This window comes from Pseudomonas sp. PAMC 26793 (assembly GCF_000313235.1).
Classification (GTDB): Bacteria; Pseudomonadota; Gammaproteobacteria; order Pseudomonadales; family Pseudomonadaceae; genus Aquipseudomonas; species Aquipseudomonas yamanorum.
This window is the reverse complement of sequence record NZ_AMXG01000040.1, coordinates 115,344-169,737: the sequence shown is the minus strand read 5'-3', so window position 1 is coordinate 169,737 and position 54,394 is coordinate 115,344. Positions and strand designations below refer to the sequence as shown.

The 54,394-nt window shown below is 61.3% G+C and carries 47 protein-coding genes; 16 read left to right on the top strand and 31 right to left on the bottom strand.

The genetic code is table 11. The features are described 5' to 3' along the window. Window positions 1-794 precede the first annotated feature (794 nt). Together D109_RS0121740 and D109_RS0121735 are read right to left on the bottom strand one after the other, a co-directional pair. The gene (locus tag D109_RS0121740; RefSeq protein WP_017478715.1) at window positions 795-1,358 is read right to left on the bottom strand and encodes a tellurite resistance TerB family protein; all 564 of its coding nucleotides are present in this window, start codon (window positions 1,356-1,358) and stop codon (window positions 795-797) included. Window positions 1,359-1,470: 112 nt separating this feature from the next. Then, window positions 1,471-1,683, bottom strand: a complete 213-nt coding sequence (locus D109_RS0121735) for a hypothetical protein (RefSeq protein WP_017478714.1) — start codon at window positions 1,681-1,683, stop codon at window positions 1,471-1,473. Window positions 1,684-1,825: 142 nt separating this feature from the next. Between D109_RS0121735 and D109_RS0121730 the strand changes: the two genes are divergently transcribed. Beyond that, entirely contained in the window at window positions 1,826-3,451 is a 1,626-nt protein-coding gene (locus tag D109_RS0121730) for a glucan biosynthesis protein D (protein ID WP_026078137.1), read from the top strand. A gap of 45 nt (window positions 3,452-3,496) precedes the next feature. Here D109_RS0121730 and D109_RS0121725 read toward each other — a convergent pair whose 3' ends face one another. The 6 genes from D109_RS0121725 to D109_RS0121700 all read right to left on the bottom strand — a co-directional run bounded on the left by D109_RS0121725 (window position 3,497) and on the right by D109_RS0121700 (window position 8,695). After that, complete coding sequence (locus D109_RS0121725) at window positions 3,497-3,682, bottom strand: hypothetical protein (protein ID WP_026078136.1); 186 nt, start codon at window positions 3,680-3,682, stop codon at window positions 3,497-3,499. 197 nt (window positions 3,683-3,879) lie between these two features. Then, on the bottom strand, window positions 3,880-4,416 hold the full coding sequence (locus D109_RS0121720) for a GNAT family N-acetyltransferase (RefSeq protein WP_017478711.1): 537 nt from the start codon (window positions 4,414-4,416) through the stop codon (window positions 3,880-3,882). Beyond that, on the bottom strand, window positions 4,400-4,900 hold the full coding sequence (locus D109_RS0121715) for an ATP-binding protein (protein ID WP_017478710.1): 501 nt from the start codon (window positions 4,898-4,900) through the stop codon (window positions 4,400-4,402). The genes D109_RS0121720 and D109_RS0121715 overlap by 17 nt, the downstream gene beginning before the upstream one ends. An 81-nt stretch (window positions 4,901-4,981) precedes the next feature. Then, window positions 4,982-6,088, bottom strand: coding sequence for an NADH:flavin oxidoreductase/NADH oxidase (locus tag D109_RS0121710; RefSeq protein ID WP_003209564.1), 1,107 nt, complete (start codon window positions 6,086-6,088; stop codon window positions 4,982-4,984). A 151-nt stretch (window positions 6,089-6,239) separates the two neighbouring features. Beyond that, window positions 6,240-7,949 (bottom strand): single-stranded-DNA-specific exonuclease RecJ, encoded by a 1,710-nt coding sequence (gene recJ, locus D109_RS0121705; protein ID WP_017478709.1) that lies wholly within the window; start codon window positions 7,947-7,949, stop codon window positions 6,240-6,242. Window positions 7,950-8,152: 203 nt separating this feature from the next. Further along, entirely contained in the window at window positions 8,153-8,695 is a 543-nt protein-coding gene (locus tag D109_RS0121700; RefSeq protein WP_003209567.1) for a YaeQ family protein, read from the bottom strand. Between the two features lie 145 nt (window positions 8,696-8,840). Here D109_RS0121700 and D109_RS0121695 point away from each other — a divergent pair, with 145 nt between their 5' ends. Together D109_RS0121695 and D109_RS0121690 are read left to right on the top strand one after the other, a co-directional pair. Next, window positions 8,841-10,040, top strand: a complete 1,200-nt coding sequence (locus D109_RS0121695) for a CaiB/BaiF CoA-transferase family protein (RefSeq protein ID WP_017478708.1) — start codon at window positions 8,841-8,843, stop codon at window positions 10,038-10,040. Next, window positions 10,040-10,918, top strand: a complete 879-nt coding sequence (locus D109_RS0121690) for a TIGR02285 family protein (protein ID WP_017478707.1) — start codon at window positions 10,040-10,042, stop codon at window positions 10,916-10,918. The genes D109_RS0121695 and D109_RS0121690 overlap by 1 nt, the downstream gene beginning before the upstream one ends. 171 nt (window positions 10,919-11,089) lie before the next feature. On the opposite strand, the gene D109_RS0121685 is transcribed toward D109_RS0121690, so the two are convergent. Continuing rightward, window positions 11,090-11,374: a DUF3509 domain-containing protein gene (locus D109_RS0121685; protein WP_017478706.1), complete on the bottom strand. Its 285-nt coding sequence runs from the start codon at window positions 11,372-11,374 to the stop codon at window positions 11,090-11,092. A gap of 293 nt (window positions 11,375-11,667) precedes the next feature. Between D109_RS0121685 and D109_RS0121680 the strand changes: the two genes are divergently transcribed. Beyond that, window positions 11,668-11,868 carry a hypothetical protein gene (locus D109_RS0121680; protein WP_010176820.1) on the top strand — a complete coding sequence of 67 codons (201 nt, stop codon included), beginning with the start codon at window positions 11,668-11,670 and terminating at the stop codon, window positions 11,866-11,868. Window positions 11,869-12,017: 149 nt separating this feature from the next. Then, window positions 12,018-12,671: a response regulator transcription factor gene (locus D109_RS0121675; protein WP_017478705.1), complete on the top strand. Its 654-nt coding sequence runs from the start codon at window positions 12,018-12,020 to the stop codon at window positions 12,669-12,671. Here the strand turns inward: D109_RS0121675 and D109_RS0121670 are convergent. From D109_RS0121670 to ffh, 11 genes are all read right to left on the bottom strand, one after another. Then, a complete protein-coding gene (locus D109_RS0121670) occupies window positions 12,640-13,884 on the bottom strand; it encodes an EAL domain-containing protein (protein ID WP_017478704.1) in 1,245 nt (414 codons plus the stop codon). The genes D109_RS0121675 and D109_RS0121670 overlap by 32 nt on opposite strands. A 72-nt stretch (window positions 13,885-13,956) precedes the next feature. After that, window positions 13,957-17,538, bottom strand: coding sequence for a transporter substrate-binding domain-containing protein (locus D109_RS0121665; RefSeq protein ID WP_017478703.1), 3,582 nt, complete (start codon window positions 17,536-17,538; stop codon window positions 13,957-13,959). 109 nt (window positions 17,539-17,647) lie between these two features. Then, window positions 17,648-19,057 carry a threonine synthase gene (gene thrC / locus D109_RS0121660; protein WP_003209579.1) on the bottom strand — a complete coding sequence of 470 codons (1,410 nt, stop codon included), beginning with the start codon at window positions 19,055-19,057 and terminating at the stop codon, window positions 17,648-17,650. 67 nt (window positions 19,058-19,124) lie between these two features. Next, window positions 19,125-20,429: a homoserine dehydrogenase gene (locus D109_RS0121655; RefSeq protein WP_017478702.1), complete on the bottom strand. Its 1,305-nt coding sequence runs from the start codon at window positions 20,427-20,429 to the stop codon at window positions 19,125-19,127. Window positions 20,430-20,555: 126 nt separating this feature from the next. Continuing rightward, the gene (dsbC, locus tag D109_RS0121650; RefSeq protein ID WP_017478701.1) at window positions 20,556-21,287 is read right to left on the bottom strand and encodes a bifunctional protein-disulfide isomerase/oxidoreductase DsbC; all 732 of its coding nucleotides are present in this window, start codon (window positions 21,285-21,287) and stop codon (window positions 20,556-20,558) included. Between the two features lie 154 nt (window positions 21,288-21,441). After that, window positions 21,442-22,338, bottom strand: coding sequence for a site-specific tyrosine recombinase XerD (gene xerD / locus D109_RS0121645; protein WP_017478700.1), 897 nt, complete (start codon window positions 22,336-22,338; stop codon window positions 21,442-21,444). Between the two features lie 362 nt (window positions 22,339-22,700). Then, complete coding sequence (gene rplS, locus D109_RS0121640; protein WP_003175895.1) at window positions 22,701-23,051, bottom strand: 50S ribosomal protein L19; 351 nt, start codon at window positions 23,049-23,051, stop codon at window positions 22,701-22,703. Window positions 23,052-23,096: 45 nt separating this feature from the next. Next, window positions 23,097-23,807, bottom strand: coding sequence for a tRNA (guanosine(37)-N1)-methyltransferase TrmD (trmD, locus tag D109_RS0121635; protein WP_256219557.1), 711 nt, complete (start codon window positions 23,805-23,807; stop codon window positions 23,097-23,099). A 43-nt stretch (window positions 23,808-23,850) separates the two neighbouring features. Then, complete coding sequence (gene rimM / locus D109_RS0121630; RefSeq protein ID WP_010565276.1) at window positions 23,851-24,387, bottom strand: ribosome maturation factor RimM; 537 nt, start codon at window positions 24,385-24,387, stop codon at window positions 23,851-23,853. Window positions 24,388-24,392: 5 nt separating this feature from the next. After that, entirely contained in the window at window positions 24,393-24,644 is a 252-nt protein-coding gene (gene rpsP, locus D109_RS0121625; RefSeq protein WP_003209587.1) for a 30S ribosomal protein S16, read from the bottom strand. Window positions 24,645-24,894: 250 nt separating this feature from the next. Beyond that, window positions 24,895-26,271, bottom strand: a complete 1,377-nt coding sequence (gene ffh / locus D109_RS0121620) for a signal recognition particle protein (RefSeq protein ID WP_003209589.1) — start codon at window positions 26,269-26,271, stop codon at window positions 24,895-24,897. A gap of 234 nt (window positions 26,272-26,505) precedes the next feature. On the opposite strand from ffh, the gene D109_RS0121615 reads away from it, so the two are divergent. The 3 genes from D109_RS0121615 to D109_RS0121605 all read left to right on the top strand — a co-directional run bounded on the left by D109_RS0121615 (window position 26,506) and on the right by D109_RS0121605 (window position 30,101). Next, complete coding sequence (locus tag D109_RS0121615; RefSeq protein WP_026078135.1) at window positions 26,506-27,318, top strand: inner membrane protein YpjD; 813 nt, start codon at window positions 26,506-26,508, stop codon at window positions 27,316-27,318. A gap of 12 nt (window positions 27,319-27,330) precedes the next feature. Beyond that, window positions 27,331-28,569: a transporter associated domain-containing protein gene (locus tag D109_RS0121610; RefSeq protein WP_026078134.1), complete on the top strand. Its 1,239-nt coding sequence runs from the start codon at window positions 27,331-27,333 to the stop codon at window positions 28,567-28,569. 221 nt (window positions 28,570-28,790) lie between these two features. After that, window positions 28,791-30,101, top strand: a complete 1,311-nt coding sequence (locus tag D109_RS0121605) for an MFS transporter (protein ID WP_003209595.1) — start codon at window positions 28,791-28,793, stop codon at window positions 30,099-30,101. A 125-nt stretch (window positions 30,102-30,226) separates the two neighbouring features. Here D109_RS0121605 and purT read toward each other — a convergent pair whose 3' ends face one another. The 5 genes from purT to D109_RS0121580 all read right to left on the bottom strand — a co-directional run bounded on the left by purT (window position 30,227) and on the right by D109_RS0121580 (window position 33,488). Continuing rightward, window positions 30,227-31,408: a formate-dependent phosphoribosylglycinamide formyltransferase gene (gene purT, locus D109_RS0121600; protein ID WP_026078133.1), complete on the bottom strand. Its 1,182-nt coding sequence runs from the start codon at window positions 31,406-31,408 to the stop codon at window positions 30,227-30,229. 69 nt (window positions 31,409-31,477) lie between these two features. After that, window positions 31,478-31,945: a hypothetical protein gene (locus tag D109_RS0121595; RefSeq protein WP_003209599.1), complete on the bottom strand. Its 468-nt coding sequence runs from the start codon at window positions 31,943-31,945 to the stop codon at window positions 31,478-31,480. A 164-nt stretch (window positions 31,946-32,109) separates the two neighbouring features. Next, window positions 32,110-32,325 carry a DUF1289 domain-containing protein gene (locus D109_RS0121590; protein ID WP_017478695.1) on the bottom strand — a complete coding sequence of 72 codons (216 nt, stop codon included), beginning with the start codon at window positions 32,323-32,325 and terminating at the stop codon, window positions 32,110-32,112. Continuing rightward, window positions 32,322-32,846, bottom strand: coding sequence for a gamma carbonic anhydrase family protein (locus tag D109_RS0121585; protein ID WP_008438249.1), 525 nt, complete (start codon window positions 32,844-32,846; stop codon window positions 32,322-32,324). Before D109_RS0121585 ends, D109_RS0121590 begins: the two co-directional genes overlap by 4 nt. A 39-nt stretch (window positions 32,847-32,885) precedes the next feature. Continuing rightward, on the bottom strand, window positions 32,886-33,488 hold the full coding sequence (locus D109_RS0121580; protein WP_017478694.1) for a CoA pyrophosphatase: 603 nt from the start codon (window positions 33,486-33,488) through the stop codon (window positions 32,886-32,888). Between the two features lie 146 nt (window positions 33,489-33,634). Between D109_RS0121580 and D109_RS0121575 the strand changes: the two genes are divergently transcribed. The 7 genes from D109_RS0121575 to nagE all read left to right on the top strand — a co-directional run bounded on the left by D109_RS0121575 (window position 33,635) and on the right by nagE (window position 42,149). Beyond that, entirely contained in the window at window positions 33,635-34,183 is a 549-nt protein-coding gene (locus tag D109_RS0121575) for an NUDIX hydrolase (protein ID WP_017478693.1), read from the top strand. A 42-nt stretch (window positions 34,184-34,225) separates the two neighbouring features. Next, window positions 34,226-34,729, top strand: a complete 504-nt coding sequence (locus D109_RS0121570; RefSeq protein WP_017478692.1) for a murein L,D-transpeptidase family protein — start codon at window positions 34,226-34,228, stop codon at window positions 34,727-34,729. A gap of 264 nt (window positions 34,730-34,993) precedes the next feature. Beyond that, entirely contained in the window at window positions 34,994-35,752 is a 759-nt protein-coding gene (locus tag D109_RS0121565; protein ID WP_017478691.1) for a GntR family transcriptional regulator, read from the top strand. 10 nt (window positions 35,753-35,762) lie between these two features. After that, a complete protein-coding gene (gene nagA / locus D109_RS0121560; RefSeq protein WP_017478690.1) occupies window positions 35,763-36,869 on the top strand; it encodes an N-acetylglucosamine-6-phosphate deacetylase in 1,107 nt (368 codons plus the stop codon). Further along, entirely contained in the window at window positions 36,850-37,872 is a 1,023-nt protein-coding gene (locus D109_RS0121555; RefSeq protein ID WP_026078132.1) for an SIS domain-containing protein, read from the top strand. Before nagA ends, D109_RS0121555 begins: the two co-directional genes overlap by 20 nt. Before the next feature lie 36 nt (window positions 37,873-37,908). Continuing rightward, a complete protein-coding gene (gene ptsP, locus D109_RS0121550) occupies window positions 37,909-40,416 on the top strand; it encodes a phosphoenolpyruvate--protein phosphotransferase (RefSeq protein ID WP_017478688.1) in 2,508 nt (835 codons plus the stop codon). Window positions 40,417-40,490: 74 nt separating this feature from the next. After that, entirely contained in the window at window positions 40,491-42,149 is a 1,659-nt protein-coding gene (gene nagE, locus D109_RS0121545) for an N-acetylglucosamine-specific PTS transporter subunit IIBC (protein ID WP_207198348.1), read from the top strand. 180 nt (window positions 42,150-42,329) lie between these two features. Here the strand turns inward: nagE and D109_RS0121540 are convergent, their stop codons facing one another. Together D109_RS0121540 and purL are read right to left on the bottom strand one after the other, a co-directional pair. Beyond that, window positions 42,330-42,641 (bottom strand): NIF3 1, encoded by a 312-nt coding sequence (locus D109_RS0121540; RefSeq protein ID WP_017478686.1) that lies wholly within the window; start codon window positions 42,639-42,641, stop codon window positions 42,330-42,332. Window positions 42,642-42,645: 4 nt separating this feature from the next. Beyond that, the gene (purL, locus tag D109_RS0121535) at window positions 42,646-46,542 is read right to left on the bottom strand and encodes a phosphoribosylformylglycinamidine synthase (RefSeq protein ID WP_017478685.1); all 3,897 of its coding nucleotides are present in this window, start codon (window positions 46,540-46,542) and stop codon (window positions 42,646-42,648) included. 287 nt (window positions 46,543-46,829) lie between these two features. Between purL and mltF the strand changes: the two genes are divergently transcribed. Next, a complete protein-coding gene (mltF, locus tag D109_RS0121530; protein ID WP_026078131.1) occupies window positions 46,830-48,290 on the top strand; it encodes a membrane-bound lytic murein transglycosylase MltF in 1,461 nt (486 codons plus the stop codon). Window positions 48,291-48,427: 137 nt separating this feature from the next. On the opposite strand, the gene D109_RS0121525 is transcribed toward mltF, so the two are convergent. From D109_RS0121525 to treC, 4 genes are all read right to left on the bottom strand, one after another. After that, window positions 48,428-48,730 (bottom strand): PTS transporter subunit EIIB, encoded by a 303-nt coding sequence (locus D109_RS0121525; protein WP_017478683.1) that lies wholly within the window; start codon window positions 48,728-48,730, stop codon window positions 48,428-48,430. Between the two features lies 1 nt (window position 48,731). Further along, window positions 48,732-51,260, bottom strand: coding sequence for a phosphoenolpyruvate--protein phosphotransferase (ptsP, locus tag D109_RS0121520; protein WP_017478682.1), 2,529 nt, complete (start codon window positions 51,258-51,260; stop codon window positions 48,732-48,734). Between the two features lie 143 nt (window positions 51,261-51,403). Further along, the gene (locus D109_RS0121510) at window positions 51,404-52,624 is read right to left on the bottom strand and encodes a carbohydrate porin (protein ID WP_026078130.1); all 1,221 of its coding nucleotides are present in this window, start codon (window positions 52,622-52,624) and stop codon (window positions 51,404-51,406) included. Between the two features lie 74 nt (window positions 52,625-52,698). Beyond that, window positions 52,699-54,345, bottom strand: coding sequence for an alpha,alpha-phosphotrehalase (gene treC / locus D109_RS0121505; protein ID WP_017478679.1), 1,647 nt, complete (start codon window positions 54,343-54,345; stop codon window positions 52,699-52,701). Between the last annotated feature and the right edge of the window lie 49 nt (window positions 54,346-54,394).

The window sequence follows — 54,394 nt, the reverse complement described above, 5'->3', positions numbered from 1 at the left end:
ATCGGTGGTGGGGGGGTGTGGTGTGCATATCCGTTGCTGCGGTAACGGCGGCATATGGTTCCGCTCTTACAGCGGCTCACTTTTGAAGAGCGCAAAAGTAAGCAAAACGCTCTTGCCCCACCACTCGGCTCCTCGCCTAGGCTCGGAGTGCCCTCACTCCGGCTTTGGACCGTGGGCCGCCGTCATGGGCCATCCCTGGCCCAGGACGGCTAACCTGGCGTCCTGCCAGGTTACCCACGCTCCAAAGCCTGCGTTCGGCCAGCGTGGTTTAACGGGGCGCCTAAGATCAAGATCAAAAGCAAGAGCACAGCGGCCTCCCGGCCGGCTTGAGTGTTGAAAGCAAAATCAAAATCTAAAGCGGGCACGGTCCAAAAAAATGTGGGAGCGGGCTTGCTCGCGAAGGTCGTTAACGATGACGTGGGCATCCTGATTCAACGCGGCGCTCTCAGGTTTTCGCGAGCAAGCCCGCTCCCACAGAAAAGCAGCTTTGCTTTCGCTCTGGCTTTTGATCTGGCTTTTAACACTCAAGCCGGCCGGGAGGCCGCTGTGCTCTTGCTTTTGATCTTGATCTGCGGGCCACGTCAACCACGATGGCCGCAAGTAGGCACGGTGGAGCGGCCCGCGGAGCCGAGCCGGAGTGCGGGCATGCCGAGCCTAGGCGAGGCACCGAGTGGTGGGGCAAAGACCTTTTGGTTACTTTGGCTGGGCCGGCATTCCGGACGTTTGCCAAAAGTGACTCGCTGTAAGAGCGGAACCATAAGCCGCCGTTACCTAAATAACGGATATGTACACAATCAAACCACCACAGCCTGCCGCACCTGCTTCTCCAGTTCAGCCTTCAACCCAGGCTCCAACTTAAGCTGCCGCGCCAACTCATCGAGATAAGCCTTCTCCATGAAGTTCTCCTCATCCACCAACATCACACTGGCGATATACATCTCGGCAGCCAACTCCGGAGTGCTGGCAGCCCGAGCCACATCCGCCGGATCCAGGGGCTTGTTAAGTTCAGCATGCAACCACTGCTGCAACTCGCGATCGTTGTCCAGCTTCACAAACTCCCCTTCGATCAACGCCCGCTCACGCTCGTCCACATGCCCGTCAGCCTTGGCCGCAGCCACCAGCGCCTTCAAAATCCCCTGGCTGTGCTGCTCCACCTGGGCCGGCGGCAGGCGGTCAATGGTCTGTGGCTCGCCCTGAGGCGCACTGGCCTGCTGCGCCTGCCAGTTGCCATACGCCTTGTAGGCAATCACCCCCAACGCCGCCAACCCACCGTAGGTCAGCGCCTTACCGCCAAACTTGTTCTGCAACATGTCCTGGCCGGATTTGAGCAGTTGATCGAGCAATCCACGGGTATTCATTCACAGCCTCCAGAAACTAGGGTTCACAGCACCAATAGGCCCCCAGCGTAAAACTAAGTGCCAAACCCCCCCGATCTAGAGTGCTTCCAGATGTAACGCGCTTACCCCTCAATTAAAACGATATGCACTCGAACAAATCCTGCGCCAGGCGCACCTGATCCTTGCCACCCTCGACAACGTCAAGCGCAGCCTGCAAGTGGGCTAATCCCTGTGAATGATCGTTCCCACGCTCTGCGTGGGAATGCATCTCGTGGCGCTCCGCGCCACAACGCTTCGCAGAAACGTCTTGTTTCACATGCAACGCCATCAACACGCCATCAATCATTTTTCCTTCCGCACCGAACCGCTTAAGCTATTTGGCATCTGTTTAATGTCCGTTGCGTTTGGCCGAAGGCATGTCCGAACCGTTTTCCTTGATCCAGCACGTGCCAGGAACGGCGCGGGATTGTTCACGACAGGTTGTATTTATGCACCGCAGGAATTTGCTCAAAGCGTCCATGGCCATTGCGGCTTACACCGGTCTATCGGCCAGTGGCCTGCTGGCCGCCCAAGCCTGGGCGGGCAATCGCGCCGCTGATGGCGAGGCCCAGGCCTTTGATTTCGAGGCGCTGAAGATCCAGGCCAAGCAGTTGGCCGGCAATCGCTATCAGGACACCAAGCAGGTATTACCGCCGACCCTCGCGACCATGACCCCACAGAACTTCAATGCCATCGGCTACGACGGCAAGCATTCGCTGTGGAAAGAATTGAACGGCCAGCTGGACGTGCAGTTCTTCCACGTCGGCATGGGTTTCAAGACGCCGGTGCGCATGTACAGCGTTGACCCGAAAACCCGCCAGGCACGCGAGGTGCACTTCCGCCCTTCGCTGTTCAACTATGAAAAAACCACGGTAGACACCAAACAGCTGACCGGCGACCTGGGTTTCTCCGGCTTCAAGCTGTTCAAGGCCCCGGAACTGGACCGCCATGACGTGCTGTCCTTCCTCGGCGCCAGTTACTTCCGCGCGGTGGATTCCACCGGCCAGTACGGCCTTTCCGCACGCGGCCTGGCCATCGATACCTACGCGAAGAAGCGCGAGGAATTCCCGGACTTCACCAAGTTCTGGTTCGAAACCCCGGACAAGGACAGCACCCGCTTCGTGGTCTACGCCCTGCTGGATTCGCCAAGCGCCACCGGTGCCTACCGCTTCGATATCGACTGCCAGGCCAACCAGGTAGTGATGGGCATCGACGCCCACATCAACGCACGCACCGCCATCGAGCAGTTGGGCATCGCGCCGATGACCAGCATGTTCAGCTGCGGCACGGTTGAGCGGCGGATGTGCGACACGATCCACCCGCAGATCCACGACTCGGACCGCCTGGCCATGTGGCGCGGCAATGGCGAGTGGATCTGCCGCCCGCTGAACAACCCGGCCACCCTGCAATTCAACGCGTTTGCCGACACCGACCCGAAAGGCTTCGGCCTGGTGCAGACCGACCATGAGTTCGCCAGCTACCAGGACACCGTGGACTGGTACAGCAAGCGCCCAAGCCTGTGGGTAGAACCTACAACTGCGTGGGGCGAAGGCTCTATCGACCTGTTGGAAATTCCTACAACCGGCGAAACCCTGGACAACATCGTGGCCTTCTGGACCCCGAAGAAACCCGTGGCAGCCGGCGAATCCCTGAACTACGGCTACAAGCTCTACTGGAGCGCCCTGCCGCCGGTCAGCACGCCACTGGCGCAGGTCAACGCCACCCGTTCGGGCATGGGCGGCTTTACCGAAGGTTGGGCACCGGGGGAGCATTACCCTGAAGTCTGGGCGCGGCGCTTTGCGGTGGACTTCAACGGCGGCGGGCTGGATCGCCTGCCTGAAGGCACCGGGATCGAGCCGGTGGTGACGTGCTCCCATGGCGAGGTCAAAGACTTCAGCGTATTGGTCCTGGATGCCATCAAGGGCTATCGAATCCTGTTTGATTGGTACCCCACCAGCGACAGCGTCGAGCCGGTTGAACTGCGACTGTTCATCCGCACCCAGGACCGCACCTTGAGCGAAACCTGGCTGTACCAGTACTTCCCACCGGCTCCAGACAAGCGCAAGTACACCTGATACCGAACGTTCCCACGCTTGCGTGGGAACGTCCCTTCGGCGCTTTCAGAACCGCGAAATACTCTTCATTGCCCCGATCAAGTACCGCATCGCCACCTGATCACTCTCGGTCAGGGCGCGGTACTGTTCCAGCAATTCCGCCTCGTCCGAACTCAACCGCCGGCCACGCAACGACATGCGTCGAGTCAGAAAGGACGACACAACACCCGCAACACCATAAGACTTGGCCATGGACTGTCTCCTCGTATCAATCGACTGCTCCTGGTTGCCCATAACCTCATCCCGTGGTTCGACCCGCGAGGTTCATCAAGCCGACTTCCTGGGCCAGAAATCAGACTTACTGTAAGCGTAGAAACTATCTTGCCGGGCGTGAGATTTTTTTAGAGTAATCACTTAAAAAAATGCTTATAGGGCAGTGACCTACAGCGTTATCCCACAAGTGGCCGGTAGAGGTGGATGTCGTCCGGTTCCTGTTGATACAGCTCGGGATCCGGCTGCTTGAGCAGGTGGCAGCCATGCCGGAGATAGAACTCCACCGTGTTGCGCGACTCGGTGGCCGATACGTAGAGCGCCTCGGCCCCCGCCGTGCGGGCGTGCTCACAGGCCAGGGCAAACAGCTGGCCACCCAGACCCAGGCCACGGGCACCATGGCCCACATGCAAAAACTTGAGCTGGCGCATGTGCAGGCCCTGGTTGTGGATAACCCGGTTGTCCACCACCACGGCGGCCAGCAACGTTTGGCCGTCGAACACCCCATGCAGCCAGCCGCCGCGCTTCAGGCACGCGTGCAGGGCCACGGCATCCTGCTCGGCTTCGCCCTCAGGCCAGCCGTGCATGTCGTGGTGCTCGGGGTATAGCCGCAACTCACCGTGTTCCACGCGATAACACTCGTCGACCCGTTCGGTGCGGTCAATCAGCGCCAGCAACGGCAGGTCTTTTTCGGCTAGGTCACGCTTGATCAACATGCTGTGCGTCCGAGGGGTGATGGTGAACAAGGTTGAAGGCTTCCCCAGGCGTTGGCGCTTCGAAATAGCCGGTGATCAAATCGAACTGGGCATCACTGGTTTCAAACGCGTGGGTACCGGCAGCATTGCGTGCACGCAGGCGTGCCTTGCAGACCTCGTCCGGCACGTCCAGGTAATGCAATTGGTGATCGGCACCCGCGCCCTCGAACAAAGACCGCATCCAGCGACGGCTGGCCAGGGTGTTGGCGGGAAAATCCAGCACCACCGAGACGCCGGCCTTGAGCAACGAAATGATATGGGCCGTCAACGCATCGCGCAGGTGGCCGGTGCAGCGCACGTAGTCGCCCAGAGCCTGGATCTGTCCGGGATAAAGGCGTGACAGCCATTCATCCTCGCTGATCAATACCGTCTGGGGAGCCTGCGACAACTGCTGGGTCAGGGTCGATTTGCCGGATGCGATTTTGCCGCAGATCAGGTGCAACATGAGTTTCTCCGGTATTGAAGCCAATAAAAAACCCGCCGGTTCAAGGGCGGGTTTTCATGTTTACCACGATTGCTGTGCAGATCAATCCCGCAAATCGGACTCATGAATCGGCTGGTCGCGATGGGTGGCCCGCTGATACTGCGCCGGCCAGGTCGCCTTGCGCCCACCCAGGTCGTCGTCGGCATGCAACGGCCAGTACGGGTCACGCAGCAGCTCACGGGCAAGGAAGATGATATCGGCCTGGCAAGTACGCAGGATGTGCTCGGCCTGGGCGGGCTCGGTAATCATGCCCACAGTGCCGGTGGCGATCCCCGATTCTTTGCGCACACGCTCGGCGAAGCGGGTCTGGTAACCGGGGCCGGTCGGAATCTCCGCATTGGCCGCGGTGCCGCCGGAGGAGACGTCGATCAGGTCGACGCCCAAGTCTTTCAGACGGCGCGCCAGTTCGACGGTTTCATCCGGGTTCCAGCCGTCTTCGACCCAGTCGGTGGCCGAGACCCGCACAAACAGCGGCAACTCTTGAGGCCAGGCTTCACGCACCGCCGTGGTCACTTGCAGCACCAGGCGAATGCGGTTTTCGAACGAGCCGCCGTACTGGTCCTGACGTTGATTGCTCAGGGGCGAAAGAAACTGATGCAGCAGGTAGCCATGGGCCGCATGGATTTCCGCCACTTTGAAACCGGCGGTCAACGCACGCTTGGCGGCAGCGACAAAGTCAGCGATCACTTGCTGGATCTGCCCTTCGTCCAGTTGCTTGGGTGAAGTGTGCTGCGGATCGAAGGCAATCGGCGAAGGCCCCACCGGCACCCAACCGCCGTCTTCCGGCTTGACGCTGCCGTGCTTGCCGATCCATGGCCGGTGCGTGCTGGCCTTGCGCCCGGCGTGGGCCAGTTGAATGCCCGCCACCGCGCCTTGGGCGTTGATGAAGCGCGTGATGCGTTGCAGGGGTTCGATCTGTTCGTCGTTCCACAGGCCCAGGTCCTGGGCGGTGATGCGGCCATCGGCAGTCACGGCGGTGGCTTCGGTAAAGATGAGCCCGGCGCCACCGACGGCACGGCTGCCGAGGTGCACCAGGTGCCAGTCATTGGCCAGGCCATCGACGCTAGAATACTGGCACATCGGCGAAACGGCGATGCGGTTGAGCAGGGTCAGTTGGCGCAGGGTATAGGGTTCAAGCAGCAGACTCATGGGGCACCTCTTTTATGCAGTGGGCAGGCTCCAGGGTTCTGTTTGAAAGGTCGACGAAAAACCCGTCCCCGGCGGGCTGAAATAAGACAAGGTCACAAGACCGATCACACAGTGCTTAGAGACTAGTCGACAACAGAGGATTGCACAGGGTTCAGCGTGGCTCGATATGGGCAATCATCAGTTGCACGGTTTCCTGGCCACGGAACTCGTTCACGTCGAGCTTGTAGGCCAGTTCCACCCAGCGAACGGTGGGGTTGGGCCAGATCTCGCGGTCGATACCGAACGCAATGCCATCGAGTTTCACCGATCCACACTCGCTCTTGAGCACCACTTTCAGGTGCCGCTCGCCGACGACGCGCTGCTCCACCAACTGGAACACCCCGTGAAACAACGGCTCGGGGAAATGCTGCCCCCACGGCCCGGCATTGCGCAGGGCGCGGGCCAGTTCCAGGTGAAACTCTTCAACCGCCAGGGTGCCGTCGGACAGCAGCCGGCCAGTCAGGTCTTCTTCACGCAGTTGGCGGCGCACTTCGGCGTCAAAGGCTTCGGCGAACAGTGGGAAGTTGGCCTCGGGCAAGGTCAGCCCCGCCGCCATGGCGTGGCCGCCGTACTTGGCGATCAGCGTTGGGTGCTGGCTGGCCACCACGGCCAGCGCATCACGGATATGAAAGCCCGGCACGGAACGCCCGGAGCCCTTGAGCAGGCCATCCCCGGCATCGGCAAAGGCGATGGTCGGGCGGAAGTAGCGCTCTTTCATCCGCGAGGCGAGGATGCCGATCACGCCCTGGTGCCATTCCGGGTCGAACAGGCACAAGCCATACGGCATCGAATCCACCGGCAAGTCCTTGAGCTGGGCCAGGGCCTCACGCTGCATGCCTTGCTCGATGGATTTACGGTCCTGGTTCATGCCGTCCAGCTGCGCGGCCATTTCCCGGGCGGCGGCGAAATCCGAAGTGAGCAGGCATTCGATGCCCAGGCTCATGTCATCCAGGCGACCGGCGGCGTTCAGGCGCGGGCCGAGGATAAACCCGAGGTCGGTGGAGGTGATGCGGGCGTGATCGCGCTTGGCCACTTCGAGGATCGCCTTGATCCCCGGGCGAGCGCGACCGGCACGAATACGCTCCAGGCCTTGATAGACCAGGATACGGTTGTTGGCGTCCAGCGGGACCACGTCGGCCACGCTGCCCAGGGCCACCAGGTCCAGCAGTTCACCGATGTTCGGCTGCGGCTTGTTCTCGTACCAGCCAAGGCTGCGCAAACGCGCGCGCAGGGCCATCAGCACGTAGAAGATCACGCCTACACCGGCCAACGCCTTGCTGGGAAATTCACAGCCCGGCTGGTTCGGGTTGACGATCGCATCCGCCGCCGGCAGTTCATCGCCGGGCAGGTGGTGGTCGGTAACCAGTACCTTGAGCCCCGCCGCTTTCGCCGCCGCCACGCCTTCGACGCTGGAGATGCCGTTGTCCACGGTGATCAGCAGCTGTGGCTCGCGCTGCAGGGCCACCGCGACGATTTCCGGGGTCAGGCCGTAGCCGTATTCGAAACGGTTGGGCACCAGGTAGTCGACGTGGGCGGCCCCCAACAAACGCAGGCCCAGGGTGCCCACGGTGCTGGCGGTGGCGCCATCGGCGTCGAAGTCACCCACGATCAGTATCCGCTGGCGCTGTTCCAGAGCCGTCACCAGCAGGTCCACGGCGGCATCGATGCCCTTGAGCTGCTGATACGGAATCAGCCGGGCCAGGCTTTTATCCAGCTCGGCTTCCGATTGCACCCCGCGTGCGGCGTAGAGACGGGTCAACAACGGTGGCAATTCACCGAGGAATGGCAGGACGGCGGGCAACGGGCGAGGATCGATACGCATGGGGTGACGGAAGCTTCTCTTTAATACAGCGTTGAAAATTAATGCTGAAAACAGCGGTGATCCCTTGTGGGAGCTGTCGAGCCCCAGCGAGGCTGCGATAGGATCACCTCGGTGTACCTGTCAGACCGCGTTGCCTGCATCGCAGCCTCGCTAAAGCTCGACAGCTCCCACACTCGACCAGCGTCCTATCAGTTATCGCCGTTTCAGCCGCGCTCGCCAGCCAGCCATTCCAGCTGGACTTCGTGCTGGCCACGGTCGTCAGTCACGAAGATCGTGCCTTCGCTGATCATCACGTCCCACTTGATCACCCGGGGCATGTCCTTGGCCAGGACTTCCAGGATTTCCTGGGGTACGGCGGCGATGCTCACGTTTTTCAGGTTCTTCGCCACCGGCACCACTTTGCCTTCCCAGACGCGCAAGCTGCCATAGGCCAGCAAGGTGGTGCGTTCGGTACGGCGGGAACACCAGGTCAGGCGGTCCGCGTCCGGCTGGCCGACTTCGATCCAGTGCAGGACGCGGTCATCCAGGCTTTTTTCCCACAGCGCTGGTTCGTCTACATCTGACAGGCCACGACCAAAAGACAACTGTTCGTTGTAGAAAAGTGCGTAGGCCAGCAGGCGCACGGTCATGCGCTCTTCGGTTTCCGAAGGGTGGCGGGCGATGGTCTGCTTGACGCTCTCGTACACCGAACGATCAAGGTCGGTGAGGTTGAGTTCAAACTTGTAGGTCGTGGACGGCTGGGCCATGAACGGACTTCTAGAGACAGGGAAAGGCGGCAAGTCTAACCGATGGCGAGGTGATTCAACGAATCCTGCGCAGCATCATCCTTATCACTGCGCCACTCGCCTATGTTAAAAGGCTCACATCCCTGCCCTGCCCGAAAGGTTCCTCATGTCGTTTACCGCCAAACCACTTGCCGGCCTGAAAGTCATCGAACTCGGCACCTTGATCGCCGGCCCGTTTGCGTCCCGCATCTGTGCCGAGTTCGGCGCCGAGGTGATCAAGGTCGAATCCCCGGATGGCGGCGACCCGCTGCGCAAGTGGCGCAAGCTGTATGAAGGCACCTCGCTGTGGTGGTTTGTGCAGGCGCGTAACAAGAAATCCCTGACCCTGAACCTGAAACACCCGGACGGCCTGGCGATCCTCAAGCAGCTGTTGGCGGATGCCGACATCCTGATTGAGAATTTTCGCCCTGGCGTGCTGGAAAAGCTCGGCCTGAGCTGGGAAACCTTGCACGCCCTGAACCCGAAACTGGTGATGGTGCGCCTCTCGGGCTTTGGCCAGACCGGGCCGATGAAGGACCAGCCAGGGTTTGGTGCGGTGGGCGAATCCATGGGTGGCCTGCGTTACATCACCGGTTTCGAGGACCGCCCGCCGGTGCGCACCGGGATTTCCATTGGTGACTCAATCGCGGCGTTGTGGGCTGTGATCGGCGCGCTGATGGCCCTGCGTCATCGTGAAGTGAACGGCGGACTCGGCCAGGTGGTGGATGTGGCGCTGTATGAGGCGATCTTCGCGATGATGGAAAGTATGATCCCGGAGTTTGACGTATTTGGCTTTATCCGCGAACGCACCGGCAACATCATGCCCGGCATCACGCCGTCCTCGATCCACACCAGCCAAGACGGCAAGCATGTGCAGATCGGCGCCAATGGCGACGCAATCTTCAAGCGGTTCATGTCGGCCATTGGTCGGGACGACCTGGCCAACGACCCGGCCCTGGGCAGCAACGATGGCCGCGACAGTCGGCGCGATGAGTTGTATGGGGTGATTGATCGCTGGGTCAACTCGCTGCCGCTGGAGCAAGTGGTGGAGCAGCTGAACAAGGCCGAAGTCCCCGCCAGCCGAATCTACAGCGCCGAAGACATGCTGGGAGACCCGCAGTTTCTCGCCCGCGAGATGTTCCTCAAGGCCCAACTCCCTGGCGGCAAGGACTTCAAGATGCCCGGCATCGTGCCCAAACTGTCAGACACACCGGGCAGTTGTGAGTGGGTCGGACCAGAGTTGGGCGAACACAACACCATGGTGCTCAATGAATTGGGCTACGACGCAGCCGCCATTACCCGCCTGCGTGAGAATGGCGCGATCTGATGGCCCGGCGCTTCATCATTCGTCTATGCCTCCTGGGTTCACTGCTCGGGGCGTGGCCGCTATCAAGCCAGGCCCAGGGCACCTTGATCTGGCTGCTGCGTGACCTGCCGCCCGTGACAATTTTCGACGGCCCGCAAAAGGGCCAGGGTGCCCTCGACCAACTGCTGCCGATACTCGCCGAGCATATGCCGGAGTATCGACACAGGACCCTCCACGTGAACCGCGCCCGCGGCATGCAAATGCTCCGCGACCCAGACACGCTGACGTGCGACCCGTCCCTGCTGCGGACAGCAGAACGCGCAAAAACCATTGTATTTTCCGCCCAGGCCTTTGCGACGGTGAGCAATGGGGTGACCATCCGCCAAAGTCAGCGGGCAGCGCTGGCGCCGTTTGTGGTGGACGGAATGTTTGACCTGGAGGCGTTTTTGAATGCCCGGGATGCGCGCCTTGGCATCATCGCCGAACGCAGTTACGGCGCCCTTATCGATGAAGCCCTCAGGCACGCCAGTGTTCACAAGCTGGCACCGCACTACGGCAATGACGCCCTCGGCAGCCTGCTGCAAATGCAGCGCAAGGGGCGGCTGGAGGCGGTGTTGGGTTACTGGACAGAAGTTCGCTATCAGGCGCTGCAACAGGGCATCGATCCCCAGGACCTGATTTTTTATCCCATCAAGGGCACCCCGCCCTATCAACTGACCCATATCGGCTGCACGGATACGGCAGCAGGACGCGAGGCTATCGAGCGGATCAATCAGGTACTGCGCGAGATCCCGCAGGAGCAACTGCGGCAGTCCTACGCCTCTTGGCTCGACCCGGTCATGCGTGAGCAATACCTGCAAGACAACCCGACGTTTTTCCAGGAGGCCCCCGGCCCATGACAAATCGCGGGCAAAAAGAAACCCCGAGCAGTGGGGAGACAACTCGGGGTTAATAAGGGCCTAAAAAGACCAGTAACAACGAGCCACAAGCACCGGAGCACAATGCTTGATCTCGCTGTTACAAAATCTGACTCGCCTTACCGTAGGAAGGTTCCCAACAAAAATAAATCTTCATGCACAGGCATTCGGCCGAGTCAGGGCCGCATTGCGCAGGGCCGCCATGACCGAGGGTTCCAGGCGTCCTTCGGCGATCATCAGGTCGCGGTGCAAGCAGTCCACCACATCCACCAATGCACGCTTGTCGGTCAATTGCGCCTGGTCGACTTCACGTTCGACCACGATGGCACCGGCCGGATTCTTTACGGTTACCAGGCATTCGCCCTGCACACCCGAGGTGGTCAGCGTGACCTGATAAGGGCTCAGTGCTTCACCGAGCAATAGGCTGATACTTTCCATCTCGATCACCACTCAATAGTTCGGGAACAATCGTGTAAACGGGAGCTGCATCTATCCTAAGTGACTATTTGTGTCGTAGGAAAGTTCGCTTTTTCGTCTTTCAAGGGTTGCCGGGGGATGACGTGTCCAGCATGCGCTTGCAACATGACAACCAAAAAACGGCAGCACATAACTGCTTACTCAATGAGTTGCCGTTTTGGCGCTGATGCCGAGGGTGAATCCTATACTCGGTGAGTGCGGGTCACGCGGCCACACAGGCCTATCAAAAGCCCCCAATTCGAAGGATGACGACCATGCTGGAACACAACAAAGAGCAGGCTGTACTAGAGAAAATTCACGCTGACATATCACGAATTTATGCCGAACAACGCAAGCTCAACGCAGAATCCCACAAGATAACCCGTGAGAATTTCTGGTACCCCGTGGGTATCGCCATAGGCTTCTTCACGGCTGTCGGGACAGTCATGGCAATCGCGCAAAAGCTACTCGCGTAAACGCCCCCTACGACCAGGGCTGCCTGAAACGCAACCGCCGCTAACCCAAGGAAGGGAAAGCGGCGTTGTTTTGCCGATCGTTAAAACGCCACTCCGGCCATCCCTCCCATTAACAGGCTAGAATCCCCGAATTGCCCCGGGAGCCTGTATTGAAAGAAGCGTCTGATAAGCCATTGCGCATCGTCCTCGCCGACGACCATCCGATTTTCCTCATCGGTCTGCGGGCGGTCCTGGAACGTGACGAGAGGCTGACCATCGTCGGTGAGGCCAACTCACCCCAGGCCCTTGGCGAACTGCTGCAACAGTGTGCCTGTGACCTCCTGGTGACCGACTTCATGATGCCCGCAGAGCCCCAGGCCGACGGCTTGCGCCTGATCGAACAACTGCGCCGGCATCACCCGACCCTGCCCATCGTGGTGGTGACCATGCTCAATAACGCCGGGTTGTTCCACGCCATCCTGGAGTTGGGGGTCATGGGCCTTCTGAGCAAGGCCAGTCTGGCGGATGAACTGCCTGAAGCCATCCGCCAGGTACGCCAGCAGCGACGCTATGTGGCCCAGACCATTCGCCAGTCACTGAACCTCGCCGGTGTCGATCGGGTGCACTCCCAGGATCAACTGTCCCCCCGTGAACTGGAAGTCATTCGCCTGCTGGCCGGCGGCTTGACGGTAGGCGAGATCGCCGCGAATCTTCATCGCAGCAAACAGACCGTCAGCGCGCAAAAAGTCAGCGCCATGCGCAAGCTGGGCCTGAGCAACGACGCGGCGTTATTTATCTATGTGCAGGAACACGGGCTGGCCTAGCCTGAAACGCGATCCACTGTTTCAGTGCCTCGGCATCCATGGGCCGGGCGATAAAGCAGCCTTGCAACCACGCAGCCCCCAACTCACTCACCGCGTGATAATCGGCGGCACTTTCAACCCCGGTCACCACCACCCCCACACCCAGTCGCCCTGCCATACTCATGGCGCCGGCAACCACTGCGGCCTTGCGATCGTCCCTGGCCATGCCGCTGGCAAACGCCGGCGGGATCTTCAATTCGCTGAAGGGCAATTCCAGCAAGCGTTGCAGGCTGGTGCCGCCCACGCCGAAATCACCAATGGACAGCTTGCACCCCATCATCCGCAAACGCAGCAAGCCGGTGACGTGGGCGCTGTCGGTGTTCAAGCGCGAGGTTTCCACCAGTTCGAGGGTCAGGCCATGAGCCGGCACGCCGTGAAGTTGCAGCAAGCCTTGCAGCACCTGGGGAAAGTGCGCGCGCTCCAGCATGCGCCCCGGGATATTCACCGCCACCGGGAGCGCCTGGCCGGTCTCGCGCATGACGTGTGCCACCAGGCCCAGCGCTTGCTCCAACACGTGCCAGGTAAACGCCTCTTCCATGCCGGCAAACTCCAGCACCGGTAGAAACTCGTCAGGCAAAAGCAGCCCGCCTTCAGGAAGCTGCCAGCGGGCCAGCGCTTCAACACCTTGCAACGCCCCCGCCTGGCTGACGATAGGCTGATACCAGACCGTGCCACAGCGTGCGATAACCGCCTGGCTCAGATCGGCCGAGGGCGGCAACAACTCGATTTCGCTCAAGCCCAGCAACTGGCGCACCCGCTCCCAGGACATCGCCTGTGGCCCGGGACGCAAGCGCTCCCGGCACGCCGTCAAGACCTGCCCGATCAGTGTGGCCGACGCAGGCTTGGGCAAACAACCCAGCACATTTAGCCCCAATTGCCGCGCCATATTCGCCACGCCTTCCAGCACATCCGGCTCGGCGTTGCTCAGCAGAATCAACACTTGGGCCTGGCGACGCTCGGCCATTTCCCGAATCAACTCCAGGCCATCGCCCTGCTCCAGGTACAGATCGCAAATCGCGATATCCACCGCGCCCTTGCTCTCCAGTGACTGCCGAGCGGCGTCAACCGTTTCGGCAGTGCGCACATTGAATACGCCGTTGGCATTGAGCATCTGATGCAGGGCCATCAGTTGGAACGGGTTATCTTCGAGGATCAGGACGTTGAGGGAGCGCATGAAAACTTTACCGGGGAGACGCGAGGGTGCACAGACTAGTCAAAACCCCGCGTCTTCCCCATAGGACATGTCTTATTCGGACTGATCCAGACAGGCATCAAGCTCGCACCGAAACTCTACCAATGCTTCGCGCAGCGCTATCCAATGCCTTTCAATCTCAGCGTTGCGCTGATCCCGAATACAACCTTCCAGCGCCACGCAGGCCTTGGCCAGTGGCAACGCATCCACCAGGCAGCATATGCCCTTCAGGCGGTGCAACGAGGCGACCAGCCGGGCCTGATCGTGGTCCGCCATGGCGGTGGTCATCACCCTTTGTTCCTGCTCAAGACTCCTCGCCAGTTCCTGCAACATCTGCTGCAAAACCGGCCCGTCGGCCTGGGTCATGGTGCGCAGGGTCTCGATACTGAAAGAACGCGAAGGCGCCACCCGGGCGAGCACACGCGTCCAGTGTTCAAGGGTCACGGGTTTGACCAGCAGTTCATCCATTCCAGCCTCCCGGCAGCGCTGCTGTTCGTCATCCTGGGCATTCGCCGTGCAACCCACCAGCGCCAGGCGTGGCCGTTGCTCCTGGGCTTCAAGCCGGCGGATGGCCTCGCTCAAAGCGTAGCCGGACATGCCCGGCATGTTGCAGTCGGTAACCAACAGATCAAACACCTCGTTGCGCCAATGCTGCAAGGCCGCCTCGGCCGAGTCGACGGCCACCACCTGATGGCCAAGGAACTGTAACTGCTGAACCAGTACCAGACGGTTGGCCGGCAGGTCATCCACCACCAGCACCGACAGGCTGCGGCCGGCGACGGGCAACGACACGGCAGGCACCGCCGGCACGTCGTCGCTGCTGACCTGGTCCAGGTACAGCTCGATGCACACCACCGTGCCCTGCCCCACCACACTACTCAAAGTGATGCTGCCGCCCATCAACTCCACCAGTTGCTGGCAGATGCTCAAGCCCAGCCCCGTGCCACCGTGTTCGGCAGCCGTCATTGCACTGACCTGGATAAACGGCTTGAACACCCGCGCCTGCTGCTCGATGCCGATCCCCGGGCCGCTGTCCTCCACGCACAGGTGCAAGTATTCGACACCTGAGTGGTCAAGCTTGCGCGCGACACTGACCCGAACCTCGCCGTGCTGGGTGAATTTAATCGCGTTGCCCAACAGGTTATGGATCACCTGGCGCAAGCGCAGCGGGTCGAACCAGTAGTGCCCTTGTGCCGCCGGATCGAAAGCGAGAGTCAAGTGCAGGCCTTTTTTCTGCGCCATGGCTTCAAACAGCCGCTGTATGCCCTCGAAGAACGCTTTCAAGTCAGTGGTCTGCGGCGCCAGTTGCAGATGACCGGCTTCAATCTTCGCCAGGTCCAGGCTGTCCCCCATCAGGGCAATCAACTCCCGCGCCGAGCGATGGGCTACCCGCAGCGCTTCAGACACCGGCTTGCCTTCGGCCAAGGCCCGCTCCTGCTCCAATTCAAGCAGACCGATGATGGCGGTCATCGGCGTGCGAATCTCGTGGCTCAGGGTCGAAAGAAAGGCGCTTTTGGCGTAGTTCGCTTCATCAGCAGCCTGGCGCGCATCCATCAACTGGTGCTCCAGGACCTTGCGCTCGTTGATGTCGATCCAGCCACCGAGCAACCCTTGCAATTGGCCCTTGGCGTCAAAGAACGGCACCGTCCACTGATAGACATGAAACGCCCCGCCGTTGAACTCCAGTTGCCGGTCGACGAACAGCGACTGCTGGGTCGCCAACTGTTCCATATGCCCGGCGTGCAGGCGCGCGGCCGTTGCGTCAGGCATCAACCCGCTTTCCATCAGCGTCAGGCCCTGGATCCGCTCACGCCGGGTGTTCAACTGTTGTTCATAGCGGGTGTTGCAGGTCACCAGGCGTCCTTCCAGATCACGCACAAATACCGGGTTGGGCATGCCATCCAGCAACGCGCGTTTAAATGCCAACTGGTCGTTGAGCCGCTGCTCGGCCTGCAGGCGCTGGCGAATCTGGCGCTTGAGGCGGCTGTTCCAGGCCAGGGACACCAGCACAAACAGCAACGCCATGGCGACCGTCCAATAGGCCCATGGCGGCACGCGCTGCCAGGCCGGCACCGGGACCGGCACGGTCCCCAACCAACGCAAGCGCAAGGCACTCAACTCCGCGACCGGCAGCGCTTCCAGTGCCTTGTTCAAAATGCTCAACAGTTCCGGTTGGTCCTTGCGCACCGACAGGCTGTTGGCCGACCACTTGCCCTCGACACTGCGACCGATGCGCAATTCATCGGCCGGGTAACTCTGAACTTCCACTTCACTTTGGATGGTCGCCGCCGCGCGGCCCTGCGTTACCAGCTCACGGGCCTGGGCATAGTTATCCACCGAGTGCAGCTTGATCCCGGGGTGCTCGCGACGAATGTACCCCTCCAGGACATGGCGTGCCGGCAGCGCCAGGACCTTGCCTGACAGCTCGCTCAAACTGGCCACTGGCGGTGCGTCCGCACGTTGGATAAACACCCAGCCGGAACCCCCAAAACCATGGCTGAAATTCAGGAATGCCTTGCGCTCCTGATTCTCGGCCAACGTGGTGTTCATATCCGCCCTGCCCGTTTCCAGCAACGCCAGGGTTTGTGCCGTGGAAGACACTTCCTCCATGACGAACTGCAAGCCGGTCATGCGTGAAATGCGGTTGAGCAGGTCCACATTCAGCCCCACCCATTGGCCGTCCTTGTCCTTGAATACATACGGCGACAGTTGCTGGGACGCCACCACCACATGGGGATGCTGCAGCACCCAGGCCCGCTCCTGGGCCGACAAGGCGATGCGCTCGGCGGCAATGCCGACGCCCAGGCCGGTGGTCCAGCGCGCGAGGATCTCCCGGCGCACGGAGTCATCGATGCTCGCCAGCGCCTGATCCATCATCGTCCCCAGCAGCGGGTCGGCCTCCCGTGTGGCAAAGGCGAAGCCGATGGGTGCCAGCCGGCTTTCCACCTTGATCTGCAAGCCCAGGTAGGGCCGCAAAGACTTGTAGGCGCGCACGATCACTTCGTTGCCGATAAACGCATCGGCATCGCCTTGCTTCAGCGCTTCCAGGCCGCTGTAGAGATTCGGTGCCAGCATGATGTGGCTGCCGGGATATGCGAGATGGACGTTCTTGACGTTGGCGTAGCCGTCCAGCAACACCAGCTTCTTGTCCTTGAGGTCTTCGTTCTGGGTGGTGTCATCCCGGCGCACAACCACCACCGAACGATCCGGCATGTAGTCTTCGGTAAAGCGCAGCCCCGATACGTCGCGCTCATAACCGTTGGCACTGGTGAGAATATCGATGGTGCCGTTACGCAAGGCTTCCACCGCCTGCGCCCGCTCGGCGAACCCCAGTACTTGCATCGGTGCATTCAGGCGCGCGCCGATCAGGCTCAGGTAATCAGCGCTGATGCCCTGGTAGCGATTGCGGTCGCGAGTGATATCAATCGGCTGATAGTCATCAATCGAGATGCCCACCTTCAACGGCCGATGGGCCGCCAGCCATTGCTGCTCGCTGGTCGTCAGGGGCATGGGCTCGAGGGCAATGAACGCCGGCACCAGTTTGAACGGCAGGCTGACAGCCGCAAGGCTTGCCGACCCCTGCACAAGCAACAGCACACCTGCCAGCCACACATACGCGCGGGTCGATAAATACACCAGTTGGGTTTCCTTGATTATTTTTGTTGGTCGCCGCGCAAGTATGGCTCGCCAGAATGAAAAAGCCCGTCATGAAGACGGGCTTGAGCTACCACGCAAAGCCGTTGGCTCAGAGTGGCTTGCCGCGATTGCCATGCTGGCTGACAAACGCCTGCACCGCTTTCAGGTCATTGGCCAACACGGTGCAACGCTCTTCGCGTTCAAACAGATCGGTGAGGTGCGGCGGCAATTCCAGCGCCTTGCCAACCCCGGCCTTCTCCACCGCTTCCGGGAATTTGACCGGGTGCGCAGTGCCGAGAATCACCATCGGGATGTCCAGGCTGCGGCGGCATTCCCGCGCGGCCTTGACGCCAATGGCGGTGTGCGGGTCCAGCAACTCGCCGGTCTGGGCGTAGACTTCGGCGATGGTCTCGCAGGTTTCGGCGTCGTCCACGGCCAGGGAGTCGAACAGCTTGCGGGTTTCGGTCCAGCGCTCTTGCTCGACGCTGAAACCGCCACCTTGCTTGAAGCTGTCCATCAGGCCAGCCAGGGCAGCGCCGTTGCGACCGTGCATGTCGAACAGCAGGCGTTCGAAGTTCGACGACACCATGATGTCCATCGACGGCGACAGCGTGGCGTGCAGGGTTTCCTTGACGTACTGGTTGCCGCTCATGAAGCGGTGCAGGATGTCGTTGCGGTTGGTGGCGACGATCAACTGGTTGATCGGCAGGCCCATGTTGCGCGCCAGGTAACCCGCGAAGATGTCGCCGAAGTTGCCGGTCGGCACCGAGAACGACACCGAACGCGCCGGGCCGCCCAACTGCAGGGACGCATGGAAGTAGTAGACGATCTGGGCCATGATCCGCGCCCAGTTGATCGAGTTCACCGCCACCAGGCGCGTGCCCTTGAGGAAGCTCTGGTCGGCAAAGCTGGCCTTGACCATTTCCTGGCAGTCATCGAAGTTGCCTTCGATGGCGATGTTGTGGATGTTCTCGCCGAAGATCGTGGTCATCTGCCGACGCTGCACTTCCGACACGCGGTTGTGCGGGTGCAGGATGAAGATGTCGACGTTTTCGCAGTGCTTGCAACCTTCGATCGCCGCCGAGCCGGTATCACCGGAAGTGGCGCCGATGATCACCACGCGCTCTCCGCGTTTTTCCAACACGTAGTCCAGCAGGCGACCCAGCAGTTGCAGGGCGAAATCCTTGAATGCCAGGGTCGGGCCGTGGAACAGTTCCAGGACCCATTCGTTGCCGTTCAGTTGGCGCAACGGAGCGATGGCGCTGTGGGAAAACACGCCGTAGGTTTCTTCCAGGATCTTCTTGAAATCCGCATCCGGAATGCTGCCGGTGACGAACGGGCGCATCACCCGGAACGCCAGTTCGTGGTACGGCAGGCCGGCCCAGGACGCGATTTCTTCCTGGGTGAAGCGTGGCAGGTTTTCCGGCACGTACAGGCCGCCGTCAGTGGCCAGACCGGCCAGCAGAACGTCTTCGAAATTCAGGGCCGGTGCCTGGCCGCGGGTGCTGATATAACGCATGACTGGCTCCTCTAGAGCATGCTTGAACAAGGGCCGCCGAACGCGTGGGGCCCTTGCCGCAAAACGATTAGTTCAGGTGTTCGACGCGAATCCGCACCACCGGCCCAACCACACCCTGCAACGCTTCAAGCGCGGCGATGGCATCGTTGATGTGCTGTTCCAGCACACGGTGGGTCAGCAGGATCATGGGCACCAGGCCGTCTTGTTCTTCGACTTCCTTCTGCATGATCGATTCAATGTTGATGCCGCGCTCCGACAGGATGCTGGCCACCTGAGCGAGCACGCCCGGATGATCCTTAGCCTGGATGCGCAGGTAGTAGGCACTTTCGCAGGCCTCGATCGGCAGGATCGGGTGGGCCGACAGCGAGTCTGGCTGGAAGGCCAGGTGCGGTACGCGGTTTTCCGGGTCGCTGGTCATGGCGCGAACCACGTCCACCAGGTCGGCGATCACCGAGGAAGCCGTGGGCTCCATGCCGGCGCCGGCACCGTAGAACAGGGTCGAACCGGCGGCGTCACCGTTGACCATCACGGCGTTCATCACGCCATTGACGTTGGCGATCAGGCGGTCGGCCGGGATCAGCGTCGGGTGCACACGCAGCTCGATGCCGGCCGGGGTGCTGCGCGCCACACCGAGGTGCTTGATGCGGTAGCCCAGGGCTTCGGCGTAGTTCACGTCGGCAGTGGTCAGCTTGGTGATGCCTTCGGTGTAGGCCTTGTCGAACTGCAGCGGAATACCAAAGGCGATGGACGCCAGGATCGTCAGCTTGTGGGCAGCGTCGATGCCTTCGACGTCGAAGGTCGGATCGGCTTCGGCGTAACCCAGTGCCTGGGCTTCGGCGAGCACGTCTTCGAAGGTACGGCCCTTCTCGCGCATTTCGGTGAGGATGAAGTTACCGGTGCCGTTGATGATGCCGGCCACCCAGTTGATGCGGTTGGCGGACAGGCCTTCACGGATGGCCTTGATCACCGGGATACCACCGGCCACTGCGGCCTCGAATGCCACGATCACGCCCTTCTCGCGGGCCTTGGCGAAGATCTCGTTGCCGTGCACGGCGATCAGCGCCTTGTTGGCAGTGACCACATGCTTGCCGTTTTCGATGGCCTTGAGCACCAGTTCGCGGGCCACGGTGTAGCCGCCCACCAGTTCGATGACAATATCGATTTCAGGGTTGGTGGCGACTTCGAAGACATCGTTGGTAATCGCAATACCGGTCGTTTGGAACTGAGGCTTTGGCGTACGCGTGGCAATTTGCGCCACTTCAATCTCACGCCCTGCACGGCGGGAAATTTCCTCAGCGTTACGCTGAAGTACGTTGAAGGTGCCGCCACCGACGGTCCCTAACCCACAGATGCCTACTTTGACCGGTTTCACTGAAGAACTCCCCATGAAACGGCCGACTCAAGGTCGGCCGTGAAAACAGCCGCACAACTGCGGCTCTCTATTAATGACCCGCCGAACTGTCGGCGAGTCATGATCGTCAAGGCTCGACGATTGTGTTTACTTTGCGTTGAGTGCCAGTTTGGCAACTTGCGGCGCTGGCTGGTAGCCCGGAATCACCTGACCGTCAGCCAAAACGATGGCCGGCGTGCCGCTCACCCCAATCGACTGGCCGAGGGCGAACTGCTTGGAAACCGGGTTGGCGCACTTGGCAGCCTTGATTTCCTTGCCATCGACCATCTTGTCCATGGCGGCCTTCTTGTCGGCGGAGCACCAGACGGCTTGCAACTGCTCGTCACCCGGCGAACCCAGGCCCTGGCGCGGGAACGCCACGTAGCGCACTTCAACGCCGAGCTTGTTCAGCTCAGGCACTTCGGCGTGCAGCTTGTGGCAGTACGGGCAGGTGGTGTCGGTGAACACGGTGATGTGGGTCTTGGTTTCGCCAATGGCCGGGTAAACCACGGTTTCAGCCACCGGAATGCCGTTGATCAGCTTGGATACACCCAGGCGCTCGGCTTTTTCGGTGAGGTTCACGGGCTTGCCGTTTTTCAACTGGAACAGGTAGCCCTGGACGATGTACTGGCCATCGGCGCTGGCGTACAGCACGCGGCTGCCCTTGAGCTTGACTTCGTACAGGCCGGCCATCGGGCTGGCGCTGATGCTTTCAATCGGAGTGTCGAGCTGGAGGGCTTCCAGGCTCTTGCGGATTGTCTTTTCTGCGGCGTCATCGGCGACGGCAAAGGTGGAGACCAACGCAATGGCTGCGATGGCAAAAATCTGGGTCAAGCGCATGGGAACTCCTGAAGGCAGATGCAGGGACGGGAGCAGGAACACCGATCTTCAAAAACGGGTTTGGGCCGTCCCCTTTGCGAACCGGCAAAGCCTACCACAGTTGGGCCGCAGGGCAGCCAGTCGCGGGGAAATTGGGCTTTTTCCGAAGGGTTTTTCATCCACGGGGATGGTGCTTGGCGTGCATCTCCTGCAAACGTGCCCGCGCCACGTGGGTGTAGATCTGGGTGGTGGATAAGTCACTGTGGCCCAGGAGCATTTGAACCACGCGCAAATCCGCGCCGTGGTTGAGCAAATGCGTGGCGAACGCGTGGCGCAGGGTATGGGGCGACAACGACTTGCCGATCCCCGCGACCTTGGCCTGATGCTTGATGCGATGCCAGAAGGTCTGGCGGGTCATCTGCTCGCCACGCTGGCTGGGGAACAGCACATCGCTGGGCCGACCGTTGAGCAACTCGCTGCGGGCGTCGCGCATGTAGCGTTCGACCCACACAATCGCCTCTTCGCCCATGGGCACCAGGCGCTCCTTGCTGCCCTTGCCCATCACGCGCAATACGCCCTGGCGCAGGTTGACCTGCTCCAGGGTCAGGCTGATCAGCTCGGTGACGCGCAGGCCGCAGGCATACAGCACTTCCAGCATGGCGCGGTCACGCTGGCCGATGGCCTCGCTCAAGTCCGGGGCTGCGAGCAGGGCTTCGACGTCAGCTTCCGACAGGGATTTGGGCAATGGCCGGCCCAACTGCGGCATGTCGATTTGCAGGGTGGGGTCCACAGCGATCAGCTTTTCCCGCAGCAGGTAGCGATAAAAGCCACGTACACCCGAGAGAAAACGCGCGGTAGAGCGCGGTTTGTAATTTTGCTCCAGGCGCCAGGACAAATGGTCGAGGATCAGCTCGCGACCGGCGTTGAGCAGCTCGAGGTTTTTTTCCTGCAACCAGCCATTGAACAACGCCAGGTCACTGCGGTAGGCCTGGCGGGTGTTGTCTGACAGGCCTTTTTCCAGCCATAGGGCATCGAGGAAGCGGTCGATCTGGGGATGGTCGATGGCGGGCATGAGGGCTCAGGCTGGGAAAGTGGCGGTGTCGGGTAGATCCTATCGCAGCACAGTCATCTACACATCAATGAAGGTGGGCAAATAATCTGTGGCGAGGGATCTTGCTCCCGCTGGCGCGCGAAGCGGCCCTGATTGACCATTGAGGTCCAACAGAGAGACTTCTATTGCCGGTTTCAGGGCCGCTGCGCAGCCCAACGGGAGCAAGCTCCCTCGCCACAAAAGCGGAAAACGGCTTTAAGGTCAGTGCGACGCTGAATTTCTTCGAGGCGGGTAATCATGAATAGCTACCAGGGAAATGGACAAATTTCAGGCAACAAAAAAGCAGCCCGTAGGCTGCTTTTTTCTGCATCGGGAAGCTGGACTTAAGCCAGTTTTTCCTTGATGCGAGCTGCTTTACCGGACAGGTCACGCAGGTAGTACAGCTTGGCTTTACGTACGTCACCGCGACGCTTAACGGCCATGCTGTCGATTTGCGGGCTGTAGGTCTGGAAAGTACGCTCTACGCCAACACCGTTGGAGATTTTACGAACAGTGAAAGCACTGTTCACACCACGGTTACGCTTCGCAATTACCACGCCTTCGAACGCTTGCAGACGCGAACGGTCGCCTTCCTTCACTTTCACCTGAACGACAATGGTGTCGCCCGGGGCAAAGGTAGGGATCTCTTTGGTCATCTGCTCTGCTTCGAGTGCAAGGATGATTTTGTTAGTCATGCTGTGCTCCTAAGGTAAGTCATCGGACCTACCATCGATACGTTGTTAACTATCGTCCCGCCCGAGGATGTATTCCTCGAGCAGCTTCTTCTCTTCTCCAGAAAGCGAGCGGCTTTCCAGAAGATCGGCGCGTCGTTCATAGGTCCGCCCGAGGGACTGCTGTAAACGCCAACGCCGGATGTGTGCGTGATTGCCACTTAGCAATACGTCGGGAACACGCTGATCCGCATACACCTCCGGTCGGGTGTAGTGCGGGCAATCCAGCAAACCATCCGTGAAGGAATCTTCCTCCGCGGAGTCCACATGCCCTAAAGCTCCAGGCAGCAGTCGTGTAACCGCATCTATCAGGACCATCGCCGGCAGCTCGCCGCCAGACAGGACATAGTCCCCAATCGACCACTCTTCATCGACGTGAGCTTCAATAAACCGCTCGTCAATGCCTTCATAGCGACCGGCAATCAGGATTAATGCTTCCAGATTCGCCAACTCGCGTACCGCCGACTGATTCAGCTGACGGCCTTGAGGGGACAGGTAAATTACCTTCGCCTTCTCCCCGGCGGCTGCCTTGGCCTGAACCAACGCATCTTCCAGGGGCTTGATCTTCATCACCATGCCCGGGCCACCGCCAAATGGGCGGTCGTCCACAGTGTGATGTCGATCTGTCGTGTAGTCTCGCGGGTTCCAACAGGTGAGCTGCAAGAGCCCCTGTTTCACCGCCCGACTGGTGATGCCGTACTCGCTGATGGCGGAAAACATCTCGGGAAACAAACTGATCACTTCAACGCGCAGGTTAGCCACCTTAGAAGTCCGCGTCCCATTCCACCTTCATCTCGCCCGCTGCCAGGTCGACGGCCAACACGCATTGCTCTGTATAGGGCAACAGGCGTTCACGATCATCCAGGCTGCCAGCGCAAGGCTTGACCACCATTACATCATTGGCGCCGGTTTCCAGAAGATGATCGATTTTCCCGAGCAATTGCCCGAGTTGATCAATAACCTTCAAACCTTCCAGCTGGTACCAGTAGTACTCGCCGTCGGTCAATTCAGGGAACAGGTTGCGCGGCACGCAGATCTCATAACCGGCCAGAAGACGAGCTTCTTCACGATCATCAAGACCCTTGAGCTTTGCGACCAGGAACTTGTCGTTCCCGCGTCCACTGACCAGCTCTACCTGTTTCACACTACCTTCGCGCTTGAGCGTCCAGGTCTTGTACTGCAACAGGTTTTCAGTCGGATCAGTAAAGGAATACACCTTCACTTCGCCGCGAACGCCATGAACAGAATAAATCTTGCCGATAACGATCAAATCATCAGCAACCGCTGGCGTCGCGTTCATATTGCTCAGGCCGCAGCCTTAGATGCATCCTTCAACAACTGAGCAACGCGCTCAGAAGGTTGTGCACCAACGCTCAGCCAGTAGGCTACGCGCTCTTGGTTCACGGACAGACGGACTTCTTGACCACGAGCGATCGGGTTGAAGAAGCCAACTTGTTCCTTGTGAGAGCCGTCACGTGGGTTGCGGCTGTCAGTTACGGTCAAGTGGTAAAACGGGCGCTTTTTGGAGCCGCCAAGGGCAAGACGGATTGTTAGCATGTGAACATCGTTCCTGTAGTCGGTGCTGCAAATCTAAATGCACAGCGGGCATAGGTGCCCGAAAGGCCGCATATTCTAAGGAATATCCGGACTTTTGCAAATGTCTTTTTCTGGCGCCTATCAGCGTGCCATTCAGATCTGCTATAGAGCCGTCGGTTAAAACGGCAAGTCAGCTCCCGCCAATGGCGGGTTTGCTGGAGATCCCACATCCGTGTGGGTCGGAGCAGAAGCAAGCTTCTGCTCGAATTCTTTACATTTTCGGCATGCCGCCGCCGGGCAACATACCGCCCATGCCGCGCATCATCTTGGCCATTCCGCCTTTTGCGGAGAATTTCTTCATCATCTTCTGCATCTGCTTGTGCTGCTTGATCAAGCGACCGATGTCCTGCACCTGAGTGCCGGAACCCATGGCGATCCGACGTTTGCGCGAACCGCTGATCAGCTCAGGGTCGCGGCGCTCGGCCGGGGTCATGGAATTGATGATGGCTTCCATCTGCTTGAATTGCTTCTCTGCCGCGCCCTGGGCATTGCCCATTTGCGCCAGGTTCACGCCGCCGATGTTCGGCAGCTTGTCCATCAGGCCGCCAAGGCCGCCCATGTTCTTCATCTGCTGCAGCTGGTCGCGGAAGTCTTCGAGGTCGAAGCCCTTGCCCTTCTTCAGCTTTTTAGCCAGCTTGTCGGCTTTGTCCTTGTCGAGGGTCGCTTCAGCTTGCTCGATCAGGCTGAGCACGTCGCCCATGCCGAGGATACGCGAGGCGATCCGCTCAGGGTGGAACGGCTCGAGCGCTTCGCTCTTCTCGCCCATACCGATGAACTTGATCGGCTTGCCGGTAATCGCACGCACCGACAAGGCGGCACCGCCACGGGCGTCACCATCGACCTTGGTCAGGATCACACCGGTCAGCGGCAGCGCATCACCAAAGGCCTTGGCGGTGTTGGCCGCATCCTGGCCGGTCATGGCGTCGACCACGAACAGGGTCTCTACCGGGTTGATCGCGGCATGCAGCGCCTTGATCTCACCCATCATCTCTTCATCGATGTGCAGGCGACCGGCGGTATCGACGATGACCACGTCGATGAATTTCAGCTTGGCTTCTTTAATAGCCGCCTGGGCGATATCGACCGGCTTCTGGCTCAGGTCGGACGGGAAGAAGGTCACACCCACTTCGCCCGCGAGCATTTCCAGCTGTTTGATCGCGGCCGGACGGTAAACGTCCGCAGACACCACCATCACCGACTTCTTCTTGCGCTCTTTAAGGAAGCGCGCCAGTTTGCCGGCGGTGGTGGTTTTACCCGCACCTTGCAGGCCAGCCATCAGCACAACGGCTGGCGGCACGGCGCTGAGGTTCAAATCTTCGTTGGCCGCGCCCATCAGGCTTTCGAGTTCGGCCTGGACGATCTTCACAAAGGCCTGGCCCGGGGTCAGGCTGCGGGACACTTCAGTGCCGACCGCGCGCTCTTTGACCGAGTTGACGAAGTCCTTCACCACCGGCAAGGCGACGTCGGCTTCCAGCAACGCCATGCGCACTTCACGCAGGGTGTCTTTAATATTGTCCTCGGTCAGCTTGGCCTTGCCGGTGACATGGCGCAGCGTCTGCGAGAGACGGTCAGTCAGATTTTCAAACATGCGCGATCCTTTCAGGCCCTATTCATCGAAATGCATTGTTAGACCGAGGTAATGGCGGCCCAGGCTGTGGTAAATCGCTATTAAAAACAGCGCTCGGCGAGCCTGCGGCGTGGGCAGGTCGCGGATTATAGCGAAGACTGTCGCCATGCACACCCGCTGTCTGGCCTGAGAGTCTTTCGTGTTACGCAGGTGTATGCCAAACTCAGCGCCTTTCGGGCCTGCTTAACAGGATTTATGCTCCCTTTGTCACCCAGTTTGCTACCCAGCCTCGCCGCCGCCATCTTGTATGCCGCTGCGACCCTCTATCAGGGCACTCGTCTGGCCCAAGGCGCCAAGGCCGACAAACGCCTGTTGGTAGGCCTTGGCGTCCTTGCCCTGCTCGCCCACGCGGCCAGCCTGTTCACGCACTTGATGACGCCGGTCGGCCTGGGCCTGGATTTTTTCAGCGCGGCCAGCCTGATTGCCGCCGCAGTGATCGCACTGACCCTGATGGCCTGTTACAGGATTCCGGTGGAGAACCTGCTGGTGCTGCTGTTCCCGCTCGGCGTGCTGACGGTACTGCTGGCGCAATTCACGCCGACCGGCACCGTGCAGGTCATTGATGAAGAGCCGGGCATCCTCGCCCACATCCTGCTGTCGATCCTCGCCTACGGCATGTTCACCATCGCGGTGTTCCAGGCCTTGCTGCTGCTGTTGCAAGACCACCAGCTCAAGCACAAGCACCCATCCGGGCTGATCAAGAACTTCCCGCCGTTGCAAACCATGGAAAGCCTGCTGTTCGGCTTCCTCTGGGCCGGCTGGACGCTGCTGTCGCTGTCGCTGATCTCCGGCTGGCTGTTCGTCGAGAACCTGTTCGCCCAGCACCTGGTGCACAAGACCCTGCTGGCGTGCCTGGCCTGGGTGGTGTTCAGCGTGCTGCTGTGGGGCCGCAACCGCCTCGGCTGGCGCGGGCACAAGGCGATCCGCTGGACCCTGGCCGGTTTCTGCCTGCTGATGCTGGCCTATTTCGGCAGCAAGCTGGTTCGCGAATACATCCTGCATATCTGACGGGCAGCCGACATGGACAACTTGCCCTTAGGGCCGATGCTTGCGGTAGTAGCCTTGCTGGTTTTATGGTCGGCGCTGTTTACCGCCATCGAAGCCGCCCAGCAACATTTGCTGGCCCTGCGCCCTGGCACCCGCCAGGGTGACAAAGCCGCCGCCCGCCTGAATTTCCCGCGCAACAGCCTGATCCTCTGCAACACCTTGTGCCGCGCCGTGGTGGTGATTCTCTGCACCCTGCTGGCGATCTACGCCTGGGCGGAAAACGGCCCATGGCTCGGCTGGGTGATCTCCAGCGCGATCCTGCTGGTGCTGGCCGACTATCTGCCCCGCGCCCTGGCCACTCGCCACCCGCAAACCATCCTCGGTTTCGGCAATACGTTGCTGAGCGTGCCGTTGAAAATCCTTTATCCGCTGGCTTGGCTGCTCAACGGCGTCAGCCTGTTGCTGCTGCGCCCATTTGCCCGCAAACCTGGCGTGGTCAAGAAGAGCGACGAGCCGCAGCCGGATCAGGACGACGAGCCGGAAGCCGAAATCCCCAACACCCGCGCACCGGGCATGCCAGGCATTCATGCCCTGGACAACATCACCGTGAATGACATCCTGGTGCCCCGCAGCGAAGTGGACGGCATCAACCTGGATGACTCGGTAGAGGAAATCATCGAGCAACTGCGGGTTTCCACGCGTACCCGGCTGCCGGTGTTCCACAGCGATATCAACCAGGTCGAAGCGGTGCTCAACACCCGGCAGATCCGCCATCTGCTGCCGGACGCCAGCCTGACCAAGGAAGCGCTGCTGGAGGCCTGTCACGAGCCCTACTTCGTACCGGAAAGCACACCGCTGCAACTGCAATTGCTGAACTTCCACAAGCAGCAGCGCCGCCTGGGCATGGTGGTGGATGAATATGGCGAAGTGCTGGGCATCGTGACTCTGGAAGACATTCTTGAAGAAATCGTCGGTGAGTTCGAAAGCGAGCAGCATCTCGACAACCCGCACATCCAGCCACAACTGGATGGTCGCTACGTGATCGACGGCGCCGCCTCGATTCGCGACTTGAACAAAACCCTCGGCTGGCACCTGCCCAGCGACGGCCCCAAGACCCTCAACGGCCTGGTGACCGAAGCACTGGAGACCATCCCGGACTGCGCCGTGTGCCTGAAAATCGGCCGCTATCGCCTGGAAATCCTCGAGACCGAGGACAACCGCGTCGCCAAGGTGCTGATCTGGCACACCAGCACAGTGCCGGTCGCCGCTTAAGCCCCTTGTTGGATCCGCAAACCGCTTCCTATAATCGGGCGGCTTACCCAAGCCCCGCCCGACCGCGTGCTACCCGCACTGAGCGCGTCCAGGCACCGCTTTACCGTGTCTGACCGGTGTTTGCTCCCATCCCGAGCCGCCCCGCGCACAACCCTGATCCATGGGTGTTCGACCAATAATAATCCGCGTCCAAACGCGCAATGACCGTCAGGGATACTTCAATGAGCACCACCTATAACGAGACGGCGACCGCCGCCCCGACCAACTCGACGGCCCGGGTCGCCACCGCGAGCATCATCGGCACCGCCATCGAGTTCTACGACTTCTATATCTATGCGACTGCCGCTGCCCTGGTGATCGGCCCGGTGTTCTTCCCGCAAACGTCCGGCACGGCGCAGATGCTTGCCTCGTTCCTGACCTTCGGTATCGCGTTTATCGCGCGGCCGTTGGGTTCGGCACTGTTTGGCCACTTTGGCGACCGGATCGGCCGCAAGTCGACACTGGTGGCGTCCCTGCTGCTGATGGGCGTGTGCACCACCCTCATCGGCTTGCTGCCCGGTTACGACAGCATCGGGGCCTGGGCGCCGATCCTGCTCTGCGTACTGCGCTTTGGCCAAGGCCTCGGGCTTGGCGGCGAATGGGGCGGCGCGGCGTTGCTGGCCACCGAGAACGCACCGAAGGGCAAACGCGCCTGGTTCGGCATGTTCCCGCAACTGGGCCCATCGATCGGCTTTCTGGCAGCCAACGGACTGTTCCTGATCCTGGCCATGAGCCTGAGCGACGAGCAATTCCGCAGCTGGGGCTGGCGCATTCCGTTCATCCTCAGCGCGGCGCTGGTGATGGTGGGCCTGTATGCGCGCCTCAAACTGCATGAAACACCTGTATTCGCGAATGCCGTAGCCAAAGAAGCCCCGGTTAAAGTGCCACTGGTGGAACTGTTCAGCCAGCATTGGCTGCCGGTACTGCTGGGCGCGGCGTCGATGGTGGTGTGTTATGCGCTGTTCTATATCACCACCGCGTTTTCCTTGAGCTACGGCGTGTCCACGCTGGGCTATAGCCGTGAAACCTTCCTCGGCCTGCTGTGCTTCGCCGTGCTATTCATGGGCGCGGCGACGCCGCTGGCAGCGTGGGCCAGCGACCGTTACGGGCGTAAGCCGGTGCTGATTGTGGGTGCGATCCTGACCATCCTCTCCGGCTTCACCATGGAACCGTTGCTGACCCACGGTTCAACCTGGGCCGTGGCACTGTTCCTGGCGCTGGAGCTGTTCCTGATGGGCGTGACCTTTGCCCCGATGGGCGCGATGTTGCCGGAACTGTTTCCGACCCGCGTGCGTTATACCGGTGCTTCGGCGGCGTATAACCTGGGCGGGATCGTGGGCGCGTCGGCGGCACCGTTCTTCGCGACCAAGCTGGTGGCGATGGGCGGTTTGAGTTACGTCGGCGGATATGTGTCGGCAGCAGCGGTGATCAGCTTGATTGCTGTGCTCTGCCTGAAAGAGACGCGCAATAACGATTTGAACAAGGTCGCCTGATGATCGTTCCCACGCTCTGCGTGGGAACGGCATCCGGTGACGCTCTGCGTCACGCCCTTAAGAGCGGACGCGGAGCGTCCAGCGCGGCATTCCCACGCGGAGCGTGGGAACGATCGGCGGGGGGGTTACAGCTCTACAACAACCGCCTTCGAAGCACGGGTCGCTTTAGCCCGGGCAGCCTCAATCGACTCATCCCGCGCCAGCGCAACGCCCATGCGGCGCTGACCGTTCACTTCCGGCTTGCCGAACAAACGCAACGCCGTGTCCGGCTCGCTCAACGCAGCCCCCAGGTTGGCAAACGCCGTCTGGGTCGACTTGCCTTCCACCAGAATCACTGCCGAAGCCGAAGGCCCGAACTGACGGATCAACGGAATCGGCAGGCCGAGAATTGCCCGCGCATGCAGGGCGAACTGCGACAGGTCCTGGGAAATCAGGGTCACCAAACCAGTGTCATGGGGACGCGGCGACACTTCGCTGAACCACACCTGATCGCCCTTGATGAACAGCTCGACACCAAACAGACCACGACCACCCAACGCCTCGGTGACCGCCTTGGCAACGCGCTCGGATTCCGCCAGTGCAATCGGGCTCATGGCCTGTGGCTGCCAGGATTCCTGGTAGTCGCCCTTCTCCTGACGGTGACCGACAGGCGCGCAGAAGGTGGTGCCGCCGATGTGGCGCACGGTCAGCAGGGTGATTTCGTAGTCGAAGTCGATAAAGCCTTCGATGATCACCCGGCCCTTGCCGGCACGCCCGCCTTCCTGGGCGTAATCCCAGGCTTTCTGCACGTCATCGGCGCTGCGCAGCAGGCTCTGGCCCTTGCCGGACGAACTCATCACCGGCTTGACCACACACGGGAAGCCCAGGTCGGTGACGGCTTTGCTGTAGTCCTCGAAGGTGTCGGCGAAGTGGTACGGCGAGGTCGGCAGGTCCAGCTCTTCAGCGGCCAGGCGACGGATGCCTTCGCGGTTCATGGTCAGCAAGGTCGCACGGGCGGTCGGGATCACGTTGAAGCCTTCGGCTTCCAGCTCAACCAGGGTGGCGGTGGCGATCGCTTCGATTTCCGGCACGATGAAGTGCGGCTTTTCGGCCTCGATCACGGCACGCAGGGCGGCGCCATCGAGCATGTTGATCACATGGCTACGGTGGGCAACCTGCATGGCCGGTGCGTTGGCGTAGCGATCCACGGCAATCACTTCAACGCCCAGGCGTTGCAGTTCGATTACCACTTCCTTGCCCAGCTCACCGCAGCCACACAGCATTACGCGGGTCGCGGTTGGCGACAATGGAGTTCCGATTCGGGTCATCTCAGGTCCTCAGGGGAGCGGATCGTGGGGAGAAAGGCCGGCATTTTACATGAACTGTAAAGATTGGCTTCAGTTGGCGACGCGCTGCCGGCGCAAACGCCAGGCCATGGCCAGCCACACCACGGTGACGCCGGCGAATTTCGAGACCAGGGCGGTGCCGGCCACGGCAGGCGTGAGTGCGCCGATCAGGCCGAAAAAGATGAAGGTATCGAGGGGAATACTCAGCGCCGAACTGATCCACAGGCGATCGTGGAGTGGGCGCTTGGTGATGCTGAACACCAGCCAGTCAATGCATTCGGACACCGCGAACGCCGTGGCGCTGGCCAGGGCGATGGACGGATCGGAGGTGATATAGGACAGCACCAGCGCCGCCAGCATGGCGATGATCGCGCCATGGCCGAAGCGGGTTTGCACCATGTCCCGCAGGACAAACACCAGGCCGCCCCAGGCAGACCAGATGACATCCAGGTGCGGAGCGGTGGAAAAGGCAAAGTTGATCAGCACGACGCTGCTGATATAGGCGATCAGGAAGAACATGGGGCGAGGGACCTGTGAACAAGGGGCACAGGGTACTTCACATTTGGAAATATGTCGTCTGGGCGGGCCCTTTCGCGAGCAAGCCCGCTCCCACATTTTGAACGCATTCCTCCAAGATAAACGCAATCAAATGTGGGAGCGGGCTTGCTCGCGAAAGCGGTCTATCAGGCGCCGGACTTCCCCGGAATCATCCACACCAGCCCACTCGCCTTCGCCCGCTCATGGCACAACCCCAGCACCGCCCGGCGCTCGGCGTTGTCCATGCGACTCCAGCGGGTAATCTCTTCCACCGTGCGCTGGCATCCCGTGCAGATATCATCGTCATCCAGCGCGCAAATGCTCACGCAAGGCGACGCTACCGGCCGTTCAGATACGGTCATTCTTCCTGCTCAACCAGATCACGGGCATAACGCTGGGCGTTATGCACATAGTGTGCAGCGCTGGCTTCAAGCATCTTCTTCTGCACGTCGGTCAGCTCCCGTACCACTTTGCCCGGCGAGCCCATCACCAGCGAACCATCGGGAATTTCCTTGCCCTCGCCGATCAGCGAGTTGGCGCCGATGATGCAGTGCTTGCCGATCTTCGCCCCGTTAAGAATCACCGCATTAATGCCGATCAAGCTGTAATCGTCGACGGTGCAGCCATGCAACATGGCGTTATGGCCGATGGTCACGCCGGTGCCGAGGGTCAGCGGGTAACCCATGTCGGTGTGCATCACGCTGCCGTCCTGCACGTTGCTGTTCTTGCCGATCAGGATCAGTTCGTTGTCGCCGCGCAACACCGCGTTGAACCAGACGTTGGCGCCCTCCTCCAGCTTGACCTTGCCCACCAGCGTGGCGTTGGGGGCCACCCAGCTGTTGGGATGGGTTTCGACTCGGGCGTCGCCCAGGCGGTATTTCATAGGTGGATCCTCACGGCAGGAACGATGGCCATCTGGCTCTTAGGTATTGATGAAGCTTTTCGGCGGTCGATGCAGGCTGATGTTGGTGTCGTCATAGAGCAGATTGATCAGCTCGACGATCATGATCGCCGTCAGGCCCCAGATCTTGTATTCGCCAAACCGGTAACTGGGCACGTACCAACTGCGGCCCTGGTAATCGATACGGTGGGTATGCTCGCGAGGGTCCTGGCGAAAAAACTCCAGTGGCACGCTGAAAACAGCGGCGATCTCGGCGTCATTGGCCAGGTATTCAACGTAATCGGGGATAACGCCTACATAAGGCGTGACGCGGATACCGTGCAGGGAAATCAGCGGGCTCAACGGGCCGATGACTTCCACCAGGCCCGGCGGCAGACCGATTTCTTCTTCGGCTTCCCGCAGCGCGGTGAAGATCAGGTCCGGGTCTTCCGGGTCGCGGCGCCCGCCAGGGAACGCCACTTCGCCGCCATGGGTCGACAACCCGCTGGCGCGCAAGGTCAGGATCAGCTCGGGTTCGTCACTGCGGGTGATCGGCACCAGTACCGCCGCTTCCGGGAACCGACCGTCGGTCTCCAGCGTGTGGGGCGTATGATTGCTTACCCGGCGAAGTAGCTCGTCCAGCATGAGTCATCTCGGTCTGTTGGCTACCTTGCATCATGCACCAAACCGTGCGCACGCCCAACCCCAAAACCCCGGGCGTGTCGCTAAACGACAACTTGCAGGCCATACCCGGTCACGCCAAGATAGGCGCACTCTCCAGGAACCCCAGCATGAACTTCTGCAGCCAGTGCGGTAAACCAGTCACCCAGCGCATTCCCGAAGGCGACGCACGCCTGCGTTATGTCTGCGATCACTGTCAGACCATTCACTATCAGAACCCCAATATCGTCGCCGGCACCGTGCCGGTGTGGGGCGACCAGGTGCTGCTGTGCCGCCGCGCCATCGAGCCGCGCCTGGGTTTCTGGACCCTGCCTGCAGGTTTTATGGAGAACGGCGAGACCGTCGAACAGGCCGCCATGCGCGAAACCATGGAAGAAGCCTGCGCCCGGGTGCGCAACCTGAGCATCTACACCCTGATCGACGTGCCGCACATCAGCCAGGTGCACATCTTCTACCGGGCCGAACTGATCGACCTGGACTTTGCCGCAGGCCCCGAAAGCCTCGAAGTGCGCTTATTCGATGAAGCCGACATCCCTTGGTCCGAGCTGGCTTTCCGCACGGTCGGGCGTACCTTAGAATGCTTTTTTGCTGACCGCCGGCAACAGTCGTATCCGGTGCGCAGCGAGTCCGTGCCGCCGCTGACCCAGTTGGCCAAATAACACTCCAGGCGGCACGTAGTCTTTTCAGGGGATACCGTTTTAATGCGTTGGTTGCTTGCTCTGATCTGCCTGTCGTTTGCCACGCTGTCGCCAGCCTCCACCCAAGTGATCCTGGGGGGCAAACCCGTCGAAAAAATCCTGGTGCTCAAGTCCGCCCATCAGTTGCAACTGATCAACGACGGCAAGCCCCTCAAGACCTACCGCATTTCCCTGGGCAAGAACCCCAAAGGCACCAAGCTGATGGAAGGCGACCGCCGAACCCCGGAAGGCTTCTACTGGATCGACTGGCGCAAGACCAGCGACCGCTTCAACCTGGCCATGCACATCTCCTACCCCAACATCAGCGACTCCGCCCGCGCCCGCCGCGAAGGGGTCAAGCCCGGCAGCATGATCATGATCCACGGCACCCCCGACGCCGAGGACTACCCCGAAGAGCTGTTCCACACCCTGGACTGGACCGACGGCTGCATCGGCATGCGCAATGTCGACATGCGCGAAGTCTGGAACCTGGTCAAGGACGGCACGATGATCGAGATTCGTCCGTAATTTTTCCGCCACTCGTAAAATAATTCAAAAAAAATTCCTGCCCCACGCAGCGCTTGCCGGTGAATACCAGTTCACCCCGGCAAGCTGCGCGCTTCTGCGCGAAAGAAAGACCTCTCTAATACCACTTGAACTGGCGCACTATTAAGGCGCCCGCAAACGCTCGGCTGCACCGTTTTCGCTGCATTGACATGGTATTTAAGTGGTATTAGCTTGCGATCACTACCGGGCGACAACACTCCAATAACCGCATCGGAAACCGACACGATGAATCCCATCCTGGCCCTGCGCCCCGACGATAAACAATCGACGCCGCTGTACCTGCAACTGGCCCGTAACCTCGAAGCCGCGATTCATGCCGGCCAATGGAAATCCGAGCAGGCATTGCCGTCGGAACGCGCCCTCAGCGAGCAACTGAGCATTTCCCGAGTGACCGCCCGCAAGGCGCTGGAAGTACTGTTCGAACAAGGCCTGATCCGTCGCAGCCAAGGCTCCGGAACCTTCATCACGCCACGCCTGGAACAGCCGCTGTCGCGCCTCTCGGGCTTCAGCGAAATGCTCCGGCTCAAGGGGTTTGTGCCGACGTCCCAGTGGCTGGAGCGGGACATCACCCAGCCCACCCATGAAGAATTGATCCGCCTGGGCCTGTCGCCTGCCGACAAGGTCGCACGGCTCAAGCGCTTGCGTAAGGCCGACGACACGGTGATGGCGATTGAAATGACCGCCATGCCCGCCTCTGTCCTCCCCCACCCGCAGGCCATCGGCAACTCTCTGTACGAATACCTGGAGAGCATCGGCAAGCCCATCGTGCGCGCCCTGCAACACATCCAGGCGATCAACGCCTCAGACGAGTTCGCGGCCCTGGTGGGCATCGCCCCCGGCACCGCCATGCTGCTGATGACCCGGGTGGGCTACACCGCCGACAACACCCCGATTGAAATCACCGACACCTATTGCCGCAACGACTACTACGACTTCGTCGCAGAACTGCGCCGCCACGACTATTCCGCTGAACTGCGAATTTAGAGAACTGCCCATGTCCGAAGACAACATCCTCACGCCACACGGCTGGATTCGCGGCCGCCTGGTGCACCAGCACGGCAAGGTCACTGCCGTTGACGGCAGCCCGTGCGACCCGGCTGACAACGACCTGCCGTACCTGCTGCCAGGCTTTATCGACCTGCATGTGCACGGCGGTGGCGGCAAGGACATCATGGAAGGCTCCGACGCCTTCCACACCATCACCCGCACCCACGTGCGGTTTGGCACCACCTCGCTGCTGGCCACCACCATGACCGCGCCGGTGGACGAAATCACCCGCGTGCTCGGCGAGATCGGCACCTATTGCGAAAACCGCCCGACCGGCACCGCCCGTGTTCTGGGCGTGCACCTGGAAGGCCCCTACATCAATCCGGGAAAACTCGGCGCACAACCGAACTTCGCCCACACCGCCTTGATGGCCGAAGTCGAAGAATACCTGCGCCTGGCGCCGATCCGGGTGATCACCATTGCTCCGGAAATCGCCGGCCATGACGGCCTGATCCGCGCCCTCAGCGAACGCGGCGTGCGCATGCAGATCGGCCATACCCTGGGCAGCTACGAAGAAGGCGTCGCCGCCCTCGCCGCCGGCGCCACCAGCTTTACCCATTTGTATAACGCCATGAGCCCGCTGCATCACCGCGAGCCCGGCATCGTCGGTGCCGCATTGGCCCACGCCAAATACGCCGAACTGATTCCCGACCTGCTGCACGTGCACCCCGGCGCCATGCGCGTGGCCCTGCGTTCGATCCCGTGCCTGTACTGCGTCACCGATTCCACCGCCGCCGCCGGCATGCCCGACGGTGAATACAAGCTGGGCAGCCACACCGTGACCAAGTGCCTGGGCGGCGTACGCCTGGCCGATGGAACGCTGGCCGGCAGCACCCTGACCATGGACCAGGCGCTGCGCAACCTGGTGAAGATCGGCCTGCCCATCAGCGAAGCCTCACAACGCCTGTCGCAATTTCCTGCGGACTACCTGGGCCTCGAAGAACGCGGTCGCCTGCAACCCGGCAGCTTTGCCGACTGCGTGCGCCTGGACCGCTCCCTGCACCTCACCGACGTAATGGTCGAAGGAGAAACCATTGACTTCAAAAATGCTTGAAGAGGCCCTGGCCTCCTGCGAGGCCGTCGAGGCTCAACTGCAACGCCTGGACCCATTGCTGGAGGAAGTCGCCGGCCGCCTGCGTCGCCAGCCGCCGCAAGTGGCAATGACCATTGCTCGCGGCAGCTCGGACCACGCCGCCAGTTACTTCGCCTACCTGACCATGCAACATCTCGGGATTCCGGTGGCGTCGTTGCCGATGTCGGTGGTGACCATGCTGCAATCGCCGCTCAAGGTCAGCGGGCAAGTGGCGTTCGGTTTCTCCCAGTCGGGGCAAAGCCCGGACCTGGTCAACAGCCTGCGCCTGCTGCGCAAGCGCGGCGCCTTGAGCATCTCGATGGTCAACGCCGAAGACTCGCCACTGGAAGCCGCCTGCGAATTCCACGTGCCGCTGTGCGCCGGGCCGGAACGCAGCGTCGCCGCCACCAAAAGCTTTATCGCCACCCTGAGTGCCAGCGCCCAACTGATCGGCCACTGGAATCAGGAAGACGAGTTACTTCAAGCCTGTAAGGCATTGCCCGACGGTTTGCGTGAAGCGGCCAAGCAAGACTGGAGCGTGGCCATCGAAGCCCTGCGCGGCTGCCAGCAACTGATGGTGATCGGTCGTGGCGCCGGTTTTGCCATTGCCCAGGAAGCCGCGCTCAAGCTCAAGGAAACCTCGGCGATCCAGGCCGAGGCCTTCAGCAGCGCCGAAGTGCGCCATGGCCCGATGGCCCTGATCGATGACAACTACCCGCTGCTGGTTTTCGCTCCCCGTGGCGCCGAACAAGCCGGCCTGCTGAACCTGGCCGCCGACATGCGCCAGCGCGGTGCCCGTGTGTTGCTGGCCGCTCCCGACGACATCGCCGAACGCGACCTGACCCTGAGCCGCGCCGAACACCCGGCCCTGGACCCGATCCTGGCGATCCAGAGTTTCTACGTGATGGCTGCCGGTTTGGCAGAGGCCCGGGGCATGGACCCGGACCAACCGCGTCACTTGAGCAAAGTGACCCGTACCCACTGAGTTGATTGCAGCGATTTCCTGATGAGTACCGTGCCCATGTCCCACAATAATAAAGACCTCACCCTCAGCGCTCCCCTCAGTGGGCCGGTACTGACCCTGGGCAACGTTCCCGACGAAGTGTTCGCCAGTGGCGCCATGGGCGACGGCATTGCTATCGACCCGCTCAACGATTGCCTGCATGCGCCGTGCGACGGCGTGATCATCCATGTCGCCCGCACCGGGCATGCGCTGACCATTCGCGCCGATAACGGCGCCGAATTGCTGATGCACGTGGGCATCGACACGGTGGAATTGAACGGCGAAGGCTTTGCGCTGCTGGTCAAGCAAGGGGCGCGAGTCAGCAAGGGCCAGGCACTGGTGCAGTTTGACCTGGACCTGATTGCGCGGCAGTGCAAAAGCCTGGTCAGCCTGATCATCCTGACCAACAGCGAGTCGTTTGAGTTGCGGCCCATCACCCTGAAAACCGTCAGGGTCGGTGAGCCGCTGCTGCATGTGGTTGCGCGGTTGGCCGGGGCAGCGAAAGTGATTGATGAGTCTGTCGCCGAAGCCAGTGCGACTATTCGCATCACCCATCGTGGCGGCCTGCATGCGCGCCCCGCGGCCTTGATCCGCAAGACTGCACAGGCATTCAGCAGCCAGTCGCAGCTGCATTTCGCCGGCAAATCGGCCTCGTGCGACAGCTTGATCGGTTTGATGGGCCTCGGGATTGGTGAGCAGGACGAGGTACAGGTCACTTGTCGTGGCAAGGATTGTGAAGCCGCGCTGCAAGCACTGATCGCCGCGCTGTCGGTGGCCGTCAGCGAAGAACATCACGCCCCGGTGGCCGTCGCCCCGCGACGCGCGAATACCGAGGCCGGTGTGCTGCAAGGCGTCTGCGCCGCGCCGGGTCTGGTCTGCGGCCCGCTGTTCCGCCTGAACGGAATCGAGCTGCCGGCGGACCGGGGCAACAATGTTCCGGATGAGCAATTGCAGCACCTGGACAGCGCCCTGGAACAGGTGCGCGGCGAAATCCGCCACACCCTGAACCAGGCCCGCCAGCGCAAGGATGTGGAGGAAGAAGAGATCTTCGCCGCCCACCTGGCACTGCTGGAAGACCCGACGCTGCTGGAAGCCGCTACTAGCGCCATCGAACACGGCAGTGCCGCCACTCACGCCTGGCGCGATGCGATCCAGGCCCAATGCGCAGTGCTGCTCGCCCTTGGCAAACCGCTGTTCGCCGAACGCGCCAACGACCTGCGGGACTTGCAACAACGCGTGCTGCGGGCGCTGCTGGGTGAGGCCTGGCACTTCGAATTGCCGCCCGGCGCGATCGTCTCGGCCCATGAATTGACCCCGTCGGATCTGCTGCAATTGAGTAAGCAACACGCCGCCGGTATCTGCATGGCCGAAGGCGGCGCGACTTCTCATGTGGCGATTCTGGCACGGGGCAAAGGCCTGCCGTGTGTGGTCGCGTTGGGCGAGCAAGTGCTGGAGGTGCCACAGGGTCAACGGGTGGTGCTGGACGCCGCCAACGGTCGACTGGAACTGACACCGGATGATGCACGCCACGCTCAGGTTCATCAGTTGCGCGATGCACAGAAACTGCGGCACCAACAGCAGCACGCGGAGGCTCAAGGCACTGCCAGCACTCAGGATGGCGTGCGTATTGAAGTGGCCGCGAATGTCGCCTCCAGCGCCGAAGCCCAGTTAGCCTTCGAGAATGGCGCCGATGGCGTCGGCCTGCTGCGTACCGAATTCCTCTTTGTTGATCGCCGCACTGCGCCTGACGAGCAAGAGCAGCACCAGGCCTACCAGGCTGTGCTGGATGCCATGGGCGACAAATCCGTGATCATCCGCACCATCGACGTCGGCGGCGACAAGCAACTCGACTACCTGCCGCTGCCGTTCGAGACCAATCCAGTGCTGGGCCTGCGGGGCATTCGCATGGCGCAAGTGCGTCCGGAAGTGCTGGACCAGCAACTGCGTGCGCTGTTGCAAGTCTCGCCGCTGGAACGCTGCCGAATCCTGCTGCCGATGGTCAGCGAAGTCGACGAACTGCTGCACATCCGCCAGCGCCTCGATGAACTGTGCGCCGAGCTGGAACTGACCCAGCGCCCGGAGCTGGGCGTGATGATCGAAGTCCCCGCCGCCGCGCTGATGGCTGAGCAACTGGCCGAGCATGCGGACTTTTTGTCCATCGGCACCAATGACCTGTCCCAGTACACCCTGGCCATGGACCGCGACCACGCCGGCCTCGCCGCCCGAGTCGACGCGATGCACCCGGCACTGCTGCGGCTGATCGCCCAAACCTGCATCGGCGCCGCCAAGCATGGCCGTTGGGTGGGTGTGTGCGGGGCGCTGGCGTCCGACCCGCTGGCCACGCCGGTGCTGATCGGCCTGGGCATCAGCGAGCTGTCTGTCAGCCCGCCGCAAATCGGAGAAATCAAGGACCGTGTCCGTCACCTGGACGCAGCCCAATGCCGGCAACTGAGCCAAAGCCTGCTTAACCTGAGCAGCGCCAAAGCCGTTCGCCAAGCCTGTCAACACCACTGGCCGCTGAGCTGAAAACAACAAAAATAGGGAGACACGCCGTGTATCAACATTTTATCGAAGGGCTGCAACGCCTGGGCCGTGCGCTGATGCTGCCGATCGCGATTTTGCCGATCGCCGGCCTCCTGCTGCGACTGGGCGACACCGACTTGCTGAACATCGCGGTGATGCACGACGCCGGGCAGGCGATCTTCGCCAACCTGGCGCTGATCTTCGCCATCGGGATTGCCGTGGGTTTTGCCCGCGACAACAACGGCACGGCGGGCCTGGCGGGTGCCATTGGGTACCTGGTGATGGTCTCCACCCTCAAGGTGATGGACGCCAGCATCAACATGGGCATGCTCGCGGGGATCGCCAGCGGCTTGATGGCCGGTGCGCTGTATAACCGCTTCAAGGACATCAAGCTCCCCGAATACCTGGCGTTCTTTGGAGGGCGACGGTTTGTGCCGATCGTCACCGGGTTCTCCGCGGTGGCGCTGGGGGTAATCTTTGGTTTGATCTGGCCACCGATCCAGCACGGCATCAACAGCTTCGGCGTACTGCTGATGGAAAGCGGCAGCTTTGGCGCGTTCGTGTTTGGCGTGTTCAACCGCCTGCTGATCGTCACCGGCTTGCACCATATCCTCAACAACATGGCCTGGTTTGTGTTCGGCAGCTTCACGGATCCGGTGACCGGCGCGGTAGTGACCGGCGACCTGACCCGCTACTTTGCCGGCGACCCGAAAGGCGGCCAGTTCATGACCGGCATGTTCCCGGTCATGCTGTTCGGCCTGCCGGCGGCGTGCCTGGCGATGTACCGCAATGCCCTGCCGGAGCGGCGCAAGATCATGGGCGGGATTTTCCTGTCGATGGCGCTGACCTCGTTCCTGACCGGGGTGACCGAGCCGATTGAATTCGCGTTCATGTTCCTCGCGCCATTCCTGTATCTGATCCATGCACTGCTGACCGGCTTGTCGATGGCGGTCACCAACATGCTCAACATTCACCTGGGCTTTACCTTCTCCGGCGGGTTTATCGACATGGTGCTGGGTTGGGGTAAATCCACCAATGGCTGGCTGGTGTTCCCGGTTGGCCTGGCGTACGCGGTGATCTACTACAGCGTGTTCAATTACTGCATTCGTCGCTTCAATTTGAAGACGCCGGGGCGTGAGGATATTCAGGTCGTACAGGCTGAAGCCATGACCGATAACCAGAGGGCCGGGGCTTACATTCGGGCACTGGGTGGTGCGGAGAATTTGCTGAGTGTAGGTGCCTGTACAACGCGCCTGCGGCTGGACATGGTGGATCGCAACAAGGCGGTGGATGCCGAGCTGAAAGCGCTGGGTGCCATGGCGGTGGTTCGGCCGGGGAACGGTGGGAGTTTGCAGGTAGTGGTCGGGCCGATGGCGGACAGCATCGCCGATGAGATTCGGTTGGCGATGCCTTCGTATGTTGCGGCGCCTGCGGTGGTGGTAGCGCCGGTTGAGAAGAGCACGCCGGTGAACGTGCATGAGGCCGAGAAATGGCTGAGTGCCTTGGGCGGTCGGGCCAATGTATTGCAACTGGATGCGGTGGCGATGACGCGGCTGAGGGTGGAGTTGGGGGATGGTTCGGTGTTGTCGGAGTCCCAACTGACGGCGCTGGGCTGCCAGGGTGTGAGCCAGCTTGAGAGCGGGGTTTGGCACTTGCTGATTGGTGATAAGGCTTCGGGCTTGGGTGAGGCACTGGAACGGTTGGTCAGTGGCCGTGAGGTTGGGGTAAAAGCCTGAATCTTTACTGAGCATCAGGGCCTCTTCGCGAGCAAGCCCGCTCCCACATTTTGATCGCTGCCCGTCATGGCAACGCGGTCAAATGTGGGAGCGGGCTTGCTCGCGAATGGCCGTGACAGGCAACAAAAAACCCGCTGACCAAACTGGCCCAGCGGGTTTCTCGTTTTCACAACCAGCGGATCAAAAATCCGCCAACTGCCATACCTCATACGCCGGTGTCTCATACGGATGGCTCAGCTTCAACGCAGCCACGACAGCCACGATCAACTCATCTGCCACCACCAGCTCAACCTTCCATTCTTCAACCACTTCAACCTGCCCTACCTGCCCGATAAACGGCTGGCTGCCGTCCATCGCGCGGAATTGGCCCTGGCCCAGTACCTGCCAGGCGCAGCTGTCGTAGTGGCCGATACGCCCGCCACCCGCGGCGAAGACGGCGGCTTTCACCGTCTCCACATGGCTGTCGGGCACAAAGAAGGCGAGCTTGTACACCGTCTTAGTTCACCCAGACGCGAGCGTTGCGGAACATGCGCATCCACGCGCCGTCTTCGTTCCACTCTTCCGGGCGCCACGAGTTCTGTACGGCGCGGAATACGCGCTCCGGGTGCGGCATCATGATGGTGACGCGACCGTCGCGGCTGGTCAGGCCGGTGATCCCGCGCGGCGAGCCGTTCGGGTTGGCCGGGTAGCCTTCGGTGACCTTGCCGTGGTTGTCGACGAAACGCAGGGCCACGGTACCGGACAGGTCGGCTTCCAGCAGTGCTTCTTCGCTGGCGAACTCGGCATGGCCTTCACCGTGGGCGATGGCGATTGGCATGCGCGAACCGGCCATGCCCTGCAGGAAGATCGAGTTGGATTCCTGCACCTGAACCATCGCAACACGGGCTTCGAACTGCTCGGAACGGTTACGCACGAAGTGCGGCCAGAACTCGCTGCCCGGGATCAGTTCGCTGAGGTTGGACATCATCTGGCAACCGTTGCACACACCCAGGGTGAAGCTGTCGTTGCGCTCGAAGAAGCCCTGGAATGCGTCGCGGGCACGGCTGTTGAACAGGGCCGATTTGGCCCAGCCTTCACCGGCACCCAGTACGTCGCCGTAGGAGAAACCGCCGCAGGCCACGAGGCCTTTGAACTCGTTGAGGTCAACGCGACCGGCGAGGATGTCACTCATGTGCACGTCGATCGCATTGAAGCCGGCACGGTCGAACGCCGCCGCCATTTCCACCTGGCCGTTGACGCCCTGCTCACGCAGTACGGCCACTTGTGGGCGGATGCCTTTCTTGATGTAAGGCGCGGCGATGTCCTGGTTGACGTCGAAGCTGAGCTTGGTGCTCAGGCCCGGGTTGTCTTCTTCCAGGATCACGTCGAATTCCTGCTCGGCGCAGTCGGCGTTGTCACGCAGGCGCTGGATCTGGTAGCTGGTCTCGGCCCACTGGCGTTGCAGCAAGCGGCGCTGGCCTTCAAACACGGTTTCGCCGTTAAAGACGATGTTGATTTCACCGTTGTTGATCGGCTGGCCAACCACGGCCACGCAGTCGCCCAGGCCGGCGGCGCTGAACTGTGCGAGTACGTCTGGCGTTGCGTCCTGGCGAACCTGGATCACGGCGCCCAGTTCTTCGTTGAACAGGATTGCCGCGATGTCGGCGGAAGTTTCTGCCAGGCCATCGAGGTTCAAGTTCAGGCCGCAGTGACCGGCGAAGGCCATTTCCACGGCGCTGGTCAGCAAACCACCGTCGGAACGGTCGTGGTAAGCCAGCAGGTGACCGTCGGCGTTCAGGCCCTGGATCACGGCGAAGAAGGCTTTCAGGTCTTCGGCGTCGTCGACGTCCGGGGCCTGTTTGCCAAGCTTGCCGTGCACCTGGGCGAGGATCGAGGCGCCCATGCGGTTCTGGCCGCGACCGAGGTCGATCAGGATCAGGTCGGTGGTGCCCTTGTCCATGCGCAGTTGCGGGGTCAGGGTCTGGCGGATGTCGGTAACGGGCGCAAAGCCGGTGACGATCAGCGACAGCGGCGAGGTGACGCTCTTGTCCACGCCTTCATCGTTCCAGCGGGTGGCCATGGACATGGAGTCCTTGCCCACCGGAATGGTGATGCCCAGTTCAGGGCACAGCTCCATGCCGACCGCTTTCACGGTGTCGTACAGACGCGCATCTTCACCCGGGTGACCAGCAGCGGACATCCAGTTGGCCGACAGCTTGATGTCGGAGATCTTGGCGATACGCGACGCGGCGATGTTGGTCAGGGTTTCGCCGATGGCCATGCGGCCCGACGCCGGAGCGTCCAGCAGCGCCAGCGGAGTACGCTCGCCCATGGCCATGGCTTCACCGGTGTACACGTCGAAGCTGGTGGCGGTGACGGCAACGTCAGCCACGGGAACCTGCCACGGGCCGACCATCTGATCACGGGCAACCAGACCGGTAATGGTGCGGTCGCCGATGGTGATCAGGAAGCTTTTGCTGGCAACGGCCGGGTGGTGCAGGACGCGCTCCACGCAGTCGGCGATGGCCAGGGTCGATGGATCGAAATCGTCGCCCAGTTCGTTTTCACGCACGGCGGAACGGTGCATGCGCGGGGCTTTGCCCAGCAGCACTTCCAGCGGCATGTCCACCGGGCTGTTGCCGAAGTGGCTGTCGGTGACCGTCAGTTGCGGCTCAGCAGTGGCTTCGCCGACCACGGCAAACGGGCAGCGCTCGCGTTCGCAGATTGCCTGGAAGCGTTCGAAGTCCGCAGGACCCACCGCCAATACGTAGCGTTCTTGGGATTCGTTGCTCCAGATTTCGTGCGGGGCCATGCCCGGCTCGTCGTTTGGAATGTTGCGCAGTTCAAAACGGCCGCCACGGTCGCCGTCGTTGACCAGTTCCGGGAAGGCGTTGGACAAACCACCCGCGCCGACGTCGTGGATGAAGCTGATGGGGTTCTTGTCACCCAACTGCCAGCAACGGTCGATGACTTCCTGGCAACGGCGTTCCATCTCAGGGTTTTCACGCTGAACGGAAGCGAAGTCCAGGTCGGCCGAGCTGGTGCCGGTGGCCATGGAGGAAGCAGCGCCGCCGCCCAGGCCGATCAGCATCGCCGGGCCGCCGAGGACGATCAGCTTGGAGCCGACCAGAATCTCGCCTTTCTGTACGTGCTCGGCGCGGATGTTGCCCATGCCGCCGGCCAACATGATCGGCTTGTGGTAACCGCGCACTTCATCCCCACGGGGGGTGGTGATGGACTGCTCGAAAGTACGGAAGTAACCGGTCAGGGCCGGACGACCGAATTCGTTGTTGAACGCAGCGCCGCCCAGCGGGCCTTCGATCATGATGTCCAGCGCGGTGACGATGCGCTCAGGCTTGCCGTACGGCACTTCCCACGGCTGTTCGAAGCCAGGGATCTGCAGGTTGGACACGGTGAAGCCAGTGAGGCCAGCCTTTGGCTTGGCGCCACGACCGGTTGCACCTTCGTCGCGAATCTCGCCGCCGGAACCGGTGGCTGCGCCCGGGAACGGGGCAATCGCGGTCGGGTGGTTGTGGGTCTCGACTTTCATCAGGATGTGCACCGGCTCCTGCACCGCGCCGTACTGGCGGGTCTCAGGGTCCGGGAAGAAACGGCCAGCGACGGAGCCGACGATGACCGAGGCGTTGTCCTTATAAGCCGACAGAACGCCTTCGCTGTGCATCACGTAGGTGTTCTTGATCATGCCGAACAGGCTTTTTTCCTGGCTCTGGCCGTCGATGTCCCAACTGGCGTTGAAGATCTTGTGGCGGCAGTGCTCGGAGTTCGCCTGGGCGAACATCATCAGTTCGATGTCGTGCGGGTTGCGCTTCAGGCCGATGAAGGCGTTGACCAGGTAGTCAATTTCGTCTTCAGCCAGGGCCAGGCCCAGCTCGGTGTTGGCGGTTTCCAGCGCGGCGCGACCGCCACCGAGCACGTCAATCGCGGTCAGCGGCTTGGGCTCGGCGTGGCTGAACAGACCGGCGGCCTGTTCCAGCTGGCCCACGATGATCTGGGTCATGCGGTCATGCAGGCTGCTGGCGATCAGCTCGGCCTCGGCGTCGCTGAACTGGCCTGCTACATAGAAGGCGATCCCGCGCTCCAGGCGCTGGATTTTTTCCAGACCGCAGTTGCGGGCGATGTCGCTGGCCTTGCTCGACCAGGGCGAGATGGTGCCGAACCGTGGCAAAACCAGGAACAAGCGGCCATTAGGCTCTTGAACAGGAACGCTGGGACCGTACTTCAGAAGGCGCGCCAGCACTTGCTGTTCGTCGGCGGTCAAAACGCCGGTAACGTCGGCGAAGTGAGCAAATTCAGCATACAAGCCACTGACAGAAGGTACCTTCTGGCTCAGTTGCTCAAGGAGTTTGCTGTGGCGAAAGGCAGAAAGGGCAGGAGCGCCGCGCAGGATCAACATCTTCGGGACAGCCTCGGGAAGGGGGTGTGCTTTGAGGCCGTGCATTCTAGCGTAAACCGTCGCCAACGGCACCCGAAACGGCACCTATGGCCGCTGCCGGACGTCAGTTGGCATAAATCGTACGGTATCAGAGGGCCATCCCGGGTATTCGGGGCAGTTATTTTAACCGTCACAATCGGCTGCCAAGCCCCGTTTCTGCGGCCTGCAGCCAAGGTTTACGGGCGCTAGCAGACAAGTGCCCCGCTGTCGAGATATGGCGCCGAGGGTCCTTTGCGTATACTGCGCAGATGTTCTCCCCTACTGCTTTACGCCCGCGATGCGCCAAATGGCTCTTCGTCACCGGACTCTTCCTGCTGCTCAGCGCGTGTGTGGATAAACCCAACACGCTCGAGCGAATCAAGGAGGATGGCGTATTGCGGGTGGTCACCCGAAACAGCCCGGCTACTTATTTCCAGGACCGTAACGGCGAAACCGGTTTCGAATACGAACTGGTGAAGCGTTTTGCCGACGAGCTGGGGGTAAAGCTGGAGATCGAGACCGCTGACAACCTGGATGACCTGTTCTCACAGATCGGCAAACCCAACGGCCCGGTACTGGCCGCCGCCGGTCTGGTCAGCAGTGAGCCGCGTCGCCAGCAAGTGCGTTTCTCCCATCCGTATCTGGAAGTCACCCCGCAGATCATCTACCGCAACGGCCAGTCCCGCCCGACCACCGCGGCAGACCTGGTGGGCAAGAAGATCATGGTGCTCAAGGGCAGCACCCACGCCGAACAACTGGCGCAGTTGAAAAAGCAATTTCCCGGAATTGAATACGAAGAATCCGATGCCGTTGAGGTGGTCGACCTGTTGCGCATGGTGGACGAAGGGCAAATTGACCTGACCCTGGTGGACTCCAACGAAGTAGCGATGAACCAGGTGTACTTCCCCAACGTGCGGGTGGCCTTTGACCTCGGTGACGCCAGCCATCAAGCCTGGGCGGTCGCCTCCGGCGAAGACAACAGCCTGCTCAACGAGGTGAACAGCTACCTCGACAAGGTCGAAAAGAACGGCACCCTGCAGCGTCTGAAAGATCGCTATTACGGGCACGTGGATGTACTCGGCTACATGGGTGCCTACACCTTCGCCCAGCATTTGCAGCAGCGCCTGCCCAAGTACGAGAAACACTTCCGCGCCTATGCCAAGGAAGAAAAGGTCGACTGGCGACTGCTGGCGGCCATCGGCTACCAGGAATCACTCTGGCAGCCGGCGGTGACCTCCAAGACCGGCGTGCGCGGCCTGATGATGCTGACCCAGAACACCGCGCAGGCCATGGGCGTGTCCAACCGCCTGGACGCCAAGCAGAGCATCATGGGCGGCGCCAAGTACCTGGCCAAGATCAAGGCTGAGCTGGACGACAAGATTGCCGAGCCGGACCGCACCTGGTTTGCCCTGGCGGCGTACAACGTCGGTACAGGCCACCTGGATGACGCGCGCAAGCTGGCCGAAAAGGAAGGCCTGAACCCGAACAAGTGGCTGGACGTGAAGAAGATGCTGCCGCGCCTGTCGCAGAAGCAGTGGTACAGCAAGACGCGTTATGGCTACGCCCGTGGCGGTGAGCCCGTGCACTTTGTGGCGAACATCCGGCGCTACTACGACATCCTGACGTGGGTGACGCAGCCGCAGTTGGAAGGCAATCAGGTGGTGGAAGGCAACCTGCATGTGCCGGGTGTGGACAAGACCAAGCCGACCGACGAAACCCCGCAGCTCTAATCCCCCCATTCTCCAGACACCACAAAACCAATGTGGGAGCGGGCTTGCTCGCTAATGCGGTATGTCAGCCGGCAAATGCATTAACTGACACACCGCATTCGCGAGCAAGCCCGCTCCCACATTTGATCTCCGTTGATTTATAGAGCGGTGTTCAGGCCGGTAAGCAAGTGCACCACCCCATCCGCCAACACCATCACGCCCGGCACGCCCGCCACCTTCAACGCGCTCGTATCCAGCCGCCCCGCATCCTTCAACTGCACCCGCACCCGGGTCAGTGCCACCCGCTGCTGCGACTTGAGATTCTCCGCCCCACCCAGCGCATTCAGCACCGCCGGCGCCAACGCTGTTTCGTCCACAGGCGCAACGACCGCCTGGGGTGTTTCAAGAACCAAATCCGGGGTCAGGGCCTTCCAGAACGCCCGCTGAAATTTCTCGAACATGTCAGTGCTCCACAACCAATGAGGTTTCAACGGTAGCCGCGTGGTACAGGCGCAACGCCTCACGTACCTGCGCCGCTTCTTCCAGGCCGAGTACCTGGCGCGCGATGGATTGGCAGTCCGCCAGGTCCAGTTCGCGCACGGTGGCCTTGATGGTCGGGATCAACGGCACGCTGACCGACAACTCATCCACCCCCAACCCGATCAGCACCGGCACCGCCAGCGCTTCAGACGCCAGCGCTCCGCACACACCGACCCACTTGCCATGGGCATGGGCCGCCTTGACGGTGCTGGCGATCAGGCGCAGCACCGCCGGGTGAAAGCTGTCGGCCTGGCTGGCGAGGCGCGGGTGATCGCGGTCCATGGCCAGGGTGTATTGGGTCAGGTCGTTGGTGCCGATGGAGAAGAAATCCACCTCAGGCGCAAACAGATCGGCCATCAACGCCGCCGACGGCACTTCGATCATGATTCCCAGCTTCGGCAATTCCGTCAGCCCCAGGGCCAACGCTTCCTCTTCAAGAATCTTGCGCGCCAGGCGCAATTCCGAAAGCAGGCTGACCATCGGCAACATGATGTGCAGGCGGGCGAAACCGGCACTGGCGAGAATCGCGCGGAATTGTTCGCGCAGCAGTTCCGGGCGTTCCAGGCATAGGCGAATCCCGCGGAGGCCGAGGAACGGGTTGGTCTCGCTGTCCATCGGCACATAGGCCAGCGGCTTGTCGCCACCGACGTCCAGGGTGCGCACCACCAGGTTGCGCTCGGGGCCCAACGCGCGGGCGATGGCGCTGTAGGTGCCCGCCTGTTCCTCGGGGCTCGGTGCGCGGTTACGGTCCAGATAGAGGAATTCGGAACGCAGCAAACCGACACCTTCCCCGCCCAGGGACAATGCCTGCTCCACCTCCTGCAACGACGCGACGTTGGCCGTCACTTCGACGTGATGACCATCGCGAGTGGTGGCGGGCAATGAAGCCTGTTCCACTTCCCGCTGGCGGCGCAGCACGTGCTGTTGGCGGGTGGCTTGCAGTTGCTCGATCTCGGCCAGGTCCGGGTTAAGGTGCAGCTCGCCTTTGTCGGCATCCAGCAGCACCTGCTTGCCGTTGGTCAACTCCAGCACCTGCGCCGGCACGCCGCAGATGGCCGGCAAGCCAAGGGCGCGGGCAAGGATGGCGACGTGGCTGGTAGCACCACCGCCCACCGTGACGAAGCCCAACACCTTGCGGGTGTCGAGGCTGGCAGTTTGCGAAGGCGTCAGTTGCTCGGCAATCAGGATCGCCTGCTCCGGTAAATCCCAGGCGCGGTCATGAACCCCGAGGATCAGTTTCAACACCCGCTGGCCAACGTCAGCCAGGTCGGCAGCGCGCTCGGCGAGCAAGGCATTGCCCAGGCCCTGGAAGAGCGTGGCGGTGGCTTCGGTGGCGCTGTTCCAGGCGAAGGCCGCGCTTTTGCCCTGGTCCAGCAGGTCGCGGGTCTGTTCCAGCAGGGCCGGATCGTCCAGTAACTCCTGATGGGCGCGGAAGATCTCGGACTGGGCGGTGCCGACGGCCTTTTCCTGCAAGGCTTGCAGCGCCTGGTTGGCGTTGTTCAGGGCATGGGTCAGGGCCGCGCGCTCCAGCGCCTCACCGTTGCCGGCTTCGGCGAAGGTCAATGCCGGTTCTTTAACCTGCACCACCTGGCCAAACGCCGAACCGGGCGAGGCACACACACCGCGCAGCATGGTCGCCGATGAATCAGGCACCACGGGTGCAGCAGGTGAATGAGCCGTGACGGCTTCCCCGCAGCCTTCGGCCAGCAAGGTTACCAGCGCCTGGATCGCCGCTTCGGCGTCCTCGCCTGCCGCGCTGACTTGCACGATGTCACCCTGCACCGTCTGCAACGCCATGATCCGCACCAGCGACTTGGCGTTGGCGCTCTCGGTTTGCTTGTGCAGGTAAATACTCGCCTTGAAGCCTTTGGCCGCCTGCGCCAGCACCGCCGCCGGGCGCGCATGCAGGCCGTTGGCGTTGGGCAAGGTCAGTGGCTTGGAGAACAAGGCGTCCCCCTCCTCGTCCTTTACCTCGTCGGCAACGGCTTGCGGCGTTACTCGCAGCAGCGGTTGCCCCACATCCACCAAACCCTGCTCGGGCGTCAGCAGTTTGAAGGGCTCACCACTGACCACCAGCATCAGGGTCAGCAAACTACGGGCATTGAGCGCCACGTAGTCGGCATCGAATTCAATCAGCGGTTGCCCGGCTTCCACCCGCTGGCCTTCCTCAACCAGCCGGGTGAACCCCTTGCCCGCGAGATTCACGGTGTCCAGGCCGATGTGCATCAGCACCTGGACGCCGTTGTCGTCGGTGACACTCACCGCATGACCACTGTCCTGGATATTGCTGATCACCCCGGCCAGCGGCGCGCAGAGGGTCTGCGAGGTCGGATCGATGCACAGGCCATCGCCGATCAGGCGACTGGAGAACACCGGATCAGGCACCTGGTCCAGGGCGAGCAGCACCCCAGACAAGGGCGCCAGCAATTCAAGGGGTTGAGTTGTGGTCATGACTTCACCTGCTGTCTTGTTCTGTAAAAATCCCTGTAGGAGCGAGCTTGCTCGCGAAGGTCGTCAACGATAACGCGTGCATTCTGGATAGACGCGTTGCCCTTGAGTTTTTCGCGAGCAAGCTCGCTCCTACAGATAAGTGATTACTTCCACCAATATTCGACTTGCACACCAAAATTGGAACCATGCAACGCCGTGCCGTAGCTGCCGGTGTCGGACAACGCCGAACCTGCCGCCAGTTCATTGGCCGCACGCTTGGCCGCTTCGTTCCAGGTCGCGTAGGTGTAATACAAGCGCACTTCCGGTCGTGCCCAGAAATCCGGGCCTTTGGGGGACCAGGTCGGGGCGAAGGTAAATTTGCTCAGCTTGCGCGTACCACCGGTGGCCTCGACCTGATCATGGCCAAGTTCGGTGACCAGTTTGAACTGTTCGGAGATGGCATAGGCCGGGCGCACGCCCAGCGACATCCAGGTCTGGTCCTGGCTGCCCGGGCGAATATCCTTCTGGTACACGGCCTCGATCTGCCCGCCAAAACGCGGGGTCACTTGCCAGTCGAAGAACTCCACCGCGCGGTAGCTCTTGCTGCTTTTATCGAGGAAGGTATCGCCGGTGTAGCCGAGGCCGGTGCCGGGGCCTTCTCCGTACTGCAGGGCAAACTTGTTGCGCCCGCCGAGGAAGGGTTTCTGCACGTGCTGGGCGGTAATGGCCCAGCCACTGTTGGTCTCACGGCCACCGGCTTTTTCGATGTAACTCAAGCCCAGTTCCAGCTCACCGCCGGGGTTGGTCTTGAAGCCGGCCACGTTGAAGTCGTGACGGGTGGCGTATTCCTTCTGGTACAGGTTGTCCTTGCGGGACAGCGCATAGCTGTACTTCAGGTCGCCGATTTTCACGTCCTCGATACCGCCGCCTGTGGCGCTCTGGTTCCAGTAGTAGAAGTCGGAGATATGGATGTCGTTTCGTTTGTAATAGCGCCGGCCGGCCCACAGCGAACCGCCGTTGAGGCTGGGAATGTTCGACCACTGCGCATACATCTGCGGCATGCGGGCCGAGCCGTTTTCTTCACCCTGGAACTTCAGCGCCCGGTCGTACTTGTTGTACAACGAGGCCATGGCATCGACGCTGAACACCGAGCCGTCGTCGAGGGTCAGCAGGTCCTGGCGCAACTCGAGTTCGGCGTACTGCTCGCACTCGTTGCCCAGACGGTATTTGGATTGTGCACCCGGCAACTGGAAGCACTGCTGCTTGCCACTGCCGGTTGAAGTCCCCGCGCCGCTACGCAAGTAGCCGGCAAATTCCAACGCATGAGCTGCCATCGGCAAGGTCAGGCAGGATGCAACGAGGCCCAGCTTTATTGTTGTTTTCATGAAGCACTCCGATATTTTTATTATGTTTTTTTAAAGCGCCCCGGCGCTCCCACACCGGGGGGGTAAAGCGGGTCTCAGTCCTTGAGGTGCAGCACAAACGATTCATACGGGCGCAGCGAGACCTGGCTCGAACGCTGTGGGCAGTCGTCGTAGTTGCTGATCAGCAGGCGTTGCTCACTCGCCGCCGTCAGCAGGCCATCGGGCAGTTCGATCTGGCAGGGCGTACCGTAGAAGTTGTTCAGCACCAGCAGGCGCTCGCCGTGGCCTTCGCGCAGGTATGCCCAGACCTGGGTGTGCTGTGGCAGCAGTTGGCGATAAACGCCTTCCTGAATCAGCGGCTCGTGCCGACGCAGTTCGATCAGCGCGCGGTAGTGATGCAGCACCGAATGCGGGTCATCCAGCTGGCTTTGCACGTTGATCCGGGCCGCGTTGGCCGGGATGCCGATCCACGGTTCGCCCCGGCTGAAGCCGGCGTTTTGCTCGGCATTCCACTGCATCGGTGTGCGGCCGTTGTCGCGGGACTTCTGCATGATCGCCGCCATGCTCGACGCTTCGGACTCCCCCGCCTCGCGCTTGAGCCGGTAGATGTTCAGGGTTTCGACATCCCGGTATTGGTCGATGGTGTCGAAGCCCGGATTGGTCATGCCCAGCTCTTCGCCCTGGTACACAAAAGGTGTGCCCTGGAGGAAGTGCAACGCAGTGGCGAGCATCTTCGCCGAGACCACGCGGTGCTCGCCGTCGTCACCAAAACGCGAGACCACTCGCGGCTGGTCGTGGTTACACCAGAACAGCGCATTCCAGCCGCCACCGGCCTGCATGCCGAGTTGCCAGTCAGACAAAATCTGCTTGAGTTGCAGGAAGTCGAAGTCGGCCGCGACCCACTTTTGCAGGTTCGGGTAATCGACTTTCAGGTGGTGAAAGTTGAAGGTCATCGACAGCTCTTTCGACTGCGGGTTCGAATAACGAATGCAGTGCTCAAGGCTGGTGGACGACATCTCGCCGACGTTGATCAGGTCATGCCCCTCGAACACTTCGCGGTGCATTTCCTTCAGGTATTCGTGCACGTTCGGGCCGTCGGTGTAGAAGCGTCGGCCGTCGCTGTTGTCTTCCGGGAAATCCGCCGGCTTGGAGATCAGGTTGATCACGTCCAGGCGGAAACCGCCCACGCCCTTGTCGCGCCAGAAGCGCATCAACTTGAACACTTCGGCGCGCACCTTGGGGTTGTCCCAATTCAAGTCGGCCTGGGTGTGGTCGAACAGGTGCAGGAAGTACTGGCCGGTTTGCGCCTCGTATTCCCAGGCCGAGCCGCCGAACTTGGATTCCCAGTTGTTCGGCTGGTCGCGCCAGATGTAGAAGTCGCGGTACGGGTTGTCGAGACTGCTGCGGGCCTGCTGGAACCACTCGTGTTCGATGGAGGTGTGGTTGACCACGATGTCGAGCATCAGCGTGATGCCGCGCTTGGCGGCTTCGCTGATCAGCAGGTCGCAATCGGCCATGGTCCCGTAGCTCGGGTCGATGGCGTAGTAGTCGCTGATGTCGTAGCCGTTGTCGCGTTGCGGCGAGCGCAGGAACGGGGTGATCCACAGGCAGTCAACGCCCAGCCACTTCAGGTAATCGAGCTTGTCCACGATGCCCAGCAGGTCACCGGTGGCGTTACCCGCGTGGCTATGAAAGCTTTTTGGGTAGATCTGGTAGATCACCGAGTGTTGCCAGTTTTGCATGGTGGGTTCCTTCAATTTGAAATGCGATCAACGGTGGGAGCTGGCTTGC

Coding starts and splice junctions, on each gene's coding strand:
- D109_RS0121525 (WP_017478683.1), bottom strand. CDS start 48,730: ATGTTCGAGAAATTTCAGCGGGCGTTCTGGAAGGCCCTGACCCCGGAT.
- D109_RS0121690 (WP_017478707.1), top strand. CDS start 10,040: ATGGCCCGGCGCTTCATCATTCGTCTATGCCTCCTGGGTTCACTGCTC.
- D109_RS0121575 (WP_017478693.1), top strand. CDS start 33,635: ATGAACTTCTGCAGCCAGTGCGGTAAACCAGTCACCCAGCGCATTCCC.
- D109_RS0121725 (WP_026078136.1), bottom strand. CDS start 3,682: ATGGCCAAGTCTTATGGTGTTGCGGGTGTTGTGTCGTCCTTTCTGACT.
- D109_RS0121695 (WP_017478708.1), top strand. CDS start 8,841: ATGTCGTTTACCGCCAAACCACTTGCCGGCCTGAAAGTCATCGAACTC.
- D109_RS0121615 (WP_026078135.1), top strand. CDS start 26,506: ATGCTCCCTTTGTCACCCAGTTTGCTACCCAGCCTCGCCGCCGCCATC.
- rpsP (WP_003209587.1), bottom strand. CDS start 24,644: ATGCTAACAATCCGTCTTGCCCTTGGCGGCTCCAAAAAGCGCCCGTTT.
- dsbC (WP_017478701.1), bottom strand. CDS start 21,287: ATGCGCTTGACCCAGATTTTTGCCATCGCAGCCATTGCGTTGGTCTCC.
- ptsP (WP_017478682.1), bottom strand. CDS start 51,260: ATGACCACAACTCAACCCCTTGAATTGCTGGCGCCCTTGTCTGGGGTG.
- D109_RS0121585 (WP_008438249.1), bottom strand. CDS start 32,846: ATGAAATACCGCCTGGGCGACGCCCGAGTCGAAACCCATCCCAACAGC.
- purL (WP_017478685.1), bottom strand. CDS start 46,542: ATGTTGATCCTGCGCGGCGCTCCTGCCCTTTCTGCCTTTCGCCACAGC.
- D109_RS0121590 (WP_017478695.1), bottom strand. CDS start 32,325: ATGACCGTATCTGAACGGCCGGTAGCGTCGCCTTGCGTGAGCATTTGC.
- D109_RS0121700 (WP_003209567.1), bottom strand. CDS start 8,695: ATGGCCCAGCCGTCCACGACCTACAAGTTTGAACTCAACCTCACCGAC.
- D109_RS0121670 (WP_017478704.1), bottom strand. CDS start 13,884: ATGCGCTCCCTCAACGTCCTGATCCTCGAAGATAACCCGTTCCAACTG.
- D109_RS0121710 (WP_003209564.1), bottom strand. CDS start 6,088: ATGAGTCTGCTGCTTGAACCCTATACCCTGCGCCAACTGACCCTGCTC.
- D109_RS0121510 (WP_026078130.1), bottom strand. CDS start 52,624: ATGAAAACAACAATAAAGCTGGGCCTCGTTGCATCCTGCCTGACCTTG.
- D109_RS0121720 (WP_017478711.1), bottom strand. CDS start 4,416: ATGTTGATCAAGCGTGACCTAGCCGAAAAAGACCTGCCGTTGCTGGCG.
- xerD (WP_017478700.1), bottom strand. CDS start 22,338: ATGCCCGCCATCGACCATCCCCAGATCGACCGCTTCCTCGATGCCCTA.
- D109_RS0121685 (WP_017478706.1), bottom strand. CDS start 11,374: ATGGAAAGTATCAGCCTATTGCTCGGTGAAGCACTGAGCCCTTATCAG.
- D109_RS0121730 (WP_026078137.1), top strand. CDS start 1,826: ATGCACCGCAGGAATTTGCTCAAAGCGTCCATGGCCATTGCGGCTTAC.
- purT (WP_026078133.1), bottom strand. CDS start 31,408: ATGACCCGAATCGGAACTCCATTGTCGCCAACCGCGACCCGCGTAATG.
- trmD (WP_256219557.1), bottom strand. CDS start 23,807: ATGTTTTCCGCCATCAGCGAGTACGGCATCACCAGTCGGGCGGTGAAA.
- D109_RS0121735 (WP_017478714.1), bottom strand. CDS start 1,683: ATGATTGATGGCGTGTTGATGGCGTTGCATGTGAAACAAGACGTTTCT.
- D109_RS0121715 (WP_017478710.1), bottom strand. CDS start 4,900: ATGTTGCACCTGATCTGCGGCAAAATCGCATCCGGCAAATCGACCCTG.
- treC (WP_017478679.1), bottom strand. CDS start 54,345: ATGCAAAACTGGCAACACTCGGTGATCTACCAGATCTACCCAAAAAGC.
- recJ (WP_017478709.1), bottom strand. CDS start 7,949: ATGCGTATCGATCCTCGCCCGTTGCCCGCCGTCCTGCCATTCCTCGGT.
- D109_RS0121605 (WP_003209595.1), top strand. CDS start 28,791: ATGAGCACCACCTATAACGAGACGGCGACCGCCGCCCCGACCAACTCG.
- nagE (WP_207198348.1), top strand. CDS start 40,491: ATGCTGCCGATCGCGATTTTGCCGATCGCCGGCCTCCTGCTGCGACTG.
- D109_RS0121580 (WP_017478694.1), bottom strand. CDS start 33,488: ATGCTGGACGAGCTACTTCGCCGGGTAAGCAATCATACGCCCCACACG.
- D109_RS0121680 (WP_010176820.1), top strand. CDS start 11,668: ATGCTGGAACACAACAAAGAGCAGGCTGTACTAGAGAAAATTCACGCT.
- D109_RS0121570 (WP_017478692.1), top strand. CDS start 34,226: ATGCGTTGGTTGCTTGCTCTGATCTGCCTGTCGTTTGCCACGCTGTCG.
- thrC (WP_003209579.1), bottom strand. CDS start 19,057: ATGCGTTATATCAGCACCCGCGGCCAGGCACCGGCCCTGAATTTCGAA.
- D109_RS0121610 (WP_026078134.1), top strand. CDS start 27,331: ATGGACAACTTGCCCTTAGGGCCGATGCTTGCGGTAGTAGCCTTGCTG.
- ptsP (WP_017478688.1), top strand. CDS start 37,909: ATGTCCCACAATAATAAAGACCTCACCCTCAGCGCTCCCCTCAGTGGG.
- rplS (WP_003175895.1), bottom strand. CDS start 23,051: ATGACTAACAAAATCATCCTTGCACTCGAAGCAGAGCAGATGACCAAA.
- nagA (WP_017478690.1), top strand. CDS start 35,763: ATGTCCGAAGACAACATCCTCACGCCACACGGCTGGATTCGCGGCCGC.
- rimM (WP_010565276.1), bottom strand. CDS start 24,387: ATGAACGCGACGCCAGCGGTTGCTGATGATTTGATCGTTATCGGCAAG.
- D109_RS0121595 (WP_003209599.1), bottom strand. CDS start 31,945: ATGTTCTTCCTGATCGCCTATATCAGCAGCGTCGTGCTGATCAACTTT.
- D109_RS0121740 (WP_017478715.1), bottom strand. CDS start 1,358: ATGAATACCCGTGGATTGCTCGATCAACTGCTCAAATCCGGCCAGGAC.
- D109_RS0121565 (WP_017478691.1), top strand. CDS start 34,994: ATGAATCCCATCCTGGCCCTGCGCCCCGACGATAAACAATCGACGCCG.
- ffh (WP_003209589.1), bottom strand. CDS start 26,271: ATGTTTGAAAATCTGACTGACCGTCTCTCGCAGACGCTGCGCCATGTC.
- mltF (WP_026078131.1), top strand. CDS start 46,830: ATGTTCTCCCCTACTGCTTTACGCCCGCGATGCGCCAAATGGCTCTTC.